This is a genomic window from Nitrosopumilus sp. b2 (genome assembly GCF_014078535.1).
Lineage (GTDB): Archaea > Thermoproteota > Nitrososphaeria > Nitrososphaerales > Nitrosopumilaceae > Nitrosopumilus > Nitrosopumilus piranensis.
The window spans coordinates 229,602-287,272 of the sequence record NZ_MU078702.1 but is presented as its reverse complement, the minus strand read 5'-3'; the positions used below and the strand labels follow the sequence as shown (position 1 = coordinate 287,272).

Annotated in this window: 61 protein-coding genes, 3 tRNA genes and 1 other RNA gene (2 of these 65 cut by a window edge); 33 read left to right on the top strand and 32 right to left on the bottom strand. The window is 32.4% G+C overall.

Annotated elements, in window-relative coordinates:
* Positions 1 to 475 carry the 3' end of an STT3 domain-containing protein gene (locus C6989_RS01655; protein WP_182126198.1) on the top strand. Its footprint begins 1,664 nt before the window's first position, so 475 of the gene's 2,139 nt are visible here — the last part of the coding sequence; the start codon falls outside the window, past its left edge; it ends in the stop codon at positions 473 to 475.
* A 3-nt stretch (positions 476 to 478) separates the two neighbouring features.
* Here C6989_RS01655 and C6989_RS01650 read toward each other — a convergent pair whose 3' ends face one another.
* From C6989_RS01650 to cobO, 3 genes are read right to left on the bottom strand one after another with little or no spacing between them, the layout of a single operon-like run.
* Positions 479 to 634 carry an RNA-protein complex protein Nop10 gene (locus C6989_RS01650; RefSeq protein ID WP_148702387.1) on the bottom strand — a complete coding sequence of 52 codons (156 nt, stop codon included), beginning with the start codon at positions 632 to 634 and terminating at the stop codon, positions 479 to 481.
* Position 635: 1 nt separating this feature from the next.
* On the bottom strand, positions 636 to 1,433 hold the full coding sequence (locus tag C6989_RS01645) for a translation initiation factor IF-2 subunit alpha (RefSeq protein WP_148702386.1): 798 nt from the start codon (positions 1,431 to 1,433) through the stop codon (positions 636 to 638).
* Positions 1,434 to 1,473: 40 nt separating this feature from the next.
* Positions 1,474 to 2,004: a cob(I)yrinic acid a,c-diamide adenosyltransferase gene (gene cobO, locus C6989_RS01640; protein WP_148702385.1), complete on the bottom strand. Its 531-nt coding sequence runs from the start codon at positions 2,002 to 2,004 to the stop codon at positions 1,474 to 1,476.
* 86 nt (positions 2,005 to 2,090) lie between these two features.
* On the opposite strand from cobO, the gene C6989_RS01635 reads away from it, so the two are divergent.
* Complete coding sequence (locus C6989_RS01635; RefSeq protein ID WP_148702384.1) at positions 2,091 to 3,443, top strand: cobyrinate a,c-diamide synthase; 1,353 nt, start codon at positions 2,091 to 2,093, stop codon at positions 3,441 to 3,443.
* On the opposite strand, the gene C6989_RS01630 is transcribed toward C6989_RS01635, so the two are convergent.
* Genes C6989_RS01630 through C6989_RS01615 form a run of 4 tightly spaced genes read right to left on the bottom strand, consistent with a single transcriptional unit; the run spans position 3,432 to position 6,981 of the window.
* The gene (locus C6989_RS01630; RefSeq protein ID WP_148702383.1) at positions 3,432 to 4,073 is read right to left on the bottom strand and encodes a precorrin-8X methylmutase; all 642 of its coding nucleotides are present in this window, start codon (positions 4,071 to 4,073) and stop codon (positions 3,432 to 3,434) included. The genes C6989_RS01635 and C6989_RS01630 overlap by 12 nt on opposite strands.
* The gene (locus C6989_RS01625; RefSeq protein WP_148702382.1) at positions 4,063 to 4,815 is read right to left on the bottom strand and encodes a sirohydrochlorin chelatase; all 753 of its coding nucleotides are present in this window, start codon (positions 4,813 to 4,815) and stop codon (positions 4,063 to 4,065) included. The genes C6989_RS01630 and C6989_RS01625 overlap by 11 nt, the downstream gene beginning before the upstream one ends.
* A complete protein-coding gene (locus C6989_RS01620; RefSeq protein ID WP_148702381.1) occupies positions 4,812 to 5,864 on the bottom strand; it encodes a cobalt-precorrin 5A hydrolase in 1,053 nt (350 codons plus the stop codon). Before C6989_RS01620 ends, C6989_RS01625 begins: the two co-directional genes overlap by 4 nt.
* A gap of 31 nt (positions 5,865 to 5,895) precedes the next feature.
* The gene (locus C6989_RS01615; protein ID WP_148702380.1) at positions 5,896 to 6,981 is read right to left on the bottom strand and encodes a cobalt-precorrin-5B (C(1))-methyltransferase; all 1,086 of its coding nucleotides are present in this window, start codon (positions 6,979 to 6,981) and stop codon (positions 5,896 to 5,898) included.
* Positions 6,982 to 7,070: 89 nt separating this feature from the next.
* Here C6989_RS01615 and C6989_RS01610 point away from each other — a divergent pair, with 89 nt between their 5' ends.
* Complete coding sequence (locus C6989_RS01610) at positions 7,071 to 7,940, top strand: NAD(P)H-binding protein (protein WP_148702379.1); 870 nt, start codon at positions 7,071 to 7,073, stop codon at positions 7,938 to 7,940.
* On the opposite strand, the gene metK is transcribed toward C6989_RS01610, so the two are convergent.
* Complete coding sequence (gene metK, locus C6989_RS01605; RefSeq protein WP_182126197.1) at positions 7,917 to 9,083, bottom strand: methionine adenosyltransferase; 1,167 nt, start codon at positions 9,081 to 9,083, stop codon at positions 7,917 to 7,919. The two genes, C6989_RS01610 and metK, sit on opposite strands and share 24 nt — an antisense overlap.
* A 15-nt stretch (positions 9,084 to 9,098) precedes the next feature.
* Complete coding sequence (locus C6989_RS01600) at positions 9,099 to 9,344, bottom strand: U6 snRNA-associated Sm-like protein LSm6 (RefSeq protein WP_012214473.1); 246 nt, start codon at positions 9,342 to 9,344, stop codon at positions 9,099 to 9,101.
* 107 nt (positions 9,345 to 9,451) lie between these two features.
* On the opposite strand from C6989_RS01600, the gene C6989_RS01595 reads away from it, so the two are divergent.
* Entirely contained in the window at positions 9,452 to 10,105 is a 654-nt protein-coding gene (locus tag C6989_RS01595; RefSeq protein WP_182126196.1) for an ATPase domain-containing protein, read from the top strand.
* Between the two features lie 98 nt (positions 10,106 to 10,203).
* Positions 10,204 to 12,945 (top strand): DEAD/DEAH box helicase, encoded by a 2,742-nt coding sequence (locus C6989_RS01590; protein ID WP_182126195.1) that lies wholly within the window; start codon positions 10,204 to 10,206, stop codon positions 12,943 to 12,945.
* On the opposite strand, the gene C6989_RS01585 is transcribed toward C6989_RS01590, so the two are convergent.
* A complete protein-coding gene (locus tag C6989_RS01585; RefSeq protein ID WP_182126194.1) occupies positions 12,942 to 14,342 on the bottom strand; it encodes a single-stranded DNA-binding protein in 1,401 nt (466 codons plus the stop codon). The genes C6989_RS01590 and C6989_RS01585 overlap by 4 nt on opposite strands.
* Before the next feature lie 213 nt (positions 14,343 to 14,555).
* On the opposite strand from C6989_RS01585, the gene C6989_RS01580 reads away from it, so the two are divergent.
* Both C6989_RS01580 and C6989_RS01575 read left to right on the top strand, forming a co-directional pair.
* Positions 14,556 to 15,494: an ABC transporter ATP-binding protein gene (locus C6989_RS01580; protein WP_148702374.1), complete on the top strand. Its 939-nt coding sequence runs from the start codon at positions 14,556 to 14,558 to the stop codon at positions 15,492 to 15,494.
* Entirely contained in the window at positions 15,478 to 16,239 is a 762-nt protein-coding gene (locus C6989_RS01575; protein WP_182126193.1) for an ABC transporter permease, read from the top strand. Before C6989_RS01580 ends, C6989_RS01575 begins: the two co-directional genes overlap by 17 nt.
* Before the next feature lie 9 nt (positions 16,240 to 16,248).
* On the opposite strand, the gene C6989_RS01570 is transcribed toward C6989_RS01575, so the two are convergent.
* From C6989_RS01570 to C6989_RS01560, 3 genes are all read right to left on the bottom strand, one after another.
* Complete coding sequence (locus C6989_RS01570; protein ID WP_182126192.1) at positions 16,249 to 16,986, bottom strand: Rossmann-fold NAD(P)-binding domain-containing protein; 738 nt, start codon at positions 16,984 to 16,986, stop codon at positions 16,249 to 16,251.
* 69 nt (positions 16,987 to 17,055) lie between these two features.
* Positions 17,056 to 17,128, bottom strand: a tRNA-Gln gene (locus C6989_RS01565).
* Positions 17,129 to 17,182: 54 nt separating this feature from the next.
* Positions 17,183 to 18,211, bottom strand: a complete 1,029-nt coding sequence (locus tag C6989_RS01560; protein ID WP_182126191.1) for a DUF354 domain-containing protein — start codon at positions 18,209 to 18,211, stop codon at positions 17,183 to 17,185.
* A gap of 64 nt (positions 18,212 to 18,275) precedes the next feature.
* On the opposite strand from C6989_RS01560, the gene C6989_RS01555 reads away from it, so the two are divergent.
* The 6 genes from C6989_RS01555 (at position 18,276) to C6989_RS01530 (ending at position 23,869) form a co-directional block, all read left to right on the top strand.
* Positions 18,276 to 19,415, top strand: coding sequence for a hypothetical protein (locus C6989_RS01555; RefSeq protein WP_182126190.1), 1,140 nt, complete (start codon positions 18,276 to 18,278; stop codon positions 19,413 to 19,415).
* Between the two features lie 35 nt (positions 19,416 to 19,450).
* Positions 19,451 to 20,008, top strand: coding sequence for a nucleotide exchange factor GrpE (locus C6989_RS01550; RefSeq protein WP_148702370.1), 558 nt, complete (start codon positions 19,451 to 19,453; stop codon positions 20,006 to 20,008).
* 9 nt (positions 20,009 to 20,017) lie between these two features.
* Entirely contained in the window at positions 20,018 to 21,874 is a 1,857-nt protein-coding gene (gene dnaK / locus C6989_RS01545; RefSeq protein ID WP_182126189.1) for a molecular chaperone DnaK, read from the top strand.
* Between the two features lie 49 nt (positions 21,875 to 21,923).
* Positions 21,924 to 23,009 carry a molecular chaperone DnaJ gene (gene dnaJ / locus C6989_RS01540; protein ID WP_182126188.1) on the top strand — a complete coding sequence of 362 codons (1,086 nt, stop codon included), beginning with the start codon at positions 21,924 to 21,926 and terminating at the stop codon, positions 23,007 to 23,009.
* A gap of 5 nt (positions 23,010 to 23,014) precedes the next feature.
* Positions 23,015 to 23,548, top strand: coding sequence for a 5' nucleotidase, NT5C type (locus C6989_RS01535; RefSeq protein ID WP_148702367.1), 534 nt, complete (start codon positions 23,015 to 23,017; stop codon positions 23,546 to 23,548).
* 236 nt (positions 23,549 to 23,784) lie between these two features.
* Positions 23,785 to 23,869: transfer RNA gene (locus C6989_RS01530), tRNA-Leu, on the top strand.
* Between the two features lie 3 nt (positions 23,870 to 23,872).
* Here C6989_RS01530 and gatE read toward each other — a convergent pair.
* From gatE to C6989_RS01515, 3 genes are read right to left on the bottom strand one after another with little or no spacing between them, the layout of a single operon-like run.
* Positions 23,873 to 25,777, bottom strand: a complete 1,905-nt coding sequence (gatE, locus tag C6989_RS01525; RefSeq protein ID WP_182126187.1) for a Glu-tRNA(Gln) amidotransferase subunit GatE — start codon at positions 25,775 to 25,777, stop codon at positions 23,873 to 23,875.
* Between the two features lie 8 nt (positions 25,778 to 25,785).
* Entirely contained in the window at positions 25,786 to 27,075 is a 1,290-nt protein-coding gene (gatD, locus tag C6989_RS01520; RefSeq protein WP_182126186.1) for a Glu-tRNA(Gln) amidotransferase subunit GatD, read from the bottom strand.
* A gap of 32 nt (positions 27,076 to 27,107) precedes the next feature.
* Positions 27,108 to 29,276, bottom strand: coding sequence for a CDC48 family AAA ATPase (locus C6989_RS01515; protein WP_148702364.1), 2,169 nt, complete (start codon positions 29,274 to 29,276; stop codon positions 27,108 to 27,110).
* A 104-nt stretch (positions 29,277 to 29,380) separates the two neighbouring features.
* Between C6989_RS01515 and C6989_RS01510 the strand changes: the two genes are divergently transcribed.
* Positions 29,381 to 30,115, top strand: coding sequence for a 50S ribosomal protein L2 (locus C6989_RS01510; protein ID WP_182126185.1), 735 nt, complete (start codon positions 29,381 to 29,383; stop codon positions 30,113 to 30,115).
* A gap of 49 nt (positions 30,116 to 30,164) precedes the next feature.
* Complete coding sequence (locus C6989_RS01505; RefSeq protein ID WP_182126184.1) at positions 30,165 to 30,443, top strand: acylphosphatase; 279 nt, start codon at positions 30,165 to 30,167, stop codon at positions 30,441 to 30,443.
* Here the strand turns inward: C6989_RS01505 and C6989_RS01500 are convergent.
* The 4 genes from C6989_RS01500 to C6989_RS01485 form a co-directional block, all read right to left on the bottom strand.
* Positions 30,440 to 30,772: a DUF5655 domain-containing protein gene (locus C6989_RS01500; protein ID WP_182126183.1), complete on the bottom strand. Its 333-nt coding sequence runs from the start codon at positions 30,770 to 30,772 to the stop codon at positions 30,440 to 30,442. The genes C6989_RS01505 and C6989_RS01500 overlap by 4 nt on opposite strands.
* Before the next feature lie 31 nt (positions 30,773 to 30,803).
* Positions 30,804 to 31,117, bottom strand: an RNA gene (gene ffs, locus C6989_RS01495) — signal recognition particle sRNA.
* A gap of 34 nt (positions 31,118 to 31,151) precedes the next feature.
* The gene (locus tag C6989_RS01490) at positions 31,152 to 32,066 is read right to left on the bottom strand and encodes a TIGR00269 family protein (protein ID WP_182126182.1); all 915 of its coding nucleotides are present in this window, start codon (positions 32,064 to 32,066) and stop codon (positions 31,152 to 31,154) included.
* A 43-nt stretch (positions 32,067 to 32,109) separates the two neighbouring features.
* Positions 32,110 to 33,261, bottom strand: coding sequence for a site-2 protease family protein (locus C6989_RS01485; RefSeq protein WP_148702359.1), 1,152 nt, complete (start codon positions 33,259 to 33,261; stop codon positions 32,110 to 32,112).
* An 88-nt stretch (positions 33,262 to 33,349) separates the two neighbouring features.
* Between C6989_RS01485 and cutA the strand changes: the two genes are divergently transcribed.
* The gene (cutA, locus tag C6989_RS01480; RefSeq protein ID WP_148702358.1) at positions 33,350 to 33,661 is read left to right on the top strand and encodes a divalent cation tolerance protein CutA; all 312 of its coding nucleotides are present in this window, start codon (positions 33,350 to 33,352) and stop codon (positions 33,659 to 33,661) included.
* Here cutA and C6989_RS01475 read toward each other — a convergent pair.
* Both C6989_RS01475 and C6989_RS01470 read right to left on the bottom strand, forming a co-directional pair.
* Positions 33,658 to 34,707, bottom strand: coding sequence for an mRNA surveillance protein pelota (locus C6989_RS01475; protein ID WP_182126181.1), 1,050 nt, complete (start codon positions 34,705 to 34,707; stop codon positions 33,658 to 33,660). The two genes, cutA and C6989_RS01475, sit on opposite strands and share 4 nt — an antisense overlap.
* A 32-nt stretch (positions 34,708 to 34,739) precedes the next feature.
* The gene (locus C6989_RS01470; protein ID WP_148702356.1) at positions 34,740 to 35,153 is read right to left on the bottom strand and encodes a hypothetical protein; all 414 of its coding nucleotides are present in this window, start codon (positions 35,151 to 35,153) and stop codon (positions 34,740 to 34,742) included.
* Between the two features lie 170 nt (positions 35,154 to 35,323).
* Here C6989_RS01470 and C6989_RS01465 point away from each other — a divergent pair, with 170 nt between their 5' ends.
* Entirely contained in the window at positions 35,324 to 35,743 is a 420-nt protein-coding gene (locus C6989_RS01465; protein ID WP_148702355.1) for a secondary thiamine-phosphate synthase enzyme YjbQ, read from the top strand.
* 3 nt (positions 35,744 to 35,746) lie between these two features.
* On the opposite strand, the gene C6989_RS01460 is transcribed toward C6989_RS01465, so the two are convergent.
* From C6989_RS01460 to C6989_RS01450, 3 genes are read right to left on the bottom strand one after another with little or no spacing between them, the layout of a single operon-like run.
* A complete protein-coding gene (locus C6989_RS01460; RefSeq protein WP_182126180.1) occupies positions 35,747 to 35,911 on the bottom strand; it encodes a hypothetical protein in 165 nt (54 codons plus the stop codon).
* 39 nt (positions 35,912 to 35,950) lie between these two features.
* Positions 35,951 to 36,409 (bottom strand): metal-dependent transcriptional regulator, encoded by a 459-nt coding sequence (locus C6989_RS01455; RefSeq protein ID WP_148702354.1) that lies wholly within the window; start codon positions 36,407 to 36,409, stop codon positions 35,951 to 35,953.
* 2 nt (positions 36,410 to 36,411) lie between these two features.
* The gene (locus tag C6989_RS01450; RefSeq protein WP_148702353.1) at positions 36,412 to 37,179 is read right to left on the bottom strand and encodes a TrmB family transcriptional regulator; all 768 of its coding nucleotides are present in this window, start codon (positions 37,177 to 37,179) and stop codon (positions 36,412 to 36,414) included.
* Between the two features lie 116 nt (positions 37,180 to 37,295).
* On the opposite strand from C6989_RS01450, the gene tes reads away from it, so the two are divergent.
* Both tes and C6989_RS01440 read left to right on the top strand, forming a co-directional pair.
* Positions 37,296 to 38,960 carry a tetraether lipid synthase Tes gene (tes, locus tag C6989_RS01445; RefSeq protein ID WP_182126581.1) on the top strand — a complete coding sequence of 555 codons (1,665 nt, stop codon included), beginning with the start codon at positions 37,296 to 37,298 and terminating at the stop codon, positions 38,958 to 38,960.
* 99 nt (positions 38,961 to 39,059) lie between these two features.
* Complete coding sequence (locus C6989_RS01440; protein ID WP_182126179.1) at positions 39,060 to 40,262, top strand: asparagine synthase-related protein; 1,203 nt, start codon at positions 39,060 to 39,062, stop codon at positions 40,260 to 40,262.
* Here the strand turns inward: C6989_RS01440 and C6989_RS01435 are convergent.
* From C6989_RS01435 to C6989_RS01415, 5 genes are all read right to left on the bottom strand, one after another.
* A complete protein-coding gene (locus C6989_RS01435) occupies positions 40,254 to 41,078 on the bottom strand; it encodes a glycosyltransferase family A protein (protein WP_182126178.1) in 825 nt (274 codons plus the stop codon). The two genes, C6989_RS01440 and C6989_RS01435, sit on opposite strands and share 9 nt — an antisense overlap.
* Before the next feature lie 19 nt (positions 41,079 to 41,097).
* Positions 41,098 to 41,853, bottom strand: coding sequence for an amidohydrolase family protein (locus C6989_RS01430; RefSeq protein WP_182126177.1), 756 nt, complete (start codon positions 41,851 to 41,853; stop codon positions 41,098 to 41,100).
* The gene (locus C6989_RS01425) at positions 41,843 to 42,427 is read right to left on the bottom strand and encodes an LbetaH domain-containing protein (protein ID WP_182126176.1); all 585 of its coding nucleotides are present in this window, start codon (positions 42,425 to 42,427) and stop codon (positions 41,843 to 41,845) included. The genes C6989_RS01430 and C6989_RS01425 overlap by 11 nt, the downstream gene beginning before the upstream one ends.
* Complete coding sequence (locus C6989_RS01420) at positions 42,411 to 42,893, bottom strand: hypothetical protein (protein WP_182126175.1); 483 nt, start codon at positions 42,891 to 42,893, stop codon at positions 42,411 to 42,413. The genes C6989_RS01425 and C6989_RS01420 overlap by 17 nt, the downstream gene beginning before the upstream one ends.
* Positions 42,894 to 42,999: 106 nt before the next feature.
* Positions 43,000 to 43,089 (bottom strand) — tRNA-Met (locus C6989_RS01415).
* Between the two features lie 83 nt (positions 43,090 to 43,172).
* On the opposite strand from C6989_RS01415, the gene C6989_RS01410 reads away from it, so the two are divergent.
* From C6989_RS01410 to hisI, 11 genes are read left to right on the top strand one after another with little or no spacing between them, the layout of a single operon-like run.
* A complete protein-coding gene (locus C6989_RS01410; protein ID WP_182126174.1) occupies positions 43,173 to 44,264 on the top strand; it encodes a PQQ-dependent sugar dehydrogenase in 1,092 nt (363 codons plus the stop codon).
* Position 44,265: 1 nt separating this feature from the next.
* Entirely contained in the window at positions 44,266 to 45,522 is a 1,257-nt protein-coding gene (locus tag C6989_RS01405; protein ID WP_182126173.1) for a hydroxymethylglutaryl-CoA reductase, degradative, read from the top strand.
* 36 nt (positions 45,523 to 45,558) lie between these two features.
* Positions 45,559 to 46,536, top strand: coding sequence for an ATP phosphoribosyltransferase (gene hisG, locus C6989_RS01400; RefSeq protein WP_182126172.1), 978 nt, complete (start codon positions 45,559 to 45,561; stop codon positions 46,534 to 46,536).
* The gene (hisD, locus tag C6989_RS01395; RefSeq protein ID WP_182126171.1) at positions 46,536 to 47,801 is read left to right on the top strand and encodes a histidinol dehydrogenase; all 1,266 of its coding nucleotides are present in this window, start codon (positions 46,536 to 46,538) and stop codon (positions 47,799 to 47,801) included. The genes hisG and hisD overlap by 1 nt, the downstream gene beginning before the upstream one ends.
* Positions 47,798 to 48,868, top strand: a complete 1,071-nt coding sequence (hisC, locus tag C6989_RS01390) for a histidinol-phosphate transaminase (protein WP_182126170.1) — start codon at positions 47,798 to 47,800, stop codon at positions 48,866 to 48,868. Before hisD ends, hisC begins: the two co-directional genes overlap by 4 nt.
* Positions 48,869 to 48,870: 2 nt before the next feature.
* Entirely contained in the window at positions 48,871 to 49,791 is a 921-nt protein-coding gene (locus C6989_RS01385; protein WP_182126169.1) for an HAD family hydrolase, read from the top strand.
* Between the two features lie 28 nt (positions 49,792 to 49,819).
* Positions 49,820 to 50,407, top strand: a complete 588-nt coding sequence (locus C6989_RS01380) for an imidazoleglycerol-phosphate dehydratase (RefSeq protein WP_182126168.1) — start codon at positions 49,820 to 49,822, stop codon at positions 50,405 to 50,407.
* Complete coding sequence (gene hisH / locus C6989_RS01375) at positions 50,407 to 51,009, top strand: imidazole glycerol phosphate synthase subunit HisH (protein ID WP_182126167.1); 603 nt, start codon at positions 50,407 to 50,409, stop codon at positions 51,007 to 51,009. The genes C6989_RS01380 and hisH overlap by 1 nt, the downstream gene beginning before the upstream one ends.
* Complete coding sequence (gene hisA, locus C6989_RS01370; protein WP_182126166.1) at positions 51,006 to 51,716, top strand: 1-(5-phosphoribosyl)-5-[(5-phosphoribosylamino)methylideneamino]imidazole-4-carboxamide isomerase; 711 nt, start codon at positions 51,006 to 51,008, stop codon at positions 51,714 to 51,716. Before hisH ends, hisA begins: the two co-directional genes overlap by 4 nt.
* Positions 51,670 to 52,506: an imidazole glycerol phosphate synthase subunit HisF gene (hisF, locus tag C6989_RS01365; protein WP_342751983.1), complete on the top strand. Its 837-nt coding sequence runs from the start codon at positions 51,670 to 51,672 to the stop codon at positions 52,504 to 52,506. The genes hisA and hisF overlap by 47 nt, the downstream gene beginning before the upstream one ends.
* A 22-nt stretch (positions 52,507 to 52,528) precedes the next feature.
* The gene (hisI, locus tag C6989_RS01360; protein WP_182126164.1) at positions 52,529 to 52,858 is read left to right on the top strand and encodes a phosphoribosyl-AMP cyclohydrolase; all 330 of its coding nucleotides are present in this window, start codon (positions 52,529 to 52,531) and stop codon (positions 52,856 to 52,858) included.
* A 1-nt stretch (position 52,859) separates the two neighbouring features.
* On the opposite strand, the gene C6989_RS01355 is transcribed toward hisI, so the two are convergent.
* On the bottom strand, positions 52,860 to 53,426 hold the full coding sequence (locus C6989_RS01355) for a hypothetical protein (RefSeq protein WP_182126163.1): 567 nt from the start codon (positions 53,424 to 53,426) through the stop codon (positions 52,860 to 52,862).
* Between the two features lie 217 nt (positions 53,427 to 53,643).
* Between C6989_RS01355 and C6989_RS01350 the strand changes: the two genes are divergently transcribed.
* The 3 genes from C6989_RS01350 to C6989_RS01340 are packed head-to-tail and all read left to right on the top strand — an operon-like array spanning position 53,644 to position 56,659.
* A complete protein-coding gene (locus C6989_RS01350; protein WP_182126162.1) occupies positions 53,644 to 54,858 on the top strand; it encodes a threonine synthase in 1,215 nt (404 codons plus the stop codon).
* A gap of 1 nt (position 54,859) precedes the next feature.
* The gene (locus C6989_RS01345) at positions 54,860 to 56,197 is read left to right on the top strand and encodes a ThiF family adenylyltransferase (protein WP_182126161.1); all 1,338 of its coding nucleotides are present in this window, start codon (positions 54,860 to 54,862) and stop codon (positions 56,195 to 56,197) included.
* Between the two features lie 24 nt (positions 56,198 to 56,221).
* Positions 56,222 to 56,659, top strand: a complete 438-nt coding sequence (locus C6989_RS01340; protein ID WP_255464614.1) for a hypothetical protein — start codon at positions 56,222 to 56,224, stop codon at positions 56,657 to 56,659.
* On the opposite strand, the gene C6989_RS01335 is transcribed toward C6989_RS01340, so the two are convergent.
* Positions 56,651 to 57,671: the 3' portion of a hypothetical protein gene (locus C6989_RS01335; RefSeq protein WP_182126160.1), read on the bottom strand. Its footprint extends 233 nt past the window's final position; only the last 1,021 of its 1,254 coding nucleotides appear in the window; the start codon falls outside the window, past its right edge; the stop codon is at positions 56,651 to 56,653. The two genes, C6989_RS01340 and C6989_RS01335, sit on opposite strands and share 9 nt — an antisense overlap.

Genomic DNA, 57,671 nt, shown 5'->3' with positions numbered 1-57,671 from the left:
CCCTGTTGAAAGCTGGAAATCTCTTCAAGAGTTAGGTGCTGATTATTTCGTAATTTTCGTTGCTGCAGAAAGATTGTCTGTTAATGGGAATAATGATGAGCCCTTCTTTTTCTTAGGTGGTGGTGGTGATGAATCAAAAAAACAATGGTTTATGAGAATTGCAGATAAACCATTGTATGATTACCTTCATTCAGATGGTATAAGCGGAACAAATCATTTTTGGAATGATACTATGTTAGGTAATATGTTGCCATTTAGTTTAGTTTCATATGTTGATTTTCATACTAACCAACAATCTCTAGAATATCAACAAGGTTATACAGGAATTTATGTAAAAAATATCAAATTTCCAAAAGATGAAAACGGTCCTTTCAGATTAATCTACTCTTCACCAAGTCTTGACATAGAAAATAGTGGACCTGTTACAGGAGTACTAGTTTATGAAATCAACAAAGAGTACATCCCACTAAATTAATTTTTAATTATATCTTTCAGCTAATCTATATCTCATGTATTTATCATCTGGTGAAAATTTTGCTGGATGTGCAGAAATTGTCTGGTCATTACAATTAGAGCATTTTTCTTTTAGTGTATATTGAAAACATTTTGTGCATTTTCTTAATTGAAATCTCATTTTAATTTTCTCTTGTTTTCTTTGATTCTTCTCTGGTAAATTTGAAAGTTCCTTTCTTTTTTTCTATGTTGGATTGAATATCTGCAATTATTGGTTTTAAAGACTTTTCAGCAGATTTGAAATCTTCTGATGTTATCGATAGTCTGTATTTTGGTGCTCCTAAATACGTAATGTCTATTGTAGAATCCTTTTTTAATTCATCTAAGAGAGTTTTTCTAATAATTTCAATTCCATCTGATTTTGAATTAGTAATTTCCATTATTCCTCTAATTTCAACTGATGGAAGTTTAATCTTTGAACAAATTTCTTCAATAACACTTGCAGTTTTTTTTGGAATTTTTAATTCTTTTACTGAATCAATTCCATTTCTTCCAATTTGAATAAATGCATCATATATTGAATCATATTTTGAATAAATGCTATCTTCTAACCTTTCAATATCCTTATCTGATAATTTTGCTTTTTCTTGAACATTTTGTAGTAATGTTTTTCCTTTTTCAAATTTCTTAACTTCTTTTAGTTTTTGTTTTTTCTGATCTTTTGATACTTGTTTTAATGAAAGATCAATATCGCCTCTTTGGGGATTTACTTTTTTTACAAGAAGGACTTTTTTCTCTCCATCTTTGACAAATCTATTTACTGATCTTATCCATCCTGGAGCAATCTCTGAAATATGTAAAAACCCCTGTAGATTATCATATTCATCTAATGTGACATATGCACCATGATCCATAACCTTAGTAACCGTAGCAAGAACAATCTCTCCCTGTTCTGGCATCTCTTGAACTTCTGTAGACATTTCTTCTAAAACTCCTAACTGTGTAAATTAATGTTGCTGGCTAGAAATCAATCCCTTTTTTAGCTTTAATTCCTTTTTGAAATGGATGTTTAATTTCTTTCATTTCTGTGACTAAATCAGCAATCTCTATCACTTCTTCTCTAGCATAATTTCCTGTTAAAACTAAATCTACATCATTAGGTTTTGATTTTATCATCTCTAGTACTTCATCTACCGAAATTAAATTCAAATTTACTGCGTAATTAATCTCATCTAAAATGACAATATCATATTTTCCTGATTGAATTTTTTCATTACTAATCTTTATTGCATCTTTTGCAACTTTTTCGTGGACTTCTTTTGGACTCTTATCATCAATTATTCCAACAAAACCTTTGCCAACTGCAACCATTTCAAATTTGGGTTCTAGTTTTTTTGAAGAATCCATCTCACCATAATGCCATGAACCTTTGATAAATTGAATCATGCAAATCTTCTTTTCATAACCTGTAGCTCTTAATGCTAACCCTAATGCGGCAGTAGTTTTTCCTTTACCTTTTCCCGTATATACAATAGTTAAACCATTACTCATAATGTCTAATTTCAATATCTAACTAAAAACATTGAGTATTTCACAAATACATCGATTTAAATAAAAAAATAATATTATTCATGCAATTGAAAATTCCTAGAATTGTATTAGCAGGTGCTAGTAGTGGAGTTGGAAAAACATCCATTACTTGTTCAATAATTTATGCACTTAAAAAACGAGGATATTCTATTCAACCCTTCAAAGTCGGTCCTGATTATATTGATCCAAGTTATCTTTCTAGTATTTCAAATAATCAATCATTCAACTTGGATGTTTGGTTGATGGGAAAAAATAATTTACTATCTAGCTTTATCTCAAATTCAAAATCAAATATATCTGTCATTGAAGGTGTAATGGGATTTTATGATGGGTTTAGTGGTGACACTAATTATGCTAGTACTCATCATGTTGCTACAATAACAAAATCTCCAGTAATTTTAATTCTTGATGCAAGTAAAACTGCTCGATCTATTGCAGCTACAGCATTAGGATTTCAAAAATTTCATAGAAATTCTAGAATATCAGGTATTATTCTTAATAAAATAGGCAGTAAAAAACATGAAAATCTTTGTAGACAAGCTTTGCTAAAAACTCAACTTCCAATAATTGGTATAATCCCAAAAGATCCACTCCTTAATTTGGAATCAAGACATCTCGGGTTATTTTCTACTTTAGATAATAAAACATTATATAAAAAGATCCAAAAAATATCAAAAATAATTTCAAAAAATTTAGATATCGATCAAATTATAAAAATTCTAAAAAATACTTCTGACTTATCAAAAATCTCTAAACCTGTTCATAAAAAATCAAAAACAACAATTGCAGTAGCATTAGATACATCATTTAATTTCTATTATCAAGATAATTTAGAAGCCCTTAGGAGAGAAGGTGCATTATTAAAATTTTTTAGTCCTATTAATGATAAAAAAATTCCAAAATGTGATGGATTATACATTGGTGGAGGATTCCCTGAAATTTTAGGATCTAAACTAGCAAAAAATCAAATTATGAAAAAACTAATCAAAAATCTTGCTGAAGATGATCTTCCAATATATGCAGAATGTGGTGGTTTGATGTATCTAACAAAATCTATTTCATCAGAAAATAAAAAATTTAAAATGGTTGGTCTTTTTGATGCAGAAACTCTTATGACAAAAAAAATGAAACTTAATTATACTAAAGGAAAAATTAAGAGTTCAATAATTTCTGAAAGACCGCATAATATTCAAGGTCATGAATTTCACTATTCAAAACTAGATTCAATATCTTCAGATTCAAAGTTTGTTTATGAATTAGATATTGGTGATGGTATTAAGAATCACAAAGATGGCATGATTCATTACAATTCTCTTGCATCGTATGGGCATCTATATTTTGATAGTTCTAATTATGCCGAAAATTTTGTTAAAAACTGCATAAAATACTCAAGAAGCTGACTCTGCTTGAATTAACTTGAAAATTGCATTAATTATAGCAGATGCTGAAGAACTGCCTCCTTTTCTACCCAAATTTGTGATAAATGGTGTCTCTTCTAACTTTGATAATTCCTCTTTTGATTCTGCAGCACAAATGAAACCAACTGGGATACCTATGATTAGGGCAGGTTTGACAATTCCTTCTTTTACCATTTTTATCACCTCTTGTAAGGCTGTAGGTGCATTTCCTATGGCTACAATTCCTCCATCAATATCTGATTTTGCAATCCTCATTGATACCTGAGATCGTGTTTTTCCTTCTTTTTTTGCCAATTCCATAATTTCAGGTTTTGAGATATTACAAACAATATCATTTCCAAAATCTTTAGGATTTTGCTTATTGAGACCTCCAATTACTCCGTTAACATCAACTACAATACTACAACCACTCTTCAATGCTTTCATTCCACTTTCAATTGCATCTTTGTGAAAAATTATCCTATTCTTATCTGCAAAATCAAAATCTGCTGTAGAGTGAATGATTCTTCTTACAATAGGCCATTCTTTTTCATTGTAAGAATGAAAACCAATCTCATTTTCAATCATCTGCATACTTGCATCTTCAATTGATTGACCTTTTTTAGTTTGCATCTTCTACCTCTTTTGCTCTTTCAATAATCAAATCAATAATTTTCTCATCAGTTCCAATATGTTTTGTGATAAAAGTATTTTCGAGATTTGAATCTTTTAGAGCTGGAATCAAATCATTATTAATGTCAGTTTTAACATGTGCACCTTCGTGTAAGAAATAAAATACAATTACTAATATTTTTGGTTGATCTTTCTCACATTTTTTAACTCCTTCAAAAATATCTGGTTGTTCAATTTCTAACCAACAACGACTAACATTTCTGTAAGAACCTTTTAGTTCATCTACAATATAGTTTAAGGACATTTGTGCATTAGGATCCTTACTACCATGACCAATTATCATTACATCAACATCTTTGTTAGATAATGTAACATTATTTTCTTTTAGAGTAGTTTCAATTCTATTTTCAACAATATCTACCAAAGTTTTGTGCATGCTCATTGGTTTAGTTATTAGAAATTTTACTTGTGTGTCTTTTTGTAATTTCATTGTATCAGTTACTGCGAGTTTTACCTTTTTTCCTGGATACAGAAAATATGGTACTATAGTTAGTGAATCAATATCTTCATTGAGACATTTTGAAATACCATCTTCAATAAATGGTGGTTCTACCTCCAAAAAGCAATAATCAGTAAAAACATAGTTTCCTTTAGCCTTAATTCCTGCACAAATAGTCTCTAATTCTTCAGATGCTTCTCTTTCTCTACTTCCTCTATCAATAATTAATAATCCTCGTTTCAATTCTCAATCCTCGCTATGGCTATAGTCAAATTTGGTGGGAATTTCTGTTTTTCTACAATTAATTTGCCATTTGACACTAGGATTGCTGCTGCCTCTGAAACACTAGGTGTTCCCTCAAAAGCTTTTACAGTATCTGAAGGATTGGGGGCTGTAACCTTAGCCAAATCTTCTCTTTCAACATATTCTACTGGAATTTTCATCTCTTTTCCAACATCTATTAGTCCTTGTACATCTTCAGGTTTTTTGATAGAAACTAGTTTTGCTATTGATTTTGAACTAAGTTTGAATTTATCTAGACAATCATTGATACCATCCTTGATAGTTTCTTTTGATGTATCCCAGTGTAAACCTATTCCAATTACTAAACTTGGGGGTCTGTAAATAACTGATTCAGATGCTAAATCATCTTCAATTACTTTATCAGAAATTATTAAATTTGCTTTAGATTTTGAATTTTTCAATTCTTCTATGGTGTTATATAATGAAACATTTTTTGGCAATTGTTTATACCAATTTCTTTTTCCAACATCTTGAAAAACACCAATTTGCTCTTCATTTACCATATGTGCACTAATTCTAGTAACATTTGAGTCATCCTCTATTTTCCAACCAAAATCTCTTCCAACTAAATCCACAGCAATAGTTTTGTTTACATCAGCAGCTGTAGTGACTACTGGTTGTGCTTGTAATTTTTTTGCAATTATTTCAGTAAGTTCATTTGCTCCACCTATATGTCCAGATAATACACTGATTACAAAATTTGTTTTGTCATCAATTACAATAACTGCAGGATCTGTTTTTTTGTCTTTTAGATGAGGTGCAATTAATCGAATTACTGCACCTAGAGAAAATAGACAGATTAATGCATCATTATTTTTGAAAAGCTCAACAATTTTCTCAGATGTAGGTCCTGAATACCATGTAATTGAGTCATTTTGGTTAGATAATTTGGATGGTGCAAAAACACTCCATTTTGGAAAAAACTCTTTAAGATTTTGACCAATATTGATGCCATTTTTGGTAATGGCAAGAACTGAAATTTTCTCCATATTCAAAACTTTGTTGATTTAATAAAATACCTTACCCTTTTGGTTCTCTTGCCAAAATATTTCCCTCAAAATCAAATAATATGACATCAATTGGAACTTTTTCTTCACTGTGTTTTCGCATATGTCTATACACTTCACTACAAATTAATTCAAAAAATCCATTTACATTATTTTCTTGGATGATTTCTGATACATGTCTTGCTGTGTTTGCTTTTTTGATACTCTCAATAATTTTTTCATCAGCATTTACTTTTTTTGCTAATTCTGCTAGAAAATTCATATCTACTTTAGAACCTTTAACATGAGTTTGTTTTACTCCTGCTGCCATCTTTGCAAGTTTTCCAATAAATCCAACAACATATGCTTTTTTGATATTTTTCTTACCACATTGTTGAATAGTATATCCAGAAAAATCTCCCATTTGTACAAAACAATGCTCTGGAAGATCTACGATCTTTTTTGCAAAATCTTCACTTCTTCCTCCAGTTGTTAACACTACTGTGTCATTTCCCATAGCAATTGAAACATCCAAATTTTGTCTAATTGATGCAGCATATGACGCAGTTGAAAATGGAATCACTATGCCACTTGTACCCAAAATTGAAATTCCATTTTTGATACCTATTCTGGGATTGTCTGTTTTTGGTCCTAATTCTTTTCCTTTTGGAACTGATATTACAACTCTAATTCCTTTTTCTTTTAGAATATCTTTTCCTATCTCTTGAAGATTTTCTCTAATCATTTTTTTCGGAACTGGATTAATTGCGGGTTTATTGATTTCCAAACCCAAACCGGGTTTGGTTACTATGCCTACTCCTTCTCCACCATCAATTTCAATCTGATTTTTGTTATCATTGAATTTTAACTCTACAATAATTTCAGCACCATGTGTGACATCTGGATCATCTCCACCATCCTTTATTACAGAACATTTTGCCTTATTTTTTTCAAATTGACATAAATTTACAGGAATCTTAATGGTTGTTTTTTTCGGTAAGGTAATTTCAATTTCTTCAATCTTTTGTTGTTTGATAATTGATAGTAATGCTGCTTTTGATGCTGCAGTAGCAGAACTTCCTGTTGTATACCCAGTTCTTAGCTTTTTTTCTTCTGCCACAATCGGGTGTATCCATTTTACTGTATTAACTCTTGTTTAGGATTTTTTATTTTCCAAATAGATTTAAAATAAAAATTACTTGAAATCTTATGGATAAACCGCTTCAAATTGTGATTACAGGTGCCAGTGGATTTGTAGCAAAAAATCTTAGAAAATATTTATCTGAAAAAAATATCCATCTAATTTCTATCTCCCGAAAAAATTTTAAATCATTCAAAAATGAAACCAAAATCATCTCAAAAAACTATGACCCAAAATCACTTCTTTCTAATATAAAAAACTCTGATGCTTTAATTCATCTTATAGGAATTGGAAAACAATCTACAAAAATTGATTACGAATCAATAAATTTTCAATTAACACAAAAAATTATTAATTTATCTAAAAAAGCAAACATCAAAAAATTTGTCTACGTAAGTGGACTTGGTGTATCTTCTGATACTTCAATAGGATATTTTTTATCAAAATTCAAGGCTGAAAAATCTATTATTGATTCAAAAATCAACTATACAATTTTTCGACCTTCATATATTGTAGGAAAAGACGATCTTTTCACTAAATATCTAAAAATATCTATTAAAAAAAATAAAATCATTATTCCAGGCTCTGGAAAATACTCTATACAACCAATTTCGATAAATGATGTTACGAAATTAATTTTACAGTCTATTGTTGATAAAAAATTTAACAACAAAATCTTGGATCTTGTTGGTCCTGAAATAATTTCATTTGAAAAATACATTCAACTATTTCTACAAAAGAGAAAAACCAAACTATGTTACATGGATATTGAAAAAGCATATCATTTCGCAATAAATGATTCAAACTTTGATTATAGCGTAGATGATCTTAATATTCTAGTAGGAAATTTTGTTGGAGATTACAAAAAACTCAGAAATTTATCAAAAATGGATTTTCAATCAGTTAAAGAATTACTAAAGACTGGCGCCTTGTTTTAGAGCATCAACTTTGTTTGTTTTTTCCCAACCAAACTCTGACTCGTTTCTTCCAAAATGACCATATGATGCTGTCTTTTTGTAAATTGGTCTTTTCAAATCTAATTGAGAAATGATTCCAGATGGTTTCATATCAAAATTCTTTCTAACTAAATCTTCGATTTTATTTTCAGGAATCTTGTTTGTTCCAAATGTGTTAACGTATAGTGATACTGGTTCTGCAACTCCAATTGCATATGCAAGTTGGACTTCGCATCTATCTGCAAGACCTGCTGCAACCAAATTCTTTGCAATATATCTACACATGTAACAAGCTGATCTGTCTACTTTTGATGGATCTTTACCAGAGAATGCTCCTCCACCATGTCTTCCAAAACCACCATATGTGTCTACAATGATTTTTCTTCCAGTAAGGCCTGCATCTCCATGTGGACCACCAATTACAAATTTTCCAGTTGGGTTAATGTGAATTTTAATGTCATCATTCCATAGATCTCCTAATACTGGTTTGATAACCTTGTCAATGATTTCTTTTTCAATCTCTTCTTGAGATATTTCTGGTGCATGTTGAGTAGATACAACCACTGTTTCAATTTTAGTTGGTTTGTTATCTTGGTATCTTACAGAGACTTGAGATTTTCCATCCGGTCTTACCCATGGTAATGTTTTGTCTCTTCTTACTTGAGATAGTTTCTCAATAAGTTTGTGTGCTAACAAAATAGGCATAGGCATTAATTCCTCAGTTTCATTTGTTGCATATCCAAACATTAATCCTTGATCACCAGCACCTTGCTCTTTTTCTTCAGTCGCTGTTACCCCTTGACTTATGTCTGGACTTTGAGAATGTAATCTTAAAATTACTTGGCAAGTATCTGCATCAAACATCAAATCTTTGTTATCATATCCTATTTCTCTGATTGTTTTTCTAACTAATTCCTCTTGTGCTTTTTTATCCAAATTAGCTTTTGATGTTACTTCTCCTGAAACAGCAACAAAATCAGTTGTTACCATTGTTTCAACTGCAACTCTTGAATCAGGATCTTGTCTAAGGAATTCATCTAAAAATGCATCTGAAATATTATCACAAACTTTGTCTGGATGTCCTTCCGTTACTGATTCAGATGTAAATAGAAAATTATTTGTCATAAAACTAACTACCTACTAGAGTTCATTTTCTAGTTTAATGAATAATACGTTGTTACCTCTTACAATAACTCTACCGTAGTTTGCGATAGTTTTACCTTCATGCAGTTCTTCAGCATCTGTCATTATCAAATTCATGTATGAATCAACATTATCCATTTTACCTTTGTATTCGACTTCATTTTTCAGTCTTACAGTAACTTTCTTCTTTGTACTTTTCTGAAGAGTTGTTAGAGGTCTTTTTGCGCTATTTGATTGAGACACTAATTGTTCACTTGATTTGCAACTTTGTTCTCTAGAATAAAAGCCTTACCTCCTTTGTGAAAATTGAAATTCCTTAAATTTTTTCTTACTTTTCTAATAATAACACGATGATCTTAACTGGTTTACAAAAATTAGACAAATCTCTATCTGGGGGAATTCCAGATGGTGTAATTGTAGATATTTTTGGAAAAAATGGAACAGGAAAAACTCAATTACTATTACAATTGGCAATAAATTCTATAAGGAACGGAGGTCATGTCCTGTATTTTGATACAACAGGAGGATTTAGACCTGAAAGAATATTAGATATTCAAAAAATCTCTGAATCCCAATTAGGTTTTCTTAACCAAGTTACTGTTTCAAGATTAACTAACACTTCTGAACAAATTAATTCAATCAAAAATATCGACAAAAATTTTTCATTAATTTTGATTGATAATGTAACTGATTTGTTTTCTTATGAATATAAAAATGATGAATCTATTTTTGTGAAAAATTCTTTGTTTATGAAATACATGCATGATTTGGCTAATTTTGCAATATCTAACAAAGTTCCTGTTATTATTACTAATATGATAAGGAATTTGGAAGGAAAAGAAATTGAAAATATGAAAAATGCAATTGACCCATTCACTCATATCAAAATACATCTAACAAAAAATTCTTCAAAATTTAATGGAAAAATTTACTCAGCATTTATAGAAAATTCATTTTCTTATACGATTAACCAATCAGGATTATCTTCTTCTGAAGATATTTAACGGTCAATGAGAAATTTTACTAATGGCAGGAATTTTTGACTCTATCCCGATTATTACTGTAGTGTTATTTACACTTGGGTTAGTTGGTGTAATTGTTTATGAAAGATCAAGATCTAAAACACCAGATGAATCCGATTCATGAATCATTATTTGAGAATTTTGGTTTTTCCAATTTAACTGAAATTCAAAAAAAGGCTTCACCAATAATTCTACAAAAAAAAGATTGTTTAGTTATTGCTCCTACTGGTTCTGGAAAAACAGAATGCTCTGTAATCCCAATTTTTTCTTTATTGAAAAATTCTAAGAAAACAGGAAAAATTAAAGCTCTTTACATTACTCCTTTACGTGCATTAAACCGAGATGTTTTTCGAAGAATTACAAAATATGCTCATCAAAGTGAATTAAGTATTGAAATCAGGCATGGTGATACAACACAAAAAGATAGAAAAAAAATCACTGAAAATCCTCCCGATGTTCTGATCACAACTCCTGAAACTTTAGTTATTCTTTTAACTCAAGTCAAATACCTTGATGCGTTATCTGATTTAGAATGGATTGTAGTTGATGAGGTACATGAATTATTATCTAGTGAAAGAGGTACTCAACTCTCTCTAAGTATTGAGCGATTGGAACTTAATTCTAAATTTCCACTTACAAAAATAGGTTTGTCTGCTACAGTTGGTAATTTTGAAGAAGCTGGAAAATTTATTGTAGGTACCAAAAGAAAATGTGAGATAATTAGAGATATCTCTGTAAGAAAATATGATGTGGAGATAAAATATGTAAATGGAACAATTTCTGATGTGGCAGAAAAAATTGTTGAACATGTGTCTGAATTGGATTTGGATTCTCCTATCCTCTTGTTTACAAATACCAGAGGTGAATCTGAATTTTTAGCCTCAATACTCAAAGAAAAATCTACTATTCCAATTGAATTGCATCATGGTTCTCTCTCAAAGGAAGTCAGAGAAGAGACTGAACAAAATTTACGTGAAGGAAAACGAGGAATTGTTGTTTGTACATCTTCTCTTGAATTGGGATTGGATATTGGTTCTGTTGAATTAGTAATTCATTACGGTTCACCTAGACAAGTGTCTAAATTAGTTCAAAGAATAGGAAGAAGCAGACATAATCGTAATGCATCTGCTAAAGGATTAATTATTACAAATAATTCTGACGATGAATACGAAGCACAGGCCATACTTCAAAGAATTAAAGAGGGCTCTATTGAAGAGCAAAAAATTCATGATGGCTCACTTGATGTTCTAGCTCATCATCTTGTTGGATTAACAATGCAAATTGGAGAAATTTCAATTGACAAAGCATTTGATTTGGTAACTAGAGCTTATCCATTTAGAAATTTAAAATTAAAAGAACTTATAGATGTTCTAGATTTACTTGATTCAAATTATTTGATCTTTTTTGATAGAACAAAGATGACTTTTTGGAAGAAAGGCCGTTCTTTCAAATATTATTTTGAAAATCTTTCTACAATTCCTGATATTCTCAAATTCAAAGTGTTTGACAGTGTAGGAAAAAAAATCATTGGAAGTTTGGATCAGCGATTTGTAGGTGATTTTGGTGACTCTGGAAATATTTTTGTTCTAAAAGGTTCACAATGGAGAATTCTAAATATTGATGAAAAATCCTTTACAGTAAATGTTGAGCCATTTCGAGGTGGGGGAATAACAGTTCCATATTGGGAGGGTGAAAACATTCCTATTGATTACAAAACCGCCAGAAAAGTGGGTAATTTTAGGAGTAAAGTGCGTTCAGGTTCACTTCAGCTAACAAACAAAACAATTGAAAAATTAAATTTTAATGAAATTTCTGATGAGAATAACATAGTAATTGAGTCTAGTAGATCTCAAGGTTCAATTGTACTTCACTCTTGTTTTGGTACAAAAATTAACTCTACACTTTCTACATTAATTTCTTCCATGTTGTCATCTATGTTGGGATCTATTGTGGATTCTCGTTCAGATGGTTATAGGATAGTATTATCCTCTAGATCAAGAATATCAGAAAAATTGTTTCTTGAAGTTTTAAAAGATGATTATGATTTATTTTCTATGGTTACTGCATCTCTTACTGGTACTCATAATGTTAATTGGAGAACCTGGTGTGTTGCAAAAAAGTTTGGAATTGTAGGACGTGGTGCAATTTATGAAAGAAAATCTGCACGATTTTTGTATGAAAGATATTCAAAAACTGCACTTGTTCAAGAGGCATTACGTGAATTATTCCATGACAAATACGATCTCAAAAATACTGATAAAATCTTAAAAGAAATTCGTGAAGATCAAATTCATGTAAAATGGCTAGAAGTTGATCAATTCTCAAAATTAGCAGAACCTATCTTAGATCATACCTCCAAGTACTATTCTTCTCCTACTAATCTTGATAAAGGAATTTTAGATCTCGTGAAAGCTAGATTAGATAAAACAAAACACCGTTTAATTTGTGCTAGGTGTGGAAAATGGGAACGTGTTGTAGAAACAAACGAAGTAAAAAACATACTAATTTGTCCTTATTGTAAAGGACGCCAAATTACTGCAACGTTTTACTCTGATTATGATCTTCCTAAAATTATCAGAAAAAAACATGAGGGCAAAAAATTGACCCGTGAAGAAAAACACAAGGTAGACCGTGCCTGGAAAGTGTCGTCTCTGGTTGAAAATTTTGGTAAGATTGCAATTATTGTCATGTCTGGTTATGGTGTAGGTGCAGATACTGCTGCTCGAATTCTTCGAAATATGGTTGATGAAGAACATTTACTAAAGCAGATCTATGAAGCAGAAAGACAGTATGTAGTTACTAGAGGCTTTTGGGATTCTTAATTCTTTTTAGTAATTTTAGAAAATGCTGTTAAGAACATTTCTATTCTTCCCTCTAGTCCAGCTTTTGCATTAAGGCCTGTTATTGAAACAATTTCTCCTAATTCACATTTATCAATTAGTCTAGCTTGATTTCTCCATCCTTTTACCCAAATTTGTCCAGTATCATCTTCTACAAACATTTCTGAAAGTGCAATTGATTCTCCAGTTTTTGTTTGAACTTCACGTCTTTCTGGAACTTTCAAAATTATAGCTTCTATGCAATAATTACCATCAACTTTAACATCATTAATTTTTGTTCTAATTTGAGATAATGATGGAATATTTTCATCATTCTCTAGTTTTCTTACAAAGGAATTTTCATCAAGTGTAATTGAATTTCCATATGCTTTAGATGGCATGCATTCGATAACATCTCCTTCTACGCAAATGCTAGTTGAATTTGATGAATCACTAATGTTGTATAGATTCCTTTTATTATCTACAGCTAAAATCATGGTTCTCCCATTTTCTGTTGATGACATTGAAAGAATTCTTGCAATTACTGGTTCTGCCTCTTTTCCTCCCTCGATCTCAATTATTGTTGCATCGTTTCCATGAATTTCTAATCCTTGGTTTCCAGATTTAACCTTGACACCAAGTAATCTTACTTTAGCTGATTGTGAAATCATATTTGGAATTGATGATTCATCTTTTCCCCAAAGAACCACTCTCATTCCACTTCCATCTTTACCTTTTAGTCTCATTCTTAACGCTTTTCCAGGTATGCCTCTTGAATTTGTAAATTCCATACCGCTAATGATCCCATCAATTTCTCCTAAAACAACCAGATCTTTTTGACCTTCTTCCAACTCACTTACATCTTTTGTGATTGTATCAATTGTTGGAATATCACTTACAGAATCAGTAGTTTCTACATTTGAACCTGAACCAATGTTGATTGTTGGTGAGCCATCAAGATCTGATTTGACATAAGCCTTGATGATCTTAATCAAGTCCCCTGGTTTTAGATTTTCAATTCCAGGAAGGTTGGCTTTTTCATCCCATAATTTCACACTTGCTGTAGAGTTTGCATCATCGTATACTGTCATAGTTCTAAGGTAAAATGGAGAACCGTCTTTTCTTGAAAATTGTTTTGCAGGTGATAAATTCAAAACTCTAGTTTCTAATGATATTTCTTTTGCTCCAGCATAGAGATCCTTCAAACTCATTTCAACTTTTAGTGGTCCAGATAATGTTACACCATAATCTGATGCAATTAAGAATAAAGCTCCTTGATCAGTTAGATACCCTGCACCGATTTTCTCTTTTTTTAGTTTTATTTGCTCTTCAATAATTTCTCTAGTTAGTTCTGGTTTTTGCTCAATTAATTTTTCAATAAGACTATCAAATTCAGACAATTTATAATTTCTATCTTTATTCTATTAATAAAAATTTCATTATCTTATTGTATTGAATCTTTACCAAATTAGATCGCTTTACTGTCAATTACACATCAATAATTCTAAATTTTTTTTGTTTTGAATATATTGTCTCTTAATTTGTCAAACTACAACAAAATCTATGATGAAACAACTGATTAACTAAATTAGTAGGATGATCGCAGTTTCAATATGTCCTGTATTGATGTTAGCCATTTGTCCAAATTATATGGTTCAATCAAAGCTGTAGATGATATAGTTTTATCAGTAAAACCTGGACAGGTTTTTGGATTTTTAGGCCCAAATGGAGCAGGAAAATCAACTACCATCAAATTACTCACTACTTTAATTCCTCCATCAAATGGCTCCCTCACAATATTGGGGATTGATGCAATAAAAAACCCATTAGAAATACGCCACAAAATTGGAGTAGTCTTACAACAACCAAGTTACGAACCCACTCTGTCAGTTGAAAAATCACTCGACAAATATGGGATGATGTGGAATGTTACAAAAACTGAACGTAAAAAAAGAATGGAACAACTTTTACAAGATTTTGATCTAGTTGAAATTAGAAAGAAAAGAAATGAAGATCTTTCTATTGGTCAACGAAGAAGAGTACAGGTTGCACGAGAATTCATGCATGACATGGATTTGTTATTTTTAGATGAACCTACAGTAGGATTGGATCCTAGTGCTAGACGAAAGTTGTTAGATTATTTAAAAAATAAAGTCAAAACTGGTTTGACAATATTTTATACAACTCATATTTTAACAGAGGCTGAATATCTTTGTGATGAGATTGCAATTCTTGATAAAGGAAAAATTATTACTGTTGATTCTCCCGAAGCACTAAAAAACAAATTTGGAAAAGAAAAAACTATTAAAATTCATTTATTAGAAAAAAATCCTAAAATTTCTAATTTATTAAATGGAATTTCTGATTGTAAAATAAATTTTGAATCTGGAACAAATATTGTTATCCATTCTGAACAATCTGAATTAGTTTTGTTAAAAGTTTTGAAAATATTAAATGATAATGAAATTGAGATAGAAGATTTATCTGCAGTTCCTACAAATCTTGAAGAAATATTCTTAAAAATGGTGAGAGAAAATGCATCCAATAATTAGACTTGTAAACAGAAACATTACAATTTCTCTAAATCCTGGATTTTTAATTTGGCAGGTAATTTTTCCCTTGATCTATATTTTTGTAGCAGGTTTTGCATATGCTCCGTTAATTCAACATGTACCATTTGGTGGAAAGGACCTTGACTATCCAGCATTTCTTGCATCTGGTATGATTGGATTTAACATAATGAACAGTACGCTTGTCTCAGGAATCATAATCTGGAATGATAGGAGACATGGAATGTTTGAACAAATCATGTCCGGTCCATTTACAAGAAGTCATTACATTCTCAGTAATATCTGCACTATAGGCATAATTGGTTTAGTTAGTGCTTCTTTGATCGCTTTAGTAGGCTATCCTGTATTTTTTGAATCTATAGAATTTTCAATAATTACCATTCCTGTGATTGTTTTTGGTGCTATTACTGGCTCTGTTTTATTTGGATCATTAGCATCTATAATCTCAACTAGATTGCGCTCTAGTGAAGGGTTTAATGTAATAATTAATACCGTTTTTCTGTTTTTTGCATTTGTTAGTTCAGCATTTTATCCTGCAGAAAATGTTCCAGAACCATTACGTACTGCCTTTTACCTAAACCCCTTAACTTATCTAGTAGATATAATTCGAGCAGGAATTTTTGGAAACATTACTGATTTTGTAATTATTGAAATGTTTGTACTTGTTGGAATTGCTTCAGTACTTTTTGTTATCGCATCAAAACTTCTAACCAAATTGGATTTTTAGAAAATAAAATCATTTTTTAAATTTCTCATACATTTCATTAATTTTTTTAATTATGTCTAGATCTTCATATTCAATTAAACTCAAATTTGGTATCACACAATGTCCTCCAATAATCCCTGGATACATCTTTGGCCTGTTTCCTAAGTTTTCATGTATCTCATCCGCAAATTTCCACATTTCATCAAAGTCTATGCCTTCTTTTTCACAAATCATTTTTGTCATTTGTGCATAATTAATCAACCATCCGTAATATGATGTATCGACTAAGATTTTTGCAAGCTCGCCTGTTTTTGTAGTCGACATCCAATCAACCTTTTGAAATCTTTTTTCTAAATCTGATTTAATTTCAGAATTAATTCTATTGTAATCTGAAGCGATAAATTTTGTATATTTTTTAATGTCATCTAAGAATCTTCTATGAACACCACGAACTGGCGAAAATAAAATTGGAATACTAGATTTTTCTTGAATTTTTTTTGTAGTGCCCGGCCTAACAGTAGAATGAACAACTATTGCTTTTAGATCTTTTAACTTTGGAATCCAACCTAAAGTAATTTCTATAAATTCAGTTAACTCTCCTGGTAGGCAAACATGAAGATATTCTGGATTTTTAATTATGTCGTTTTCTGAATAGTTTTTGCATTTTGAAGATTCTATATCAATCCCAACACAATCAAAACCTCTTTCGTCAAGTAATCCAAATAGGGTTTCACCAACTTCTCCCATTCCTAATACTATATCTGGCATTGTTCTTATTTTGAGAAAAACATTCCATGTTATATTCTTGTTATAATTTCATCATTTTTTTAAATAAAATAGCCCGAGGCAGATTCGAACTGCCGTCACGGGCTCCAAAGGCCCATATGCTTGACCTCTACACTATCGGGCTGCTAAATCGAACACGCTCACTCCCTTAATGAACTTTTTAATTGAATATGACAGGTTAATTTCTAATACTTTCTATTAATTTTTCAATAGGATCTTCCATTTTTTCTGAAATCCTTTTTGCCCTTTTTTGATGAATTGTATTTGTTGATTTGAAAATTTTTTTTATATTATTAGAAATTTTATTTGGATCTGTTTCTCTTTTTATCAAATTTTTTCTTACTAAAAAATTCTCTATTAAATTTGGAACTGCATTATATGCTATTGTTGGAATTCCCATCAAAGCAGATTCTGCAGTCATGGTACCTCCAGAACCTATGAATACATCTGTATTTCTCAATAATTGCTTTCCATCAAATGTCATTTTTACAATTTTTATTTTGTTACCTATATTTTTTTGAATATTTTTAATTTGTTTTGGATATCTGCCTAAAACTACAACATTTTCATTCTCAAATTCTTTTAGAATTTTTTTTATTATGGGAATGACTTTATTTGATTTTGTTACATATGATGCTTCTTCTTCTTCTATTCTTATCAAAATCTTTTTTCTATTCTTTTTTGTAAATGGTGATGCCGATTCTTCTGCTATTTTTCTTTTTATTGTAACATATGCATCTATTGCGTTATATTGAATGATATTTTTTTGATCAATTCCGTATTTAGAAAATTTATTTTTTGGAATGATTTTTGGAATTAACAATTTTTGAATCAGTGGTAATGTTAATCTCATTACTGCATTGGCATGTGGGGAATCACAAAATGCAATATGTTTAATCCCTAATCCAAATGAAATCCTTGCTGCCTCAGGCGAACAAAAACTAATTACAAGATCTGGTGAAAATGACTTTATTTTACTAGATAATTTTTCTATTCTTTCAATACTTGCTTTAAGTTTAGTTTCCTTTTCTCCTCCACCATGTTTCCCAACTAAAACAAGCCTAAAATCACGTATTTTGGCCAATTTTGTAACTTCTTCATATTCTCTAGAAGTACAAAGAATTTGGTGTTTTTTCCCTAATTTTTCAATAATTGCTTCTGAAAACAATAATTGCTTTGGAGTTAGAATATCTATCCATATTTTCAAGTAATTTCCATAGCTGAAGTTAGTTCAATAAGTTTTTCTTAGTCTAATCCTAAGCTTTAGTGTAATGGGGGGAACAAAAGTTGTTGTTTATGGGCTTAGTACAGAAGGATATGCTATTGCATCCCAAATGGCCATTAAAGGAGCTGATGTTTACATTATTGATGAATCAACACCATCTGCAATTTCGCTAAAAGCAGAAATTGCTAAAACTTATCCTAATGTTTCGTCTCTAAAAGAAGATGAACCATTACTAGCTATGGAGCCAATTGATGTAGCAATATCAAAAGCTCAATATCTGTTTTTTACTCCCCGAATCAGAAAAACTGGTCAAGATATCAAAACTGAAATTCATTCAAAATTCAAGGATGCTACTGCGTCTTTAAAGAAAAAAAGTTCTGTTGTTTTTACTTTGCCAACAGGATTTGGTGGAAATAATGAAAATATTTCTTTACTTGAGCATGTTACAGGGCTTCAAGTCGGAAAAGATATTTCATATTTTTATTATCCTTTAGAAAGTACTGATCAACAACCAAAAATCGTTGGTTCTTTCAATGGTAAAAAAGACTCAGTACTATCTGATTTGTTAACTATTGGAAAAAAAGAAAAAAACTTTGTTGCAATTTCATCTTCTGAGCATTTTCATGCAATAAATATCCTCTCAAGATTTTCAAGTTTGTGTAGTGTATTAGAAGTTTGTAAATATGCACAAGATGAAATCACTAAAAATGATCTGTCTTCAGACGATTTTCAAGAAATATTCCTTGATGATATGGTTGGTGGTTTATTAGATCTTAAATCCTTAGGTTCATCTTTTGAGGGTGCCAACACACTCATGTATCTAATTAATGGAAGTGTAAAGGGAATTGATGGTTACATTAAACGATTGATTGATGAAATACGTGCAACATTAAAGAAAAATGATCTTAAAGCTAGTAGAACTAAGATTGCATTATCTTGGACACTTGATCAACATTCAATGCGTGGGGATAAAATTGAAATGCTTCAAAATTTGACTTCAAGACTACGTGATTATATTGGTGATGTTGAGGCATATGAAGATCCAAACTTTGATCTATTTCACAGTGATAAGACAACAATTGTTGTGGCTTGTTCAAAATCTGATTTTACAAGGATTGAAAAAACTAAACAAGATACTGATTTGATTATTGTCAAAGCAAATCCTTTATGCGAAACAATTCAATAATAGTATAAATTAGCTAAACTAGTATTTTGTTTGAATTGTCTAATGATGATGAATCTGATGAAATCACTGTAAATGTTGTTTCTGAGAATGAAACTGATGAACCTGTTGAGGAATCAGAATTTTCAGAACCTGTGAAAGAAAATTTATCAGAGTTGTTAGATGCAGAAAAACAAAAAACTTCTGAATGTGAAGAAAAATTAAAACATATTTTAGCAGATTTTCAAAACCTTTCTAGAAAAACACAATCTGATATTGAAAATGGTGTTAATGCTAGAGTCGATGAATTTCTATTGGATTTTCTAAAAATCTATGATGATTTTATTCGTGCAAGAGATGTCTTTTCTGAAAATAAAATTAATACTGAAGGACTTGATTCAATTTTAAAAAATATGGACTCTTTATTGAAAAAATATGAAGTAGCTCCAATTGATGCATTAGGGGAAATTTTTGATCCAAATCTTCATGAAGCAATTTCAATTATTACTGATCCTGATTTAGATGATAATACCATTATCAAAGAGATCAGGAAGGGATATATTTCTCAAAAGAGGGTTATAAGACCAACATTAGTAGAAATTTCAAAAAAAGGATGATGATTAAAAATGACTAAAGTAATAGGTATCGATTTAGGAACGAGTAACTCTGCTGCTGCAGTAATGATGGGTGGAAAACCAACAATAATTCCTGCTGCTGAAGGTCAAACTGCAGCTGGAAAAGCATTTCCATCAGTAGTAGCTTTTTCAAAAGAAGGTGATCTTTTAGTAGGTGAGCCTGCTCGTAGGCAAGCTGTTACGAATCCTGATAATACTATTGTTGCAGCAAAACGAAAAATGGGTTCTGATTACACATTTAAAATTCAAGATAAAGAATACAAACCTCAACAAATCTCTTCATTCATTCTACAAAAAATAAAAAAAGATGCTGAAGCATTTGTTGGTGAATCTGTAGAAAAAGCAGTTATCACAGTTCCAGCATATTTTGATGATAATCAACGTCAAGCAACCAAAGATGCAGGAACAATTGCTGGGCTTGATGTTGTTAGAATAATTAATGAACCAACTGCAGCATCCTTAGCATTTGGACTAGATAAAGCAAAAGAAGACATGAAGATTCTTGTATTTGATTTTGGTGGTGGAACATTAGATGTTACCATCATGGAAATGGGAGGTGGTGTTTTTGAAGTAATGAGTACCTCTGGAGATACTCAACTAGGTGGAACTGATATGGATAAAGTTTTGATTGATTATGTTGTTGATGAATTCAAGAAAAAAGAAGGAGTTGATCTTTCTCAAGACACAACTGCAATGACAAGAATAAGAGAAGCTGCAGAAAAAGCAAAAATTGAATTATCTACTGTTATGGAAACTGATATTAATTTACCATTTATCGCACATGATCCATCATCTGGTGCAAAGAATCTTGAATTAAGATTAACCAGATCTAAATTAGATGAATTAATCAGACCTATAGTTGATCGATGTAAACCTTCAATACAAAAATCACTTGAAGATGCAAAGCTCTCAACTTCTGATATTGATAAAATAGTCATGATTGGCGGACCTACAAGAATTCCACTAGTTAAAAAATTTGTTAGTGACGTTATAGGAAAAGAAGTTGAATCTGGTGTTGATCCTATGGAAGCAGTTGCAATGGGTGCTGCTATCCAAGCAGGAATTATTGCTGGAGATGTTACTAGTGATATAGTTCTACTAGATGTAACCCCATTAACTTTGGGAATTGAAACTCTAGGTGGTGTTCGAGAACCATTAATTGAAAGAAACACTACCATTCCTACATCAAAAAGTAAAGTGTTTACAACTGCAGCTGATAATCAGACAGCCGTAACTATTCATGTCGTACAAGGTGAAAGACCTATGGCCACAGATAATGTATCATTAGGCAGCTTTAATCTTACAGATTTGCCTCCTGCTCCAAGAGGAGTACCTCAAATTGAAGTAAAATTTGATATTGATGCAAATGGAATCATAAATGTTACTGCAAAAGATCTTGGAACCCAAAAAGAAGCAAAAATTACTATTGAAACAAAAACAAAGCTTTCTGAAGAAGAAATTGAAAAATTAAAGGAAGATGCTGAAAAATTCTCTGAGGAAGATAAAAAGAAGAAAGAAAAGATTGATCTTAAAAATGAAGCAGAAAGTTACATTTACACTACTGAAAAATTAGTTAATCATGATCTAAAAGACAAAATTTCTCAAGAACAAGGAATTAAAATTACTGATGCTGTCAAAGAAGTAAAAGAAGTTTTAGATAAAGAACCTGAAGAATTAAAACCAAAACTTGAAGCCTTACAATCTCTAGTAAATGAAGTGACTACAGAACTATACAAAAATGCAGCCCCACCACCTGGTGCTGATGGACAACAAGGTGCTGATGGACAACAAGGTGCTGATGGACAAACAACTAACTCATCTTCAAATGATGAAACAAAAACTAACTAATTTTCATAACTCAACCATTTATACATCAATTAGAATAAAGGAATGATTCATGTCTGCAAAAAGAGATTATTATGAAGTTTTAGGAGTATCTAAATCATCTTCAAATGATGAAATTAAAAAACAATATAGAAAATTAGCATTAAAATTCCATCCTGATAGAAATCAATCTTCTGAAGCTGCAGAACATTTTAAGGAAATATCTGAAGCATATGCAGTCCTTTCTGATCCTGAAAAAAAACAACTATACGATCAACACGGACATGCAGGTGTAGATGGAAGATATTCTAGTGAAGATATATTTCAAGGTGCACGTGGAGACTTTAGCGATATCTTTGGTCGTGGAGGTGGCGGATTCGATTCTATTTTTGAATCAATCTTTGGTCGTGGAGGTGGTGGATTTGGATTTGGTCAAGAACGAGGTTCTGATATTCTATATCAAACATCCGTCACACTAGAAGATGTTTTACATGGCAAACAAATGGAAATTGAATTACAAAAACAAATTCAATGTGACACCTGTAGTAGCTCGGGTTGTAAACCTGGTACCGATAAAAAGACATGTTCCTCATGTAATGGACAAGGTCAAGTAAGACAAACTCGTAATATGGGATTTGCTTCATTTGTTACTGCGGCACCCTGTTCTACCTGTAGAGGCCAAGGCTCACTTATTGAAACACCATGTGGTGATTGTAAAGGTCAAGGAAAGAAAAAAGGTTCAAAAAAAGTTACATTTGATATTCCACCTGGAATTGATTCAGGTGATTATACTGTACCTAATGAAGGAAATGAAGTGCCTGGAGGTTCTAATGGTGATCTAATTGTTAGAGTGAGAGTACAACCTCATCCAAAATTCAATAGAGATGGAAAAGATATTTTCTATGATCAAGATATTTCAATGGTTGATGCAGCGTTAGGATGCGAAGTAGTTGTTCCAACCTTAGAAGGAACAGAAAAAATTAAGGTTGATTCTGGAAGTCAACCAAACACAATTATCAAACTAAAAGGAAAAGGCGTGCCTCATATCAATTCTAGAGGTAGAGGAGATCAGTATGTTAGAATTGTTGTAAACATTCCTAAAAAACTTAGTAAACATCAAAAAAATCTCCTTGATGAATTTAAACAAACTATTGACTAAATAATATGAAAATCGCATTAGATGTAGATGGTGTACTTGCTGATGTTATCCAGTCATGGTTAAATCACAACAATTCAGTCAGACAAGAGATTTTAAAGCACCAGATTACTGATTGGGATTTTTGGAAAAAATTTGAAATTGATCGTTATGACTTTTATTCTGAATTAAACTCCTGTTGGGAAAATTGGACTTCAATCCCACCTACTGAAGAAAATTTGGCAACAGTTACAAAAAATCTCTCTGATATTGGTCAAGTAGATATTGTAACTGCAAGAGAACGTTCGACTGATTCTTTTGTGAAGAATTGGTTAGAACATCACAACATCTCTTATGATAACTATATTTCAGTAGTTGATGGTCCCATGAAAGCTAATTTAGATTATGATGTTTTTATTGATGATTCGCCATTAAATGCATTAAAATTTCTAGAAAATAACAAAAATGTAATTCTTTATTCTCAACCATGGAATCAACATATTGCTGAAAATACTGTTCACAGAATTTCAAATCTTTCTGAAGCAATTAAAAAATTAAATTAATCTTTTACAAATTTTTTGATATTTATCTGATGCCCTTTTCTGACATGAGTAGAATGAGTTGTCTTTAACAACTCTGAAATTTTATCATCGTCATAAAATTTAACGTTATAACGTCCTAGTATTTTTTTACAGTTTATACAATAAACTTCTTTGAATTCTATTCCCATTTTGGATTGATAGATGTTATACTTTCAGTATAATAAAGAAACTTATTCTAGATTTCAAAAATTCACAATGCGGGAGTCGCCCAGCTTGGCCAACGGCGTAAGGTTCAGATCCTTATCTTTTAGGAGTTCGTGGGTTCAAATCCCATCTCCCGCATAATTAGTTATTTTCTAATTTGTTTTTGATATTTTTTAAAAGAAGTTTGTTGATTGTTTCTCCAGATGCTTTACCTCTTAATTCCTTCATTGCAATTCCCATTAGAGGTCCAATTGCTCTTTCTTTTTGATTTTTTATAATTTCCTGATTATTTTCAACAATTTGATGACAAAATACCTCTAATTCTGACTCATCCACAGTTTCAATTGAAGCATTTTTCATTGCCTCTTCTATTGTCTGAGACTTTCCGTTCATAATGTTTTCAAAAATAATTTCAACTGATTCTTTAGTAATTATTCCTTCTTCCAAAAATTGAAATGTTTTTTCTATTTCTTTGTTTTTTAATAATTTTGAATCTAATCCACTTCTTTCTAAATTTGTTATAGTTGAACATAATATTGATGCTACAAATGTTGGGCTTACTTTGGTTTTCCCAATTATACTTTCAAATAATTCAAAATAGTTTGAATCAAAAAGTTGTTCTGATAATTGAAGATTTAGTTGATATTTTGTTTGTAGATCTTTGATTGAATCATCCCATGATTTGGGAATATTTTCTATTGCATTATCTAATTCTGCTTTTGAAATTATTATTGGAGGAATATCTGTTTCAGGATACATTCTTGCTGCACCTGGTCTTGGTCTCAGAAATTTAGTTTCTCCACTTTGAGTTGCTAATCTTGTATCGATTGGAATTCCTTCATTTCTAATGTATTCGATTCTCAAAATTATCTGATCTGTGACTATCTCCATTTTCTCTTCTGGAGCTGCCAAAATCAGAAACCCATCATTATCATTGATTTCTAAAATTATTTTCAAATCATCAATGTCTTCATTTTCAACACCGTAATTTGGTAACTCATCAGAATGAAAAACTCCACCTATTCCAAAAAATCGTACTAGTTCTGCTACTTCTTTTCCTAATCTAATTCCTTCGTATGGTGAATATCCAAACATACCTGCCATGTCTCTAAATGCAATACCAAATATTTTCTGATTTTTCTTTATGGCATTTTGAATAATTTTTGAACTACATTTTTTGAATAATTCTGTAATGTCTTTTCTATCATTATTGTTGTGAATACAATCAATTTCTTGTAATTTTTTTGAGATTTTTAATAATCCGTGTTGCCTTTTAGCCTCATATTCTACCACTTTTTCTAATTGATCAAGCTGTTGAACTCCCTTTACTTCTATTACAACACCCCCATCCTTAATTGAAACATTTACATCTTGTCGAATTGAACCCAAACCTCTTATCACTTTTTTAGTGCTTCTCAGAATTCTTCCTAGTGCCAATGCAATTTTTTTAATTTCATGTGGTTTTACTTCAAATGGTTCAGTGGCAATCTCGACTAGAGGAATTCCTAAACGCTCTAAGCCATATTTCTTGATTGAACCCTCTTCTCCTAAAATTTTTGCAGCATCTTCTTCAAGACAAATAGATTGAATTCCAATTTTTTTCCCATCTACATTAAAAGAACCTCCTTGTGAAATTAACATTGTACGTTGAAATCCTGTAGTGTTTGAACCATCTACTACAGTTTTTCTCATTGGATATATTTCACTAAATACTTGTGAACTTAGAGATGATGCAATAATTAATGCAGTTCTCTTTGCATCATCATCTAATTCATGTGGTGGTTCTTCATCTTGTTCAACTAAACAACTACTTTCTGTATTTGCAAAATACATTATAGTTTTTGATTTTGATTTTTCAAATAGTGCTGCAGGATCATATTCGCCTAATTCACTTTTGGCCGCACGTAATTTCCTTTGAAATTTGATAGAATATTCCTCTGTATCAATAGGTGTACAATTACAAAATAATTTTTTATTTGTGTCAAGTTGTTGATGAATCTCTAGTCCTACTTTAACTCCCAATCCATCTATTGAAAATTCTGCCATTTTTTCTCCTAAATTGATATTTCAGATGCAATGTTGTCAAGCATAATTTCTTTTACATCATCAATATTCTGAGTGTTTCCAAGGGCCCACATTGCTTTTACTAGTGCTACCTCTGGAAGCATATTTTCTAAAGGAATTATGCCTAAATTTAGAAGATCCCTCCCACTCTCGTATACTGTCATTCTTATTCTTCCGTCAATACACTGTGATGTCATGCCTAGAAACATTCCCTTTTCGTTGGCTTTTTTTACCGAATCATACATTACTCTTCCAACATGTCCTAATCCTGTTCCTTCAAAGATTATTCCTTTGTATCCACTATCAATAATGTGTTCAATTAATTTTGGATCATATCCTGGATAATATTTTACCAACGCAATCTTTGTATCTAGATTAATTTTTGGTTGAAATTCCTGAGTCTTATAGAACTCTTTAGACATATTTTTTTGAATTTTTTCTTCTGCAATTATGAATGCAGGATTATCTCCTATTGTTTCAAATGCACCTCGTTTACTAGTATGATTTTTCCTAACTCGTGTTCCAATATGGCATGCAACAGTATTGTCATTTTCATCATTATGCATGATGATGTAAACACCTTTTGTTTTACATTCTGTGATGAATTTTGTTGCGCCTATCAAATTTAATGCTGCATCAGATGATGCTCTATCTGAAGATCTTTGTGATCCAACTAAAACAATTGGAATTGGAAATCCTGCTAGTGCAAATGAAAGAAATGATGACGTGTAATGCATTGTATCAGTTCCATGAGCAATAATAATTCCTGAATAATCTGAATTTGAATAAGTACTAATTTTTTTTGCAATTTCTAACCAGTTTTCTGGCATTATATTTTCAGAGTATTCTGATAACAAAACTTCTGTATCGATATTTGCAATTTTTGAAAGTTCGGGAACTGATGAGTTTAATTCTTCAGCAGTCAATATTGGAGTAACTGCTCCTGTTCTATAGTCTACTTTACTTGCAATTGTTCCACCTGTTGAGAGTAACAAAACTTTTGGTAATCCTTCTATTTTGCTTATTTTTTCAGGTTTATCAATAATTTTTTCTGAGGATTGAATTTTCTCAACTTTCTTAATTTTTGCAATCTCTAACCCCACATTATATCCGCTCTTTAGTTTCAAAACAATATGCTTGTCATCACTATGTTCGTATCTTGGCATAATTATGCCTGAATACGTTATATCTGTGAGAATTTTTACTGAATCTCCTACTTTGACTTGACTTTTTTTAAGAAATTCTAACGAGTTTGCTTCATACCCTCTGTATTCTGACATTTATGAGAATTAGATTTGTTATTTAATTAAAACTACCTGTAATAGGAAGCAACTAATTTTTCTCCCATCTTGAGGTCTTTTTGTTCTCTTACTTTCTTTACTGCCTCTTCAAAATGTTTCATAGTTACCTTGGCATCAATACTATTTTTTTCAACGTCTTTGACGTCTGGGTGTTTGTCTAGGTATTCATGAATAACTAATGAAACTGCAGTATTTGCAATAGATGAAGTGTCAGCTCCACTCATTCCATCTGTAATTTCAGCAATCTTATCTATGTCTACATCATCTCCCATAGGTATCTTTTCAGCATTAATTTCTAAGATACGTTTTCTGCTATCTTTATCTGGATTTGGTACTTGAATGATTTTGTCAAATCTGCCTGGTCTTAGTAAAGCTGGATCGATCATATCTGCTCTATTTGTTGCAGCCAAGACAACAACTCCATGCATGTTTTCCATTCCGTCTAACTCTGTAAGTAATTGACTGACAACTCTTTCAGTAACTGCAGTTTCACCACCTGCTCCTCTAATTGGCGCAATAGAATCTATTTCATCAAAGAAAATTACACATGGGGCAGACTGTCTTGCTCTTTTGAAAATCTCTCTAATTCCTCTTTCTGATTCCCCAACCCATTTAGATAATAATTCTGGACCTCTAACAGAAACAAAGTTTGCTTCACTTTGTGTTGCAACAGCTTTAGCAAGTAATGTTTTACCTGTGCCACTTGGACCATGAAGTAATATGCCTCTTGGCATGGTATGTCCTAATTTATCATAAAGACCTGGATACTTCATTGGCCATTCAACTGCTTCCTGTAATTCTCGTTTTACATCTTCTAAACCACCTACTTCATCCCACTTTACATCTGGATTTTCAATGAATACTTCTCTCATTCCAGATGGTGTTACCTCAATCAATGCCTTTTGGAAGTCTTCATGATTCACAATTAGTTTGTCTAATGTTTCAGGTGGAATTTTTTCTTCCTCAAGATTTAGAATAGGCAATAATCTTCTCAAGCATTTCATCGCAGCCTCTTTACATAGATATTCCAAATCTGCTCCAACATATCCATGGCTAACTGATGAGATCTTGTCAATATTTACATCATCAGATAATGGCATGTTTCTACTGTGAATTGCAAGAATGTCTTTTCTTCCTTTTTTATCTGGAACTTTGATCTCAATTTCTCTGTCAAATCTACCTGGTCTTCTAAGTGCAGGATCAATTGCATTTGGTCTGTTTGTGGCAGAAATTACAATTACTTTACCTCTTGCCTCCAACCCATCCATTAAGGATAACATTTGTGAAACAACTCTTCTTTCAACTTCTCCAGTAACTTCTTCTCTTTTTGGCGCAATCGAATCTATTTCATCAACGAAGATAATTGAAGGAGCTTTTTCTCTTGCCTCTTTGAAAATTTCTCTTAATCTTGCTTCACTTTCACCATAAAACTTGCTCATTATCTCTGGACCTGAAATGCTGATAAAATGTGCATTACTTTCATTTGCAACAGCTTTAGCAAGTAATGTTTTACCAGTTCCTGGAGGTCCATACAATAATACGCCTTTTGGTGCTTCAATTCCTAATTTTTCAAAGATTTCTGGATGTCTTAATGGAAGTTCAATCATCTCTCTTACTTTCTTTATCTCATCAGTCAAACCACCAATGTCTTCATAGGTTACTTGTGGAACTCCACGTAATGTTTCTCCTTTTTCTGCAATATGGAAAACTGTCTTTTGTGTAATCAAAACTGCATCAGCAGCTGGTGTGACCCCGATTACTTGAAAAGTTAAACGTCCACCAAAATATGGAACCATTACATTGTCTCCTTTAATTAAAGGAACACTCTCTAAAGCATCTGCAAGGTATCTTTCATCAATTGGTGGAATTGCCTCTAATGGGGCAACTACTACCTTTTCTGCAGCTACTGCTTTGATTTTTCTAACTGAAATTGTGTCTCCAATTGCAATACCCGAATTATTTCTTCCAAGTCCATCAATTCTGATAATCCCTTTTCCTTCATCAGATGGATACAGTGGAAGACATTTTGCAACTGTTCTTCTCTTACCTTTAATTTCTATAACATCGCCTGTTGAGGCATTTAACGTATCCATAGAATCATAATCAATTCTTGCTACTCCTCTTCCAACATCTCTAGTGTATGCTTCCAAAACTTTTAGAGATAGGGCATTTTGGCTCATACTCAAATGCCCTCTGTCTAATTTTTATACCTTTGTGGTAATTTTCTCAAATGACAGGTAAAAATCACAAGCTTAAAATCCTCTTTAGGTAGGAAACGATCAGCTTGGGTAAGAGACCATTAGTAAGAAGACGTGGCCGTGGAGGAAATCAATTTAGATCTACTTCTACTGGCAAAGTAGGAACCAAAGCAAACTATCCTCGTTTTCCGCTATCTGAACAACATGCAGGTGAGATTATTGACCTTGTTCACGAGCGTGGTAGAGAAGCACCTTTAGCTAAAGTTAGATTTGAAGATGGGTCTGTATCGTTTGTTCCAGCAGTTCTTGGGGCAAAAGTAGGCACTACTTTACAATTTGGATTAAAATCAAAAATTGAGAAAGGAAATGTAATTAGCATTCAAAATATTCCTGATGGAACTATTGTATGTAATATTGAAAAGCACTTTGGTGATGGTGGTGCAATTGTTAAATCTGCAGGAACTGATGCAACTGTTTTCTCTCATGGTGATGAGGGTGTTACTGTTAAACTTCCTTCTGGAAAATTCACTACTTTAAATCCAAAAAATAGAGCTATGATTGGAACTCTAGCTGGAGGTGGATCTAGTGAAAGACCATTTATGAGTGCAGGAGGAAAATGGAGAAACTTCAAAGCTAAGGGAAAGAAATACCCAATAGTTCGAGGTGTTGCTCAAGCAGCTTATGTTCACCCACATGGTGGTGGTCGTCATCAACATGTTGGACAAAGTTCTACTGTTTCAAGAGATACTCCTCCAGGTGCTAAAGTCGGAAGCATTGCTGCAAGAAAGACTGGTAGAGCCAGAATTAAAGAAAGAAAGTAGTTTTTCTTTAACCTAAAATTGATTAATAGCTCCGAGAACTCTCTGTTAAATGTCAAATCAACGAATTAGGATTTTTGTAACTGGTAGAGTTCAAGGTGTTTTTTTTCGTCAGACATTGAAAACAAGAGCAATTCAAAATGATGTTTTTGGATGGGTAAAAAATCTCAAAGATGGACGTGTTGAGGCTGTTTTAGAAGGTGATGAAGAAAATATCAGTCGTTTGATTGAATGGGCTCATGGTGGTCCTGCAAATGCAATCGTTGAAGATGTGGAAATTAGAAACGAAAAATATACTGGTGAATTTTCAAAGTTTGATGTTTTGTATTAGTGAATTTCTTTATATGCTTCTTTAATCAAATCTTCAAATTCTGAAATTTTTTGGTCTTTATGGATATTGATGATTTTTGTAGGCTCTTTTCTATTTTTTTGAATTTTTATAACGACTCCTTCTTTTTGTGGTTCAACATCTGCAAACCATCGAAATGTCATTGACTTACAAAAAACAACTCTATGCATTCTGACATCTTCTATCGCATTTTCTCCTAAGGATAAACAAAATGCTCTAATTGAATCAAAAAGCGGCAAGACCTGAGTTGGAATTTGTTTCTTAAACTCCTCATAACTTCTTTTATTGCCAAATGAAATAATTCCTTCCATGATCTTGTAAATTTGATTTTAATAATAAATGGTAGCAGATCTGTTGGTTCCAGTCTAGACGAATAGCCCCATTTCAAGGCATACAAGATCCGCCACGTTGACGAGGAAGCGTGGATGCTCCACCTTAGGATTGCTCCCTCCCGGACCTCATCCCTTTCGATGGTTCGGTCTTAGAAGTCATCCCTTCGGATAATTCTAGTCCTGCAACCACCCGCCTCGGCGTGATTTCATTTCCGCACATCAAGCGGGAATTACCCATCTAGAGATTTACCCAACAGTTACTGATCTCTGCATATAGCCGGTTTCAGAACAGGGCACGGCTGGCACCCTAATCCTACCTACTACCATTTTTCCTAAAACAAAGTATGTTATATTTGCATTAGGTTTGGTTTTCTTTTAGTTTCAAAACCATGTTGCAAACTACGCATACATTTCCAGTACAGTCACTACCACATTTCTTACAACTCATTTTTTCTTTATAGTTTGATTCTTTTACAATATTGGATACTCTTAGAACTGATTTATACAAATTATTTTTAATTCCACTATGTTGCTTTTCTAATGAATTTAGAAATTCACGAATTTCAGTTCTTATTCCCTCATTCATGTGAGGACAAGGTTCTGATTGAAATGGTATGTCGTTTGTAAATGCATAAAATACTATTTCTGATTCGTATATTTCACAAAATGGTTTTATTTTTCGTAATGAATTTGAAGATGTATCAGGATCCATCCAACCAATCTTATTGGTATCTCCTGAAAGCATATTTATGACAAATGTTTGTAATGTGTCATCCAGATTATGTCCAGTTGCAATAACATCTGCACCAATATCTTTTGCAGCATGATCAATTGCCCTCCTTCTTAAAGTTCCACAAATTGAACATGATGATGTTTTTTCATTTTCCCTCAAATCTAATGCTTCATCAAGTGTTAATTCGAAAAGATCTTTGTAAGAGTAAATTTTGTGTTCTACACCCAATTCTCCACAAAACTTCTCTACAATTTCTAATGCCTCATTTCTATATCCTGGAATTCCTTCATCAATAGTAATTGCTTTGATTCTAAAATTATGAGTAGATGACATTTCATGAATGATTTTTAAGAGTGCTAAGGAGTCTTTTCCTCCTGAAACTGCAACTGCTACCAGTTCATCATTTTGAATCATTTTGTGCTTGGAAATAGTCTTTGCAGTTTTTCTTACAATGGAATTTGAGAAACATTCTGAACAGAGTTTTTGTCCAGAATATTTTCTAGTGTAAACTGCTGAATTTTCACACCCGTCACATTTCATGAGTTTAAATATTTTTTTTCATTAATGATTCTTTAGGTATTTTCTATATTGTGAACCAACCTGACTTTACATATGATAGGGCAATATTTAGGCCAAATAATACAAAGGTGAATGCATAGATTCCCCACATTACGCCATTTACAGATTTTTCAGAAATTCTTTTATCAATTATTGTATGAATGAATTTTCCGCCATCTAAAATTGGTAATGGAAGCATGTTGATTATTCCAATAAAAAATGATATCATCCAAAGCCATAAGAGAAACATTGAAACATTTGGATCATTCCATTCAATGAAATTCATTACAGGTTTGTATGCAAATGAATTATCTCTCATAATTCCAATTAATCCTCTTTCTGGATCATCAGGTGCTGGCATTACTTCAAGATTAAATTCTAAAGGTTGCCCATCTCTAAGTACTGACACACTTGCCATATCTCCAGGATTCAAACTGGGAAAATCAACTGGACTCAAAATCGGCTTATCGTTGATTGATGTAATGATGTCATTTGCAAGCAATCCTGCTTGTTCAGCCCCTGAATTCTCAATGATTGAAAGAATTAGAACTCCTTCCGGTAATTCATAAAATGCACTCAATAGCGGTTCAGGTAAAACCATTGCAAAAAATGGATTTGTAAGCAAAATTGCTCCTAACACAAATGCAAAAATTACATTTGATGTAGCTCCTGCGCCAATTACCCTGAGTTTTGAAATCTTCTTTGCTTTGTTGAACTCTTCTTCATCGGGCTCTACGAAACCTGCAAACATTGCGATAAATATGGCAAAACCTCCTGTTTTGATCTTAATTTTTTCTAAAGCTGCAACAATACCGTGTGCTCCTTCATGAATTACGAGTACAACTGGAATTGATAGTAAAAAGTATGTAATTGATGCCGCTGAAGTTAGTGTAACTCCTGGAATAAGAACTGTTAATTCTGCGAATTCTGTTTGTGCAACAAAAAAGTTTGCAACATTATTTAGCAAAAACCAAAATGCAAAACCCATCATGATAAAACCTGAAATTACACTTACATCTGCAAAAACTCTAATTCCTCTTCTTGTACGACTAAGAAGTTTTAACAGTACTGAATTAACTTGTTTATTTTTGTAAGTTAAACTGTATGCCTTTATTTCAAAACCATGTTTTTCTAATTTTAATCCCTTTGCAACAATTACAATAATGACCCATGCCATTAATACATAAATAATCGAATTTTGAGTAATAAAATCAAGTTCCAAACTAATTGTAATTTTTTTAAGGTACGTACATTTATCGGTTACTATGAAACCAGCAGTGATAATCTCAACATATCCTGATAAAAAATCAATTACAAAAATTGCAAAAGTGTTTGTAAAAAATAAGATAGTGGCATGTGTTAATATTTCTAAAATTTCTTCGATCTATTCTTGGAATCAAAAAATTGAAAATGCCTCTGAATACATTGCTATCTTTAAAACTACATCAAAAAACAAAAAATTACTCAAAGAAAAAATTAAGGAAACTCATCCATATGATGTTCCTGAAATTGCTGAAATTGATGTAACTTCAATAAACAAGCCCTATCTTGATTGGCTGATAGAATCAACAAATTAAGATTCTATTGAATATCGTAATAAGGAAATAATTCCTCCTAATCCCGTTACTCTTAGACCAATATCTGTAGATGAGTCGACACTATACATTTTCACTCCCTTACTTTCAACATCGTTTAGAAAATCTATCATTTTCTGTTCATCATCTTGAATTGCTTTATCTGAAAAAACAAGGGATTCAACTGCGCCCATTTGATTTGCATTAAATGTCTCATCAAAACCCATAGTGAATTTCTTACTTTTTTTATTTGCAAGGAGCATGACTTTATCAATAATTGAAGATACTTTTGCTAGTTTACTATCTGACATGATCTCTTTCATTATATTGGATTTTGTAAATGTGTAAATTCCATCTTCTCCTCCAGAATCTATCCCTTCTATAACATGTACTTTGAATTTTTGTAGATTTTGAGATTTTTGAATAAAATTTGCAAATCTTTTCTTCGTTTCACCTGGTCCAAAAACCACTATTGTATCTCTTTCTTTTAGAATAGTTGAAACTGCTTGTTGTACTTGCTCAAAGAATTTTTCAATGTTGAAATTAGTTTTGTATCTCTTTCCACCTGAGCCTGAATAGATATTTGGCATAAATTCCAAATGTGTTCCTCTTAGTCTTGCAATTCCACTATCTCCTGTGTCTATTGCTACAAGCACAAAACCAATTTGATTATTACTTGATTCTAAAAGATTTTTTTCAAATGGTAACCACTTTTTCTTTGATATTGTAATTCCATCATTAATTTTTAAAATAAATGAATGATGACTCCCATGAGGTACTGACTCATTACTTGATTCAGAAATCGTTCCTCCAACTCTTAATCTATCTAACACATTATCTAATGAAATCTTTTCTACGGTTAATGCAATTCTAACTTTAATTCTCTCTCCTTTGTCAGGTCTTGAATAGTCTTTATCTTGCTTTAGTACTCTGGTTGTATCACCAATAATTTTGTCATTTTCTTTAATTATTCTACGTAGATTCAAAAGATCATCTGAATCTTCTGGAATGACAGAAATTAAATTCTCATCAATTTTCTTTGTAATCATATTGTTATTCTAGTCTACAAAGAGAAAAGAGTTTAGTTTGTTACTTCGTTAGTTTTTTCTTCAGATTTTTTCTTTAGATAACTTTCAACCCAATCCAAAGTTAGAACTCCTGACTCGGCTAAATTTGTTAATGAATTTGCAGATGCCTCTCCAGTAACCTTGCCATGATTTCTCTTTAATTGACGCCATTTTAGAGATGTATTGCCACTTTTTGAATTATAAATAATTCCTAGAATATCTCTAGCATTAACAAATGTAATGTCTCTAATTTTTTTTAAAGTTACTTTATCAGCTGCTTCTACATAAATTGCACCTAGACTATCTTCTCTTTCAGCAAATACTTCAGAGTCTTCTAAATAACTTCTTGGGGCATAAGATTTGCATGTACTTGAGATGATAAATCTTCTAAAACTTTCCACTGATGCTGGAGTGTCAATTGCAACCATTTTGAATGAATAATCTAATGGCCATTTATCAAGCTTCTTGAAAGACTCAATAGGAATCTCCTCAAATATGCCTTGCAGGTGGTGATGAACCTATCCCTTTGAAATGATGATGAGGATCTTGAGTTCTGAGCCTGCCTATGATTTTAATTGATGATTAACCTAGAAAAATTATGAATTCGTTAACTGAATATCTAACCTTTAATGTTCAATCACGTAGAGGCTTTGTTAATATCACTCCTGACATAAGAAAATTAGTTAACGAAAGCAAGGTCAAAGAAGGTTTATGCCTTGTTAATGCGATGCATATTACTGCAAGTGTTTTTATCAATGACAATGAAGGTGGATTACTTCATGATTATGAAAAGTGGTTAGAAGAATTAGCTCCTCATGCTCCAGTTGATCAATACAAACACAATGACACTGGAGAAGATAATGCAGATGCTCATCTAAAACGTCAAGTGATGGGAAGAGAGGTAGTAATTGCAATTACTAATGGCCAATTAGATTTTGGTCCTTGGGAACAAATATTCTATGGTGAATTTGATGGAAAACGACCAAAAAGAGTTTTAGTAAAAATAATTGGTAAATAAGTTCTATCCAAAATCTGCATCACGTTTTTGACTTTGTGATTCGTTCTTTCTTGCCGCAGCTCTGAATTCTTCATCATGATTTTGAGGTCCATGTCCACACTTTACACATGCAATTTTAAAACCATCATCATTTTTTTGATATGTTTCACATCCACAAAAACATGCCATGATTGGTATATTTTCTAAGATGATATATCTTTTGGGATATTATCCTGAATCTGATTTACAACATTCTCCAACTGGAATGTCGTGATCATGTGGACATTTTCTTGGATGTTTAAGCATTGTACATAATGCATCTGTAAATTGTTTGTTCATATGATGTTCAATTCCACATACCATTTCTTCATCGATATCAACTTTGAGTGCACTATCCATTAGAACTTCTAGTAGTCTACTATTTCTCATCATACTAGATCCAATAGCCTGACCCTCTCCTGTAAGTTTTACTCCTGCCTTGTTGTAAGTGACCAAATTCTTACTGTTTAGCTTCTTTAACATTTGAACAACACTTGGTTGCCTTACATTGAGCATTTTTGCAATTGTACTAATTTTGACTTCTTCTCCTCTTTCTTTGATATGCCAAATTGCTTTAAGATACATCTCTACATGTTCAGCTTCAGCTGTTCCTACAAATAGAGTCTCTTCATCATTTAATCCATCCATACTTACACCTTCTTTGAATCTTTTAATAAATATTCAAAATATTGACGTGCAAATCCAGCTAATCCTGCATGATCTGCCCAAATTGCAACTACATCTGAGGAATTCTCACCCGCAATTTCAGGACCTAATAAAATTACAACATATTTTTTATCTGAAATTATACCTCCTCCAAACAAACCTTTCTTGACTTTAACTGTAGCAACTCGTTTAATTGCTTTGATGGATTCTTTATCCATTTTATCTGATGTAAGAATAGTGATCTCTACTCCTTTATCATGAAGTGATCTTAATTTTGGTAATGCCTGTTTAACTAATTCTTCTCCAGCTTCAGGTAATGCAATCATGACTTCATTTCTACAAGTTTCAACCATTTCTAGAATTTTTGCTGCAATGTTTACTGCACCTGATAATACCCAAATGTCTGGTTTTTCACTAGTTCCACTTTTTTCATATAATGGAACGAGCTCATTTAGAATAACACTCTGATTTTGTGAAAAATCATTTTCCATTTTCTGTTTTGTAGTTTCTAACCCTGTTGATGGTGATTTTGCAAAATACTTTGTTGGTCTGGAATCATCTGTTCCAATCCAACCTTTCTCCTCTAGTGTTCCTAGAACTTCATAAATTTTTGAATATGGCACTCCTGATTTTTGACTAAGCTCTGATGCTGTTAATTCCCCTGATTTTAGTAATACAGAAAATGTTCTGATCTCATAACTTGTTAGACCAATTTTTTCTAATGCCTTTCTTGTCTTATCAGATATACTCATGCGATCTAGTCGATTAGTTTTGATATTTAAATCACGTATGCCTGGTTCCTAAATTCCACCCGAGGCCAAGTATGAAATGCATTATATACCATTTCGGAAAAATGCCCAATGTAGGCATGGCTCTAATTCAGATATCTAATCAAACCACTAAAAATCTAGGTAAAAAATCTACTATCAGATTCACTCAAAGTATCTGTCCCGATTGTAACATGATTTTGGATGCAGAAGTCTTTGAGAGAGACAACAAAGTATTCATGTCCAAAGTTTGTCCAACTCATGGTGAATGTGAGGAATTATACTTTGGTTCTTACGAATTATACAAGAAATTTAGTACTTACTGGATGGATGGCAAAGGTGCTCATGCTCCAAATGTAATGATTGACAAATGTTCTTGTCCAAATAACTGTGGATTATGTTCAAACCATTTGTCTCATAGTGGACTTGCAAACATGATTGTAACTAACAGATGTGACTTGACATGTTGGTATTGTTTCTTTTATGTAAAGAAGGGTCTAGAAGGTGCTTACATGTATGAACCAGATCATACTCAAATCAGAGGAATGATGAAGACTCTAAGAGCAGAAAGACCAATTCCAGGAAACTCTATGCAAATTACTGGTGGTGAGCCAATGCTTAGAGATGATATTGCTGATGTTATCAAAATTATGAAAGAAGAAGGTGTTGATCATATTCAGATGAACACTAACGGTATTAGACATGCAATGGATCCAGAGGCAGCACGTGAAGTAAGGCTTGCTGGATGTAACAATTTGTATCTTTCATTTGATGGTGTAACTGCAAGAACAAACCCAAAGAATCACTGGGAAATCCCATATGCACTTGATAGTTGCAGAAAGACTGGAACTACTGTAGTATTTGTTCCAACAGTAATCAAATCAATTAATGATCATGAACTAGGTGGAATTATTCGATATGCTCAAAAGAATATGGATGTGGTTCACGCTGTAAACTTCCAACCAGTATCACTTACTGGTAGAATGGGTAAGACTGAACGTGAAAAATACAGAATTACAGTTCCTGATTGTATTCAAAGAATTGAAGAGCAAACAAATGGTGAGGTAACTATTGATGATTGGTTCCCAGTACCAAGTTGTATGCCACTAACAAATGTAATTGAAGCATTCTCAAGCAAACCAAAATACGAATTATCTATTCACTTTGCTTGTGGTGCAGGAACATACATCTTTGAGGATGAAGAAACAAAGAAGTTTGTTCCATTAACCAAATTCTGTGACATTCAAGGAATGTTGGAATTGTTTGAAGATAAAGCAGAAGAGATTCGTTCTGGTAAAAACAAGTATTTTACAATGCTTGAAGTTGTCAGAAAACTCAAAGGATTTGTTGATTCAAAGAAACAACCAGCCGGATTAGACTTGGCAAAAATGTTCGGTAACATCTTGATGAAGAGATCATTTGATTCAGTTGGTTCTTGGCATGTTAAAGGATTATTCCTTGGTATGATGCACTTCCAAGACAAATACAACGAAGACTTGGAAAGACTACAAAGATGTGATATTCACTATGTTACTCCTGACCTTAGAATTGTTCCATTTTGTGCATTTAATGTAATCCCTGAATGGTATAGAGACAGAATACAAAAGAAATACTCTATCACTGTTGAAGAATGGGAAGAAAGAGAAGGTGTGAAGCTCGAAGACGGTCTATACAGAGGTCTTATGAGACGTGGAGCAGGTGATGAACTTGCTGCTGGTTGTGCAAAGAGTCAGATGTTCCATGACGCAGCACAAGCAACAATGTAAATTTTCAATACATCTTATCTTAAAATTTGAATTTTGATTTAATAATATTGTAATTTTCTCAGAATACTTTTGTACATATCAAATTAACAATTGTTTGTATTGTCAGTTGATATTGAATCATTAAGAAATATTTTAACTCTGAGATATAATCCTAATTCAAAAAGTAAATTATTAAAAATTGGATATGATGATTTTTTATTAAAATCTAGAGAAAATGATGTTTTAATAGTTGAGAATCTTTTAAAAAATTCAATTTCTAACTACATTAAATCGTTATCTCAAAATCGAATTACTTTGGCACTTAGTAGCGGAATTGATTCTGTATTAATTCTAACTTTAATTCGAGAATTATTTCCTGAACTTAAAATTACTTGTATCAGTGCAGGATTTGAAGAAAATGACGAAGAAGTAAATGCAGCTAAAGAAATTTCAAGAATTCAAAATTGTGATTTTAAACAAATTCATTTAGAAAACTTTCTAAATAATCTCCCTAAACAAATTTCAATTATAAAAGAACCAAAATGGCATTACTATTGGTACTTTTTAGCAGAAGAAGCAAAAAACCATTCTTCGGTATTATTTACTGGTGATGGTGGTGATGAATTATTTGGTGGATATGTTTTTAGATATGAAAATTTTCTAAATTCTTTTTATAATAAAAGTACCTGGATAGAAAAAACTAAACAATACCTGAATTGTCATAATAGAGATTGGGTACAAGATCAAAATCAGATGTTTGGTACCAAAGTAGGATTTTCATGGGAGAAAATTTATCAAAACTTTCAAAAATATTTTGATAACTCACTAACTCCAATTGAACAGGTATTTTTTGCTGATTATGCTGGAAAATTGATGCATGACTGGGTTCCTGCATTAGATAAAATTCACTCACATTTTGGAATTATAGGAATTTCTCCCATTCTTGATGATGAAATTATAAAATTTTCATGTAAGATATCTCCCGAAAAAAAATATAATCTTAAAACAAATCAAGGAAAACTAATACTGAGAAAAATCTCACAAAATAAAAAAATTTCAATTAATAATTCAAAACGAGGATTTAGTCCTGATTTGATCAGCTTTTGGAAAAATTATGGAAATAAAATAACCCAAATCTATCTGAAAAATTCTCATGTATCTAAAGAAAACTACATCAATGAATCTTGGATTATAACTTCAATAGAAAAAGCAAATTCCAATGATATTCGATACATTAACAAACTTCTTTCGGTATTATCTTTTGAGATTTGGTATAGATTGTTTATTACTAAAGAAATAGACTCTGATTATACTTTATTGTAATCTTTTTGTAAAATAGTTTTTGATCATTTTCCATTGATGATTTTTTATTTCATCTCTAGTCTTTTTTGGAAATTGAGAATAATACCCTGATTTTTCTGGACGATAAGTTACATATTTCCAAAACATGTTTAGTGCTCCTTTTCGATTTATATTCCCTCTTCCCACGAATGCTAGGAAACACCTTGCCATTACATACAGAGGATGATATCCTAATGCCTTCATTCCTTGTCCAAATTCTGAAAAATTATGGCTGTGTCCTAACTTATCAACATGTTCAAAATATGCATCATGAAAAATCTTCGTTTTAAAGTTCTGCATTAATGCTCTGTTAATTATCTCTGATTCATACCCAATTATCTCAGGATATTCATCATAATTTGAAAAGAAAAAAGATTGTCTAACAAATCTTCCTGCTCCATGTGGCGTCTTTGATTTTTTTTCACCAAAATCTCCTGAACAAATAACTAACTTGGGATTCTCTTCCATTTTCTTGATGATTTTTTCTGCATAATTGGATTCAAAAATACAATCTCCTGCCCCAATCATATGATAATCACACTCTTTTGTTAAACACATATTCCATAATTTAGGAATTCTACGAAAATCTCTTGTTTTGTTTCCTGTATGAATAACTTTTAAAATATCTGGGAAATCTTTCTCAAATTCTTCTAAAATTTCTGATGTTTTATCAGTTGAACCGTCTTCTGTCACAATGATTTTCTTTGGAGGTAGTGTTTGTTCAAACAAACTATTCATAACATCATTGATCGTTTTTTCACCATCTCTTACAGGAAAAAAGCAATAATAATCAGCCATAGACTCTTACCAAAATACATCAGATATTCAATAAATTCATGAAATTCTCATAAAAAATTTGATTTTTTATTTTTTCATCTAACAATGAATCTTCAACACCATAAAATATTGATCTAAAACTACACCACGGTGCGTCACTTCCAAACAAAATTCTTTCAGCACCTATTTTTTCTACTGCCATCTCAATTCTAAATGGTGTTGTAATCCCAGATGTTTCAAACCAAATATTTTTTATATTTTTTGATGCATCAAGTGCATTTTTAACTATAGATGTATCATTTCCACCCATATGTGCTAGAATTACTTTGATTTTGGAATATTTTTTTGCTACATTTACTGCATGTAAATAAGATGTGTTTGATGAAATGTCTCCATCTTTGAATCTACCAGTATGAACTAAAAGTATTGCTTCTTTATCATTTAGAACTTCAAGAATTGGTCTGTATATGTCATCACTTACTGGTAAATCTTCATATGTTCCATGAAACTTTACGCCTTCATAACCATCTCCAATATTTTGATTTAAATTTTTTACATCTGTTTCAATCTGTTTTTTTTGTATCCAATACAATCCATGAATTCTGTTATTGATTTTAGTTAATTTTTTTATTTTTTCATTACTCTCGCTAGTATCTAATTCAAATGGAAATAGCATTAATTTTTCTATACCAAATTTTTCAATGAAATTATCTATCTGATCTAAATGTAATGTATGATTAATCCCATTTGACCTGCCCAAATGAACATGAACATCACAAACTTTTCTATTTTCCAATTTCCCTTCCTATCTGATCTTTTCCTGCTTTAATTATGCTGTGTGGTGGAATATTTTTTGTTATCAAACAATTTTGATATATTTCAGAATGATGTCCTATGGTATGACCTGGGGTCATTGATACACATATTCCAATCCTAACATAATCTTCAATGATTGTTTTTAGTCTCTTACCTTGATTCTTTTTTGCTGTACCGTGAGTACCTGATGAAATTTTTAGAGTATTTGAGGCAATAAAAAATGGAGCTATAAAACAATGATTTCCAATAATTACATCTTTTGTTATGTGACACTGTGCATGAATTGTAGTTTCGTTTCCAATCTTATTTTCCCCTTCTGAAACAGAACATGTTCCAAAAATCGTATTGTTTCCAATAATTGTTGATGGTCGTAGTACTGAATTTGACCCAATGACTGATTGTTTTCCAATTTTGCAATTTTCATATATCTTTGCACCATTTTCAATTATTGTATCATCTCCAATAATGACATTTTCATCTATGGTAACAAAATCGCCAATTTTCACATTTTTTCCGATTTGAACTGACTCTGAAATTCTATTTGTTTTTTCCAACCATTTCACCATCGATTAATTTCTGAATTAATTTTTGAATGTTCTTTAATTCTTCCAATTCTTCACTAGACGGTTTTTCATTAGTTGCAATTTTAAGAATCATTTGTGATAATAATAGATTCAATGGAAATAATACATCCTTATGCCATCCTGGTGGCAGTTTGAAATAATATGGATTACTTTCAGCTAAAATGTCTGTCTCTGATTTGAAACTCTGACTTTTTTTGAAATGTGCATATCCTAATGTTACTAGTAGTGGTATCCCAATTATTGCAACAGTGATTGCATATGTAGAAAATGATGGAAACGCATATTTTAATGCTGGAATATTTTCAATTGCTAAATAATACGTAACTGTAATTGTATTGATAGCTGCAAAAATAAATGCAAAATATGTAGACCAACCTATTCTAAAATAATACCAAGATCTGAAAGGCAGTTTATTTGAAACCCTGAATTTGGACAATAACTCATAACTTACGCCTAAAACTATTATTTGAATTACTCTATTATTTCATTAATTTTAGCTAAAAATTTGAAAACACATCTCAGAAAATAACTAAATTTACAGATAGCGGGGAGTAGATTTGAACTACTGAACTGCGGGTTATGAGCCCGCCGGGATGACCTAGCCCTAAATAGTCTGGCTTCCCCACCCCGCTAATCCAGAAATTAACACGAGCCGTATATACGCTTTATTGAATTCTTGAAAGTAATTAATATGAATTGAAAAACTTGAATTTCCATGGATAAAAAAATTTCAGTTGCAGTAGTTGTTATTGCTGTTGTATTTTCAATATTTGTTTTAGCATCTCCATCTGATCCTATTCCATTACCCGAACCCAATTCTAATTCTAAGAGTGATTCAGTAATAATTTTAGCAGAAAATCTGGATAAACCTCGTTCTATTGCAGTATCTGATAATCGAATTTTTGTAACAGAAAAAGATGGTTTCATTAGAGTTATTGAAAATGATAAACAATTAGAATCTCCTCTTGCTGCATTACGTTCAGCTAATGTCTTTGATGGAGGGCTATTGGGAATTACACTACATCCAAATTTTTCAGAGAATCATTATCTCTATGTATTTTTGACTTATGAAGAAAATGGAAATTTATGGAATAAAATATTACGAATAACTGAATCTGAAAATAAACTTAAAGATGCAGAAACAATTTTTGACAAAATACCTGGTTCTTCTTTTACAAATGGAGGATTTATCAAATTTGGACCTGATGAAAAATTGTACGTAGGAACTGGTACTGTATCTGATTCCTCACATTTGCCACAAGATATTAACTCCTTGTCTGGAAAAATTTTAAGACTAAATGATGACGGTTCCATTCCCGAAGATAACCCATTTTCAAATTCCCCTGTTTATTCATTAGGGCACAGAAATCCTCAAGGAATGACGTGGGATGATAATGGAAACTTGTATGTTGCAGAATTTGGACCTGAAAAAAATGATGAAATTAATGTAATTTTAGCAGGTAAAAATTATGGTTGGCCTGAACAGCAATGTTCAGGCGGTACTAATTTTGAAAATGCTCTTCTCTGTTATGATCCAAGTATAGAACCTGGGGGAATTTTATTTTACACTGGTGACAAATTTGATTTTGAATTTCCATTCATTATGGCATCAATGAGGGCATCAAATTTGTATCAGGTAGATTTTGAAGAAGGACTAAGTTCTCAAAAATCCATACTTAGTGGAATTGGACGTGTTCGTGATGTGGTTCAGGGACCCGATGGATATCTTTACGTGATTACCTCTAACACTGATGGAAAAGGTTTTCCAGATGCTAATGATGATAAATTATTGAGGATATTAAAGTAAAATGCCTGATTCATCAATTCCAAAATTTTTTGAAAAATCAAGAAAAGAAAGACTAGATGTTATCAAAAATTTTGCAAATCTATCAGACGATGACATTAAATCACTTGAGTTACCTTATGGTGGAATTACATTTGACAAAGCAGATAAGATGGTAGAAAATGCATTTGGAATATTTTCGCTTCCATTAGGTGTTGCAACTAATTTCAAAATCAACAATAAGGATTACCTTGTTCCTATGGTGATTGAAGAACCTTCTGTGATTGCAGCAGCATCAAAAGCAGCCAAGCTTGCAAGACCTAAAGGTGGATTTGCAGTAACATCTGATGAATCTTACAGTATAGGGCAGATTCAAGTTTTATGTACAGATATTGATAATGCTATTTCTAAAATTATGGAAAACACTCAAGAGATTCTAGAAATAGCTAATTCAAAAAGCAATACTCTTTCTAAGATGGAAAAAGGAGCAAAAGAAATCATCTGCAAAAAACTTGATACAGATTTTGAACCAATGTTAATAGTTGAACTATTAATTGATGTAGGTGATGCAATGGGCGCAAATGTGACCAATACTATGTGTGAAGGTGTTGCACCATTAATTGAAAAATTAACTGGGGGAAAAACACTTCTTAGAATATTATCTAACTATTCTACAAGACGTATGGTAAAGGCAACTGTTATCTTTGATAAAGAATCAATTGGTGGAGAAGAAGTTGTAGATAATATGATTCATGCATATCAATTTGCAAAACATGATGTGTATAGGGCAGTAACTCACAACAAAGGAATCATGAATGGAATTATTGCAGTATCTAATGCTACTGGACAAGATAGTCGTGCAATCGAGGCTGCAGCAAATGCCTATGCTGCACGCTCTGGACAATATCGTTCATTGTCTGAATGGCAAAAAGATTCTGATGGAAATCTTGTTGGAACTTTGGAAATTCCATTATCTGTTGGAATTGTTGGTGGGATCATTAATGTTCATCCTATTGCAAAAATATGCACAAAAATTCTAGGTGTAGAATCTGCAAAAGAGATGGCATGTATAATTACTGCAACAGGATTGGCTCAGAACTTTAGTGCAATGAGAGCACTTGCAACTGATGGAATTCAGAAAGGACACATGAGACTGCATGCAAGAAATCTAGCATCTGCCGCAGGTGCCACCACTGAGCAGATTGATAAGATAGTTTCTAAGATGATTGAAGAAAATAACATTTCAGTAAATAGAGCAAAAGAGTTGCTTGAACAAAATTAATGACGTTATTATATAGACAAATTGAAAGGAGATACCATGTCCGAAGTAAGATTTGCAATACCTAAGGGAAGTTTAGAGGAGGCTACATTCAAGCTCTTGGAACGAGCATGGACTAAGGTAAATCGTAAGAATAGAACTTACAGAGTATATCTTGACGATCCAAAAATTGTTGTAAAAATGCTAAGACCTCAAGAGATCCCAACTCTAGTAAATGAAGGATTATACGATGTAGGGATTACTGGAAAAGATTGGGTTGGTGAAACAAAAGCTGATGTAGAACCAATTTTAGATTTAGAATATGGAAAGATTCGACTTGTAATTGCATTTCCTGATAATTATCGATACAAAAATCTAGATGCCATGATTGCAGATTATGCAAAAAAGAAAAAGACTCTTAGAATTTCTTCTGAATATCTTACAACTGCATCTCGTTTTATCAAGAACTGCAAGTCTTACAAGAAATACTTTGGAAATAAAGATCCACAAATTGTTACTCCTTGGCTACGTATTGGGACTAACAAATCAGTTCAAATTCATCTATCATTTGGCGCAACCGAGGCAAAACCTCCAGAAGATGTGGATGCAATTATGGATGTGACTGAAACTGGAACTACATTACAACAAAATAAACTCAAAATTGTAGATGAAGTTCTAACTTCAACTGCACACTTGATAGTAAATAAAAAATCACTTAAAGACAAAGCAAAACGAGAAAAGATTTTTGATATTGTAACTTTGATGCGGGGAGCAGTAAATGGAAAAAAATATCTGCACATTTACCTAAATGTTGAAGAGAAGAATTTACCAAATATGCTAAAACAAATCTCATCATTAAAGAAACCAACAATTAGTCCATTAAGTGAAGATGGTTGGTACGGAGTCAATACTGTAATCAAAAAGTCTGAATTTCACAAAATAATTCCTAAATTACGAAAGATTGCACAAGGATTAGTAGTACATGAACCACGACAAATCCTGGAACTTGAGGAGATCAAACGTGATGAAGAAAATTGATGAAAATCATTTCCATTACTAACAAAAAGCAGTTTCTAAATAAAATAGGCACAAAAAACTCTTCAAAATACCAGAAAATTGTGGAATCTATTCTCAAAGATGTAAAAAACAATGGAGACACTGCACTAAAAAAATATGAAAAAAAATTTGGTGCAGGAAAGATTTCATCATTAAGAGTTTCAAAACGTGAAATTGATAGTGCATACTCTAAAGTTTCAACAAGAGACATCTCTGCAATCAAACTTGCAAAATCAAGATTATCAAAAGCAGAATCTGCAGTAAAACGTCAATTCAAAGACATTACAATAAAATTCAATGGAACAAAACTCTCAAAGTCATTTGTTCCTATTGATAGTGTAGGGTGTTATGTTCCAGGTGGCTCAGCAAGATATCCAAGTTCTGCTATAATGTCAGTTATTCCTGCAAAAATTGCTGGTGTAAAAAGAATTGTTATAGTATCTCCACCTGATTCTTCAGGTAATATCGATCCATTAACAATTGTAGCAGCTGATGTTTGTGGAGCAACTGAAATTTATAAAACTGGTGGTGCACAATCTATTGCAGCATTAACATACGGAACGCGTACTATCAAAAAGGTAGACAAGATTGTTGGACCGGGTGGTTCATTTGTAACCTTGGCAAAATATCTGGTTAGTAATAATGTATCCCTAGACATGATGGCAGGACCAACTGAACTAGGAGTTATTATTGATTCAGAAGGAGATGTTGAACTTGCAGCATTAGATCTTATTTCTCAAGCAGAACACTCTTCAGATACTTTTTGTTATGCACTGACTACCTCAAACTCAATTGCAAAGAAGATTCAATCCAGTGTAAACTCTAAACTCAAAAATATACAGCGTTCAAATATTGTAAAGTCTAGTCTTGAATCAAATGGATTCATTGGTGTTGGCAAGACATCTGACATTATTGAAATTGCAAATGAACTGGCACCTGAACACTTGGAAATTATCAGTAAAAATGCCAAAAAGTGGAATAAAATAAAAAATCCAGGCTTGATTTTGTCAGGAAAAAACAGCCCATCTTCAGCTAGTGATTATTTACTAGGTTCAAATCACATCTTGCCCACAAACAGATTTGGTAAAACTCGAGGTTCTTTATCTGTTCTAGACTTTGTAAAACTCTTAACTAAAATAGAAACTAGCAAAAAAGATTTACAGAAAATATCAAAATCTTTGGAGAATTTTACTTTAGCAGAAGGATTGCCAAATCACTATGAGGCAGTTAGAGGTAGATTGCTATGAAAAATACATGGTATGCAAAAAAACTAGAAGAATATGCAAAGATAGGCGGTTACAAAAAACCTGAGAAATTTGATGATGTATTAAAACTGGATTCTAATGAGAACTTTGTAATAAACAAAAAATTTCAGCAAGATGTCATTTCTTATGCTAGAGCAAATTCTGATGTTAGAGAATACCCCTTAGGCGGAGTTGAAAAACTAGTATCTAAACTATCAAAATATCTTAAAGTTCCTGAAAAAATGATTGGTGTTGGAAATGGTTCTGATCAAATCTTGGATTTATTTTTAGCAAACTTAGCATCTAAAAAAACTAGGATTCTAACATCAGATCCAACATTTGGATTCTTTGAAGAAAGATGTAAACTATATGGAATTCCTTGTACCAAGATCCCGTTCTCATCAGATATGAAACTAGGTATTGAAAAATTCAATGCTAACTTGAAAAAATGTCAAATCCTTTACTTGGACTCTCCAAATAATCCAACTGGATTTCAATTCTCAAAAAATAAACTAGAATCTTTGATCAAAAAATTCGATGGATTAGTAATTATCGATGAAGCATATGGTGAGTTTGGTGATTCATCAACTGTCTCATTAACCAAAAAATATGATAGTCTTATTGTTGTCAAAACATTCTCCAAAGCATTTGGTCTTGCGGGTCTACGCTTAGGATACTTTGTTGCAAACAAGAAAATAGTTGAAGTTTTCAATCAAGTGTTACAATACCCTTATCCTCTAAACACCCTTGCAATTGAGGCCGGAATTGCTTCTCTAGAAAAAGTGGATCAAATGAGGGAGGCAGCAGAAATCATCAAAAGTGAGCGTAAGAAAATCATTGTGAATCTACGTAAATATGATGCATTTACTGTCTTTGATTCCAACGCTAATTTTGTATTGTTTGATGCAAAAGGTGCAGATAAGCGTGTTTTTGCTGCACTAGTTGAACAAGGAATTTCCATACGTAAATTAGGGAAGATTGGTTCTCATCTAGGATGCTTACGTGTTACTGTTGGAACCAAAGAAATGAATTCTAAATTTCTTTTAGCAATACGTGATCTTTTAGGATAAAATTGACCACCCAAAAGTTTGATTCTATAATCTTTGATTGTGATGGGGTACTAGTTGATATTACACAATCTTATGACAAAACAATTGATGAGACTTGCAGATATGTACTCAAAGAATTTGCATTCATTCATTCAATAGTTATTGATCACAAAATAATTGATGGATTCAAAGCATCAGGGGGATTCAATGATGAAGTTGATCTAACATATGCTGCAGTGCTGTCATTATATGCGGCTAACAAACTGAACAAAGAACCATCTGAATTTATCTACAAAGTTATTTCAAATGCTGATAAGACTGGAATACTTTCTGTTCAATCTTATCTTGAATCAATTTGTGATCTTTCTGAAATTTTATCTAAATTAGGTTCATTAAATGATCGACACAACAATCCTTTGTATTCTGTATTTGATCAGCTTTTTTTTGGACCAGAATTATACAAAAAATTATTTGGAAAACAATCAAGGTTTTCTAAAGAGGGAATGATTTCAAATGATAAAGTAATTTTGTCTATATCTTTATTACAAACATTACAAAAAGAGTTTGGAAAAAAACTAGCAATTGTTACAGGTAGAGGAATTGAATCTATTCGTTATTCACTAAAAGATATGCTTGATTACTTTGATATTCAAAGTTCAGCATTTTTAGAAGATGAACCAAGAGAACTTGCAAAACCAAACCCTGCAACACTAATTCGTGCCATCCAGTCTATGAAATCAAAAAACTGTCTTTATGTAGGTGACTCTATGGAAGATTATATGATGGTAAAAGACGCAACAGCAACAGGAAATCCAATCACATTTTGTGCAATTGTAGGCACAAGTACAAGTCCTGAAGACAGGCGTAAAATGTTTGCTGAGTCAGGCGTGGATATGATTCTGGAATCAATTGACAATCTTCCGAAGGTATTAAATTTAGTTTGATAAAATATCAGTATTCTTAGGTGATAAGATGAAAAAACGCTCAAGTAAAATCAAACGCGAAACTAAAGAAACAGACGTTTCAGTTACAGTTAGCATTGATGGTAATGGAAAAACTAGTGTATTTACTGGTGTAAACTTTGTTGATCACCTAATCACTGCATTTGGGAAACATGCAATGTTGGATTTAACAGTGAAAGCAAAATCAAAAGACAATATTGTACACCATTTAATTGAAGACACTGCAATTACAATTGGAAATGCAATTGATAAAGCACTGGGAAATAGAGCAGGTGTTACAAGATTTAGCTATGCATCAATACCAATGGATGAATCACTAGCTGAGGCCTCAGTGGATTTGGTGAAAAGACCATTTTACAAATTAACTTTGTCTATAAAGAGAACAAAGATTGAAGATGTATCAAAAGAAGATCTTGAACACTTTTTCCAATCTTTACTACAGAACCTAAACAGCTGTATCCACCTTACTGTAAAGTATGGAGATAATGATCATCACAAGGTAGAGGCAGCAATAAAATCTCTGGCAGTAGCATTTAGAATTGCATGTTCTAAAGACTCAAAACAAAAAGGAATTCCCAGTACAAAAGGCGCAATGTAATGACAAAAATTGCAATATTTGATTATGGGGCTGGAAATATTTTTAGCCTTAAAAATGCATTAGAAAAACAAAACGCAACAGTTGAGGTACAAACTCAAGCTGACACTCTAACAGAATACGATGGAATCTTTTTGCCAGGGGTTGGAAATTTTGATCCTGCAATACAAAGCATAAATCGTAATTCTGCAGATTTTCTTAAAGTTGTGGGTAAAATCCCTGTATTTGGAATATGCCTAGGCATGGAGATGTTCTTTGAGAAAAGCCAAGAGGGAAAAGAAAAAGGTCTTGGAATAATTAGTGGTGATGTTGTTGTTCTGCCTGATACTCTAAAAGTTCCGCATATGGGATGGAATGCACTTGAGATAAAAAAAGAAAGTAAAATTCTTGAAGGGGTAGAAAACAATTCTTGGGTTTACTTTGTACACTCGTACAGAGTAAATCCTGCAACACAAGATGTTGTAGTTGCTGAATCTGATTATGATATCAAAGTTCCAGCTATCGTTCAAAAAGATAATTATTTTGGAACTCAATTCCACCCAGAAAAGTCAGGTGATGTTGGTGCACTAATGCTAAAGAATTTCTTACGAGAGTGCTCTAAATGAAAATAATTCCAGCAATTGATCTGATGGAAGGACAAGTAGTTCGGCTGTACAAAGGTGATCCTAAACAAAAAACAGTGTACAGCGATGATCCTATGTCAGTTGCCCAAAAATGGCAAGAAGCAGGGGCAGACATGTTACACATTGTTGATTTGGATGCAACAATTGGAATTGGTGACAATTTAGATTTGATTGAAAAAATCACCAAATCCTTATCAATACCTGTTGAGGTAGCTGGTGGTTTACGTAATGAGGCAGTCATTGATAGAGCAATCTCTTTTGCTACTAGAATTGTTATTGGTACTTTGGCATTCAAAGACAGAGAACTGTTACAGCGTCTTGCCAAAAAATATGGATTTTCAAAAATTGTAATTTCAGTTGATCACATAGATGGCTTTATTGTTACACATGGCTGGCAAGAGAGTACAAAAACACCCTTACTTGATGCAATAAATGAATTTGTAAGCATGGGATTTACCGAATTTCTACTCACAAATGTAAGTAAAGATGGAACAATGGAGGGCCCAGATCTGGAATATTTAGAAAAAGCATGTGCAATACAAAATGCAAATATTATTGCAAGTGGTGGAATATCAAAAATTGATGATGTGTCCAATGTACAAACAAAAAATGCATTTGCAGTAATTTTGGGTAAAGCATTGTATGAAAATAAGGTTTCAATTAAGGAGGCAAAACAACTTGTTAACTAAACGAATAATCCCTTGTTTAGATGTCGACAACGGACGAGTAGTAAAGGGATTAAACTTTGAATCAATCAAAGATGCAGGAGATCCAGTAGAACTTGCAGCAAAATATAGTGAAGGTGGAGCAGATGAATTGGTCTTTTTAGACATAACTGCATCTCAAGAAAAAAGAAAAACAATCAAAGAACTAGTATCTAGTGTTGCCAAAGTAATTGATATTCCATTTACTGTGGGTGGTGGAGTAAATAGCATGGAGGATGCAAGAAATATTTTGCTTAGTGGCGCAGATAAAGTTGGAATAAACACTGGTGCTGTAAAGAATCCCTCACTACTAACTGATCTGATGACGATATTTGGAAAACAATGTATTGTAATAGCCATAGATGCAAAACGAAACTATTCAGAAAACTCTACAAAAACAATGTTTGAGGAAAATGGAAAAAAATTCTGGTTTGAAGTTTTCATTTATGGTGGAAAACAAGGAACCAATCTTGATGCAATTCAATGGGCAATAAAAGCAACAGAACTTGGTGCTGGAGAAGTGCTACTAACTAGTATAGATAAAGATGGAACTAAAGATGGGTATGATATTTTACTTACCAAAAATGTAGTGGATGCTGTTTCTGTACCTGTTATTGCTTCTGGTGGATGTGGCAAGCCTGAAGATATGTATGAAATATTTGAAAAATCCGATGTTGATGCTGCTTTGGCAGCATCAATATTTCACTATGAAGATCAATCAGTTAATAGAGTTAAAGAAATTCTTAGAGGCAAAAACATTTCTGTACGATTATAAGGAAATTTTGTGATAATGAATCATGGATAAAACAGTTGAAGAAATTGATTTTGCCAAAGGTGATGGACTAGTTCCAGTTATTGTTCAGGATGCAAATACGAAAGATGTTTTGACTCTAGCATACTCTAATAAAGAATCTCTTGAATTGACAAAAAAAACTGGAAATTCCTGGTTTTGGAGTCGTTCTCGAAATAAACTATGGATGAAAGGCGAAGAGTCTGGTAATACTCAAAAAGTTAGAGAAATTCTTGTTGATTGTGATTCAGATGCAATTATTTATCTTGTAGAGCCATCAGGACCTGCATGTCATACAGGTGAAAAAGTTTGCTTTCATCACAACTTAGAAAAATAGTCTAACAAACTGGTTCAACATTTGTTCCAGGTACAACTTTATCTATTATTTTGAAATATAGGTTTTGGTATTCTGTTCCTCTAAAAACCAACGTCCACTTTCCAATAAGATCATCTACGGAACAAATATCTCTACTTGCTGTTAATTGGGGTTCTAGATAGTAATTGAATGCTGATTTTTTAGATTCATCAAAAGGAATTGTAAGGTATACTTTCTGATGAGTCGCATTTAATGGCATCATTACTGCAATCTGCCCCTTTTCTAAATACTGTAACCCTCCAATTCTTATGAAAATCTTTTCTCCAATGGCGTACTCTTTTCTGTCAATTTGAAATGGTCCTGATGTTTGCCACTCCCTTTCTAATATTTCATATTCTGTACTGTTGGCAATTTCTTCAATTTCATTTAATTTCTCTTCAATCTCTGGAACATCTATTGGTAGAATCTCTTTATCTAATGTATCTTCCACTTCTGCTACATCTGAATCTGGATTTAATGAAAGAATAATGCCAAAAATTATTACAAAAACTATGATGCCTCCAATGATTCCGCCTGTAGCCTTGTTCATGAATTGATTTTTATCAAAATCTGTAAAAACCTTGCTACTTTTTGAAAAATTTACAAAATAATGTATTTTTATGAATTTTTCTCAAAATATCTCATCCTCCTCTATTTTTTTGCAAATAATAATAAAATTTTCATTATATTTTTTATATCAAAAAATTAAGTATTACTTAACTTGATATTAGGATTTTTTATCTATCTTTTACGGCAAAAAATTGATCTTGGCAAGAACATCATTACAGTGTAGAGAATGTAAAAAAGAGTATGAATCTACTTTCAAGTATATCTGCGATGACTGTTTTGGGCCACTAGACGTAAAGTATGATTTTCCAACAGTTACAAAAGATACCTTCACTAACCGTGAGCATACTTACTGGCGATATTTTGAACTACTACCAATAGAAAACAAATCAAATATTGTATCCATTGATGCTGGAATGACACCACTTACCAAAGCTGAGAATCTTGGCAAGGCACTTGGTTTGAATAATTTGTATATCAAAAATGATTCTGTAAACCCAACATTTTCATTCAAAGACAGACCTGCCGGAGTTGCAGTTTCAAAAGCAAAGGAATTTGGACTGTCAGCTGTTGGTTGTGCCTCCACTGGTAATTTGGCATCAGCTACTGCTGCACATGCAGCAAAAGGTGGATTTCCATGTCATGTGTTTGCTCCAAGTAATATCGAGATGGCAAAGATCACACAGGCATTATCTTATGGTGCAAACTATGTTGCAGTGGATGGAACTTATGATGATGCAAATAGAATCGCTGCACAAATTGGTGATAGCAAAGGAATTGGTATAGTTAACATTAACATGCGTTCACACTATGTTGAAGGCTCTAAAACTTTGGCTTTTGAAGTTGCAGAACAACTTGACTGGCAGGTACCTGATCAACTAATAGTTCCAGTGGGTAGTGGTGCTATGCTTAATGCAATTTGTAAGGGATTTGAAGAACTGCAAACAGTTTCGCTGTTAGGTGACGTATCAAACATGCGCATGATTGCAGCACAACCACATGGATGTGCCCCTGTAGTTGATGCGTTTAAGAAAAATTCAAAAGATGTAATTCCAATTGAAAATCCAGATACTGTTGCCAAGAGTCTTGCAATAGGTGATCCTGGAGATGGACGATATGTGCTAAAGAGATTGGAGCAGTATAACGGATTTGCAGAAGAATGCAATAATCAGGAGATTTTAGATGCAATTATACTCCTAGCCAAGACTGAGGGGATATTTACCGAGCCTGCAGGTGGTGTGTCTGTATCTGTGCTGCAAAAGATGGTTGAACAGGGCAAAACTGACAAAAACGACAAAGTGGTATGTTATGTTACTGGAAACGGTCTCAAGGCAACTGAATCTATAATGGAAGTATTGCAAAAGCCTAAGGTGCTCAAGGCAGACATTTCAGAAGTATCGGCGGTAGTAAACTAATATGGCAAATATTACATTTACAATTCCTTCTGTGCTAAATCAAGGCGGTGGGGAGAAAAAGACAGAGATATCTGCTGACTCTTTGCAAGATGCGTTTGCAAAAATATCTGAAGTGATGGGTGATGATTTTAAGAGAAGAGTATTGGAAGGTGATGGTACTCCTCGTTCTTTGATTAATATTTACATTAACGGAAAGAACGCAAAATTTTCTAGTGGCATGGATACTGTACTCAATGATAATGATGAAGTGTATATCTTACCTGCAGTAGCTGGCGGCTCTCAAGAATTATCCAAAAAAGAACTAGACAAGTTTTCTCGTCAGGTAATGCTTGAAGAAATTGGATATAACGGGCAGATCAAACTAAAAAACTCTAAAATTTGTGTGGTTGGAACTGGCGGACTGGGAAATCCCATAACTTCTAGACTTGCTGCAATGGGTGTTGGAACTCTGAGAATTGTTGACAGAGATGTGATTGAACTATCTAATCTGCATAGACAGACAATGTTTGATGAAGATGATGTGGGTCAAGTTAAAGTTGAAGTTGCAGCAAAGAAATTGCAAAAACTAAATCCTGATTGTAAAATAGAGGCATTAGCGGTTTCAGTCAATGATTACACTGCACTAGAAGTAGTTGAAGGTTGTGATGTTGTAGTTGATGCACTTGATAGCGTTAATGCAAGATACGCGCTCAATAAGGCATGTGTGAAATTTGGTATTCCATTTGTAACTGGTGCTGCAGTTGGAGTTTCTGGTCAGATTTTTACCATTCTACCTGGGACTAGTGCATGTTACCACTGTATGTTTCCTGCATTAGATGAGGATGCCATGCCTACATGCAGCATTGAAGGAGTACATCCATCTATTCTATCAATTGTTGGCGGAATCGAGGTTGCCGAAGCAGTCAAAGTTGTTATGGGCAAAAAGCCTAGCCTATCTGATAAGATACTTCATGTCGATATTGAGAATTTGGACTTTACAAGCACTAGAACATTTAGAGCAGAAGAGTGTCCTGTATGTGGAACTGGAAAATCAGAAGAAGTTGTTAAAGAGGAACTGCTCTTAGAAGAACTGTGTGGAAGAAACAGGGGAAAGAGAACATTCTCTATAACTCCTACTTATACATTTGATCTTGATGTTGAGTCTGTTACAAACATTGCAAAAGAAAAAGGATTTCTAGTCGAGAACCAAGGTGAACTTGGATTATCACTACGAACAAATGATATGTCAGTTAGTTTTATGAAAAAGGGCTCAGCAGTAGTAGTTGGACCAAAAGATGAGGCAGATGCCATATTACTATACAAAAGTCTTTTAGGCCAGTCAGTCAAGGCAACTAATTAAATATCAATAATCTAACTTTAAACCATGAAAACTCTTTTTATTTTGTTGTTTGTGTTTTCAATTTCATTTACTAGTTTTTCATATGCTCAAACTCAAACCAGCATAGAGCAAGGATTATTCATTAGTGTACAATCTGAACTACGAAACTCTGACGGACAACTAATCTCGTTTTTGGAATCATCAAAATTTACTGATATTGATGTACCTGCTTTGTACAATTTTCTAGACTTTGAGGCATCAGTTGGAAATGATCCAATTGTGACAATTGATGATCAACAATTTCAAGTCATTCAAAGAACAATGACTATGATTTTTGATTCGGATACTGTTACTGGAAGTACAATTCTTTCAGATAATATCGATGGCAAGGAAGTTCTTTTAGCTAGATTTGCTCATGATGGATTTCCTGTTGTTTCTGGAGATTCCTTAAAGTCTACTTGGACATTTGTAAGGCTAATCTAGTCTATTTCTTGATAGTAGTATGCCAACACCTATTGCAAAAAATGTCACTAGTGGAACAAATCGATATGGTTGGTTTGTCTGATCAGTAAATGCTGTTATAATGGGTGCGATTATCAGCATCCCTGAAATTAGTACCATTAGAGAATCTGCATGTTTTACTCTGTTCCTTGAGGCAATGAATAATCCAACAATTAGTGGTAACATGAATAGAATAACTAGTCCATCAAATCTCAACTGGTAAGAAAAAGACGTAAATCCCATCCAAAACTCTTTTTCATCAAACTCTTCACTTTGAGATACTTCTCCAATACTTCCTGAAACTAGTGCCAGTCCACCAATAATGATTATTACACTAGTAGAGATTAAAAGAATGATCTTTTTGTTTTTTGAGATGTTTGATCTTAAAATAAAATATAATGACAATGGTAAAAATACTGCAGTTAATGCTTTTGCAGGAATTGACAAGATATATGCAATTGGTGATAATGGCCATACTCTATACACAAAATACAATGATAACAAGTAAAACATTATCCAAAAGTTCGAATATGTAGGCGATGTATCATATGACAAAAATACATTACTCTGAATTAGAACAATCATTGAGATAATTCCTGCAAATCTTTTGTTTGTGATGGATGTTGTGATAAAGTATGTTGTAATTAATAGAATAATGCTTGCTAGAAATGGAATTACCTTGAGATTCCCAAATACTTTTTCAGAAATTATTAACAAAGTATAATTTGTATGTGGTTCAAAAATTGGATAGTTTGGATTATCACTAATTGCATCCTCTATTGTAAACCTGTTATCTCTTATTGATTCACTTATTCTTTTTTCAATAGGTGGAAAATCTGCCCATTCTTCATCAGTTTGAAGTTCTGGAATTGTTACAATGATGTATGCTGATAAAACTATTACAAGTATGATAGTTGCAATCTTTTTTGATATCTCAAATTTGAATAACTTTTCAAATAATTTTGAGATTCCTGATGGCAGTTTGTTTTTAAAA

Coding starts and splice junctions, on each gene's coding strand:
- C6989_RS01650 (WP_148702387.1), bottom strand. CDS start 634: ATGAGATTTCAATTAAGAAAATGCACAAAATGTTTTCAATATACACTA.
- C6989_RS01645 (WP_148702386.1), bottom strand. CDS start 1,433: ATGTCTACAGAAGTTCAAGAGATGCCAGAACAGGGAGAGATTGTTCTT.
- cobO (WP_148702385.1), bottom strand. CDS start 2,004: ATGAGTAATGGTTTAACTATTGTATATACGGGAAAAGGTAAAGGAAAA.
- C6989_RS01630 (WP_148702383.1), bottom strand. CDS start 4,073: ATGCAAACTAAAAAAGGTCAATCAATTGAAGATGCAAGTATGCAGATG.
- C6989_RS01620 (WP_148702381.1), bottom strand. CDS start 5,864: ATGGAGAAAATTTCAGTTCTTGCCATTACCAAAAATGGCATCAATATT.
- C6989_RS01610 (WP_148702379.1), top strand. CDS start 7,071: ATGGATAAACCGCTTCAAATTGTGATTACAGGTGCCAGTGGATTTGTA.
- metK (WP_182126197.1), bottom strand. CDS start 9,083: ATGACAAATAATTTTCTATTTACATCTGAATCAGTAACGGAAGGACAT.
- C6989_RS01595 (WP_182126196.1), top strand. CDS start 9,452: ATGATCTTAACTGGTTTACAAAAATTAGACAAATCTCTATCTGGGGGA.
- C6989_RS01590 (WP_182126195.1), top strand. CDS start 10,204: ATGAAAGATCAAGATCTAAAACACCAGATGAATCCGATTCATGAATCA.
- C6989_RS01580 (WP_148702374.1), top strand. CDS start 14,556: ATGTCCTGTATTGATGTTAGCCATTTGTCCAAATTATATGGTTCAATC.
- C6989_RS01575 (WP_182126193.1), top strand. CDS start 15,478: ATGCATCCAATAATTAGACTTGTAAACAGAAACATTACAATTTCTCTA.
- C6989_RS01570 (WP_182126192.1), bottom strand. CDS start 16,986: ATGCCAGATATAGTATTAGGAATGGGAGAAGTTGGTGAAACCCTATTT.
- C6989_RS01555 (WP_182126190.1), top strand. CDS start 18,276: ATGGGGGGAACAAAAGTTGTTGTTTATGGGCTTAGTACAGAAGGATAT.
- dnaK (WP_182126189.1), top strand. CDS start 20,018: ATGACTAAAGTAATAGGTATCGATTTAGGAACGAGTAACTCTGCTGCT.
- dnaJ (WP_182126188.1), top strand. CDS start 21,924: ATGTCTGCAAAAAGAGATTATTATGAAGTTTTAGGAGTATCTAAATCA.
- C6989_RS01535 (WP_148702367.1), top strand. CDS start 23,015: ATGAAAATCGCATTAGATGTAGATGGTGTACTTGCTGATGTTATCCAG.
- gatE (WP_182126187.1), bottom strand. CDS start 25,777: ATGGCAGAATTTTCAATAGATGGATTGGGAGTTAAAGTAGGACTAGAG.
- gatD (WP_182126186.1), bottom strand. CDS start 27,075: ATGTCAGAATACAGAGGGTATGAAGCAAACTCGTTAGAATTTCTTAAA.
- C6989_RS01515 (WP_148702364.1), bottom strand. CDS start 29,276: ATGAGCCAAAATGCCCTATCTCTAAAAGTTTTGGAAGCATACACTAGA.
- C6989_RS01505 (WP_182126184.1), top strand. CDS start 30,165: ATGTCAAATCAACGAATTAGGATTTTTGTAACTGGTAGAGTTCAAGGT.
- C6989_RS01500 (WP_182126183.1), bottom strand. CDS start 30,772: ATGGAAGGAATTATTTCATTTGGCAATAAAAGAAGTTATGAGGAGTTT.
- C6989_RS01490 (WP_182126182.1), bottom strand. CDS start 32,066: ATGAAATGTGACGGGTGTGAAAATTCAGCAGTTTACACTAGAAAATAT.
- C6989_RS01485 (WP_148702359.1), bottom strand. CDS start 33,261: ATGGCATGGGTCATTATTGTAATTGTTGCAAAGGGATTAAAATTAGAA.
- cutA (WP_148702358.1), top strand. CDS start 33,350: ATGAAACCAGCAGTGATAATCTCAACATATCCTGATAAAAAATCAATT.
- C6989_RS01475 (WP_182126181.1), bottom strand. CDS start 34,707: ATGATTACAAAGAAAATTGATGAGAATTTAATTTCTGTCATTCCAGAA.
- C6989_RS01470 (WP_148702356.1), bottom strand. CDS start 35,153: ATGGTTGCAATTGACACTCCAGCATCAGTGGAAAGTTTTAGAAGATTT.
- C6989_RS01465 (WP_148702355.1), top strand. CDS start 35,324: ATGAATTCGTTAACTGAATATCTAACCTTTAATGTTCAATCACGTAGA.
- C6989_RS01460 (WP_182126180.1), bottom strand. CDS start 35,911: ATGGCATGTTTTTGTGGATGTGAAACATATCAAAAAAATGATGATGGT.
- C6989_RS01455 (WP_148702354.1), bottom strand. CDS start 36,409: ATGGATGGATTAAATGATGAAGAGACTCTATTTGTAGGAACAGCTGAA.
- C6989_RS01450 (WP_148702353.1), bottom strand. CDS start 37,179: ATGAGTATATCTGATAAGACAAGAAAGGCATTAGAAAAAATTGGTCTA.
- tes (WP_182126581.1), top strand. CDS start 37,296: ATGGCTCTAATTCAGATATCTAATCAAACCACTAAAAATCTAGGTAAA.
- C6989_RS01435 (WP_182126178.1), bottom strand. CDS start 41,078: ATGGCTGATTATTATTGCTTTTTTCCTGTAAGAGATGGTGAAAAAACG.
- C6989_RS01410 (WP_182126174.1), top strand. CDS start 43,173: ATGGATAAAAAAATTTCAGTTGCAGTAGTTGTTATTGCTGTTGTATTT.
- C6989_RS01405 (WP_182126173.1), top strand. CDS start 44,266: ATGCCTGATTCATCAATTCCAAAATTTTTTGAAAAATCAAGAAAAGAA.
- hisG (WP_182126172.1), top strand. CDS start 45,559: ATGTCCGAAGTAAGATTTGCAATACCTAAGGGAAGTTTAGAGGAGGCT.
- hisD (WP_182126171.1), top strand. CDS start 46,536: ATGAAAATCATTTCCATTACTAACAAAAAGCAGTTTCTAAATAAAATA.
- hisC (WP_182126170.1), top strand. CDS start 47,798: ATGAAAAATACATGGTATGCAAAAAAACTAGAAGAATATGCAAAGATA.
- C6989_RS01380 (WP_182126168.1), top strand. CDS start 49,820: ATGAAAAAACGCTCAAGTAAAATCAAACGCGAAACTAAAGAAACAGAC.
- hisH (WP_182126167.1), top strand. CDS start 50,407: ATGACAAAAATTGCAATATTTGATTATGGGGCTGGAAATATTTTTAGC.
- hisA (WP_182126166.1), top strand. CDS start 51,006: ATGAAAATAATTCCAGCAATTGATCTGATGGAAGGACAAGTAGTTCGG.
- hisF (WP_342751983.1), top strand. CDS start 51,670: ATGAAAATAAGGTTTCAATTAAGGAGGCAAAACAACTTGTTAACTAAA.
- hisI (WP_182126164.1), top strand. CDS start 52,529: ATGGATAAAACAGTTGAAGAAATTGATTTTGCCAAAGGTGATGGACTA.
- C6989_RS01355 (WP_182126163.1), bottom strand. CDS start 53,426: ATGAACAAGGCTACAGGCGGAATCATTGGAGGCATCATAGTTTTTGTA.
- C6989_RS01345 (WP_182126161.1), top strand. CDS start 54,860: ATGGCAAATATTACATTTACAATTCCTTCTGTGCTAAATCAAGGCGGT.
- C6989_RS01340 (WP_255464614.1), top strand. CDS start 56,222: ATGAAAACTCTTTTTATTTTGTTGTTTGTGTTTTCAATTTCATTTACT.